At 39.3% G+C, this 57671-nt stretch carries 47 protein-coding genes and 1 pseudogene (1 of these 48 running past the window's edge); 20 read left to right on the top strand and 28 right to left on the bottom strand.

Annotated elements, in window-relative coordinates:
- From ACKI4H_RS09295 to rfbB, 13 genes are all read right to left on the bottom strand, one after another.
- Positions 1-2: a 2-nt sliver of a hypothetical protein gene (locus ACKI4H_RS09295; RefSeq protein WP_407305273.1), read on the bottom strand. The gene continues 193 nt to the left of window position 1, outside the view; a 2-nt sliver of its 195-nt coding sequence is all that appears in the window; its start codon straddles the left edge of the window (only 2 of its three bases are visible, at positions 1-2); its stop codon lies off the left edge, out of view.
- Between the two features lie 478 nt (positions 3-480).
- Positions 481-1116 (bottom strand): sugar transferase, encoded by a 636-nt coding sequence (locus ACKI4H_RS09290; RefSeq protein WP_407305272.1) that lies wholly within the window; start codon positions 1114-1116, stop codon positions 481-483.
- A 1612-nt stretch (positions 1117-2728) separates the two neighbouring features.
- Positions 2729-3883, bottom strand: a complete 1155-nt coding sequence (locus tag ACKI4H_RS09285; protein ID WP_407305263.1) for a glycosyltransferase family 4 protein — start codon at positions 3881-3883, stop codon at positions 2729-2731.
- A gap of 263 nt (positions 3884-4146) precedes the next feature.
- Positions 4147-5232, bottom strand: coding sequence for a glycosyltransferase (locus tag ACKI4H_RS09280; protein WP_407305262.1), 1086 nt, complete (start codon positions 5230-5232; stop codon positions 4147-4149).
- Positions 5232-6302 (bottom strand): EpsG family protein, encoded by a 1071-nt coding sequence (locus ACKI4H_RS09275; RefSeq protein ID WP_407305261.1) that lies wholly within the window; start codon positions 6300-6302, stop codon positions 5232-5234. Before ACKI4H_RS09275 ends, ACKI4H_RS09280 begins: the two co-directional genes overlap by 1 nt.
- 49 nt (positions 6303-6351) lie before the next feature.
- Positions 6352-7446: a glycosyltransferase gene (locus ACKI4H_RS09270; protein WP_407305259.1), complete on the bottom strand. Its 1095-nt coding sequence runs from the start codon at positions 7444-7446 to the stop codon at positions 6352-6354.
- Between the two features lie 90 nt (positions 7447-7536).
- A complete protein-coding gene (locus tag ACKI4H_RS09265) occupies positions 7537-8424 on the bottom strand; it encodes a glycosyltransferase family 2 protein (protein WP_407305258.1) in 888 nt (295 codons plus the stop codon).
- A 12-nt stretch (positions 8425-8436) separates the two neighbouring features.
- Positions 8437-9390, bottom strand: a complete 954-nt coding sequence (locus ACKI4H_RS09260; RefSeq protein ID WP_407305257.1) for a glycosyltransferase family 2 protein — start codon at positions 9388-9390, stop codon at positions 8437-8439.
- Positions 9391-10641, bottom strand: coding sequence for an O-antigen translocase (locus ACKI4H_RS09255; RefSeq protein ID WP_407305256.1), 1251 nt, complete (start codon positions 10639-10641; stop codon positions 9391-9393).
- A complete protein-coding gene (locus tag ACKI4H_RS09250; RefSeq protein ID WP_407305255.1) occupies positions 10642-11757 on the bottom strand; it encodes a DegT/DnrJ/EryC1/StrS family aminotransferase in 1116 nt (371 codons plus the stop codon). It abuts the gene before it with no gap.
- A 713-nt stretch (positions 11758-12470) separates the two neighbouring features.
- Entirely contained in the window at positions 12471-12896 is a 426-nt protein-coding gene (locus ACKI4H_RS09245) for a sugar 3,4-ketoisomerase (protein ID WP_407305254.1), read from the bottom strand.
- A 2-nt stretch (positions 12897-12898) separates the two neighbouring features.
- Positions 12899-13777: a glucose-1-phosphate thymidylyltransferase RfbA gene (gene rfbA, locus ACKI4H_RS09240; RefSeq protein ID WP_407305253.1), complete on the bottom strand. Its 879-nt coding sequence runs from the start codon at positions 13775-13777 to the stop codon at positions 12899-12901.
- Positions 13777-14841: a dTDP-glucose 4,6-dehydratase gene (gene rfbB / locus ACKI4H_RS09235; RefSeq protein ID WP_407305251.1), complete on the bottom strand. Its 1065-nt coding sequence runs from the start codon at positions 14839-14841 to the stop codon at positions 13777-13779. The genes rfbA and rfbB overlap by 1 nt, the downstream gene beginning before the upstream one ends.
- A 759-nt stretch (positions 14842-15600) precedes the next feature.
- On the opposite strand from rfbB, the gene ACKI4H_RS09230 reads away from it, so the two are divergent.
- The 12 genes from ACKI4H_RS09230 to dkgB all read left to right on the top strand — a co-directional run bounded on the left by ACKI4H_RS09230 (position 15601) and on the right by dkgB (position 27772).
- Positions 15601-16671 carry a polysaccharide biosynthesis/export family protein gene (locus ACKI4H_RS09230; RefSeq protein WP_407305250.1) on the top strand — a complete coding sequence of 357 codons (1071 nt, stop codon included), beginning with the start codon at positions 15601-15603 and terminating at the stop codon, positions 16669-16671.
- 437 nt (positions 16672-17108) lie between these two features.
- A complete protein-coding gene (locus ACKI4H_RS09225) occupies positions 17109-19307 on the top strand; it encodes a polysaccharide biosynthesis tyrosine autokinase (RefSeq protein WP_407305249.1) in 2199 nt (732 codons plus the stop codon).
- Positions 19308-19841: 534 nt separating this feature from the next.
- Positions 19842-20546 (top strand): FKBP-type peptidyl-prolyl cis-trans isomerase, encoded by a 705-nt coding sequence (locus tag ACKI4H_RS09220; RefSeq protein WP_407305248.1) that lies wholly within the window; start codon positions 19842-19844, stop codon positions 20544-20546.
- A 50-nt stretch (positions 20547-20596) separates the two neighbouring features.
- Complete coding sequence (locus tag ACKI4H_RS09215; RefSeq protein WP_407305246.1) at positions 20597-21298, top strand: FKBP-type peptidyl-prolyl cis-trans isomerase; 702 nt, start codon at positions 20597-20599, stop codon at positions 21296-21298.
- A 358-nt stretch (positions 21299-21656) separates the two neighbouring features.
- Positions 21657-22397, top strand: a complete 741-nt coding sequence (locus tag ACKI4H_RS09210; protein WP_407305245.1) for a dienelactone hydrolase family protein — start codon at positions 21657-21659, stop codon at positions 22395-22397.
- Positions 22398-22483: 86 nt separating this feature from the next.
- Positions 22484-22846 (top strand): HIT family protein, encoded by a 363-nt coding sequence (locus ACKI4H_RS09205; protein ID WP_407305244.1) that lies wholly within the window; start codon positions 22484-22486, stop codon positions 22844-22846.
- A gap of 118 nt (positions 22847-22964) precedes the next feature.
- Positions 22965-23999, top strand: a complete 1035-nt coding sequence (mutY, locus tag ACKI4H_RS09200; protein ID WP_407305242.1) for an A/G-specific adenine glycosylase — start codon at positions 22965-22967, stop codon at positions 23997-23999.
- A 61-nt stretch (positions 24000-24060) separates the two neighbouring features.
- Positions 24061-24603 (top strand): M23 family metallopeptidase, encoded by a 543-nt coding sequence (locus ACKI4H_RS09195; RefSeq protein WP_407305241.1) that lies wholly within the window; start codon positions 24061-24063, stop codon positions 24601-24603.
- A 17-nt stretch (positions 24604-24620) separates the two neighbouring features.
- Positions 24621-24866, top strand: a complete 246-nt coding sequence (locus ACKI4H_RS09190; protein ID WP_407305240.1) for a hypothetical protein — start codon at positions 24621-24623, stop codon at positions 24864-24866.
- Positions 24867-24887: 21 nt separating this feature from the next.
- A complete protein-coding gene (locus tag ACKI4H_RS09185; RefSeq protein ID WP_407305239.1) occupies positions 24888-25469 on the top strand; it encodes a DNA-3-methyladenine glycosylase I in 582 nt (193 codons plus the stop codon).
- Positions 25470-25473: 4 nt separating this feature from the next.
- Positions 25474-26496 carry an NAD(P)-dependent alcohol dehydrogenase gene (locus ACKI4H_RS09180; protein ID WP_407305238.1) on the top strand — a complete coding sequence of 341 codons (1023 nt, stop codon included), beginning with the start codon at positions 25474-25476 and terminating at the stop codon, positions 26494-26496.
- Positions 26497-26965: 469 nt separating this feature from the next.
- Positions 26966-27772, top strand: coding sequence for a 2,5-didehydrogluconate reductase DkgB (gene dkgB / locus ACKI4H_RS09175; RefSeq protein ID WP_407305237.1), 807 nt, complete (start codon positions 26966-26968; stop codon positions 27770-27772).
- A 33-nt stretch (positions 27773-27805) separates the two neighbouring features.
- Here dkgB and ACKI4H_RS09170 read toward each other — a convergent pair whose 3' ends face one another.
- Positions 27806-28450, bottom strand: a complete 645-nt coding sequence (locus ACKI4H_RS09170) for an START domain-containing protein (protein ID WP_407305236.1) — start codon at positions 28448-28450, stop codon at positions 27806-27808.
- Between the two features lie 58 nt (positions 28451-28508).
- Entirely contained in the window at positions 28509-29330 is an 822-nt protein-coding gene (dapB, locus tag ACKI4H_RS09165) for a 4-hydroxy-tetrahydrodipicolinate reductase (protein WP_407305234.1), read from the bottom strand.
- A 552-nt stretch (positions 29331-29882) separates the two neighbouring features.
- Between dapB and ACKI4H_RS09160 the strand changes: the two genes are divergently transcribed.
- On the top strand, positions 29883-31106 hold the full coding sequence (locus tag ACKI4H_RS09160) for a capsular polysaccharide synthesis protein (RefSeq protein ID WP_407305233.1): 1224 nt from the start codon (positions 29883-29885) through the stop codon (positions 31104-31106).
- A gap of 140 nt (positions 31107-31246) precedes the next feature.
- On the opposite strand, the gene dnaJ is transcribed toward ACKI4H_RS09160, so the two are convergent.
- The 4 genes from dnaJ to ACKI4H_RS09140 all read right to left on the bottom strand — a co-directional run bounded on the left by dnaJ (position 31247) and on the right by ACKI4H_RS09140 (position 37236).
- Positions 31247-32356, bottom strand: coding sequence for a molecular chaperone DnaJ (gene dnaJ, locus ACKI4H_RS09155; protein WP_407305232.1), 1110 nt, complete (start codon positions 32354-32356; stop codon positions 31247-31249).
- Between the two features lie 107 nt (positions 32357-32463).
- Entirely contained in the window at positions 32464-32841 is a 378-nt protein-coding gene (locus tag ACKI4H_RS09150) for a hypothetical protein (RefSeq protein WP_407305231.1), read from the bottom strand.
- Positions 32842-32974: 133 nt separating this feature from the next.
- Positions 32975-36121 (bottom strand): efflux RND transporter permease subunit, encoded by a 3147-nt coding sequence (locus tag ACKI4H_RS09145; protein WP_407305270.1) that lies wholly within the window; start codon positions 36119-36121, stop codon positions 32975-32977.
- Positions 36122-36129: 8 nt separating this feature from the next.
- Positions 36130-37236, bottom strand: coding sequence for an efflux RND transporter periplasmic adaptor subunit (locus ACKI4H_RS09140; RefSeq protein ID WP_407305230.1), 1107 nt, complete (start codon positions 37234-37236; stop codon positions 36130-36132).
- Positions 37237-37382: 146 nt separating this feature from the next.
- Here ACKI4H_RS09140 and ACKI4H_RS09135 point away from each other — a divergent pair, with 146 nt between their 5' ends.
- The 4 genes and pseudogenes from ACKI4H_RS09135 to ACKI4H_RS09120 all read left to right on the top strand — a co-directional run bounded on the left by ACKI4H_RS09135 (position 37383) and on the right by ACKI4H_RS09120 (position 43473).
- Positions 37383-38006, top strand: coding sequence for a TetR/AcrR family transcriptional regulator (locus tag ACKI4H_RS09135; protein ID WP_407305229.1), 624 nt, complete (start codon positions 37383-37385; stop codon positions 38004-38006).
- Positions 38007-38179: 173 nt separating this feature from the next.
- Positions 38180-40864: a phosphoenolpyruvate carboxylase gene (ppc, locus tag ACKI4H_RS09130; RefSeq protein ID WP_407305228.1), complete on the top strand. Its 2685-nt coding sequence runs from the start codon at positions 38180-38182 to the stop codon at positions 40862-40864.
- Between the two features lie 301 nt (positions 40865-41165).
- A complete protein-coding gene (locus tag ACKI4H_RS09125; RefSeq protein ID WP_407305227.1) occupies positions 41166-42467 on the top strand; it encodes a solute carrier family 23 protein in 1302 nt (433 codons plus the stop codon).
- 104 nt (positions 42468-42571) lie between these two features.
- Positions 42572-43473: pseudogene (locus tag ACKI4H_RS09120) on the top strand (LysR family transcriptional regulator).
- Between the two features lie 34 nt (positions 43474-43507).
- Here the strand turns inward: ACKI4H_RS09120 and ACKI4H_RS09115 are convergent.
- On the bottom strand, positions 43508-44245 hold the full coding sequence (locus ACKI4H_RS09115) for a sulfite exporter TauE/SafE family protein (RefSeq protein WP_407305226.1): 738 nt from the start codon (positions 44243-44245) through the stop codon (positions 43508-43510).
- 488 nt (positions 44246-44733) lie between these two features.
- On the opposite strand from ACKI4H_RS09115, the gene ACKI4H_RS09110 reads away from it, so the two are divergent.
- On the top strand, positions 44734-45225 hold the full coding sequence (locus ACKI4H_RS09110) for a hypothetical protein (RefSeq protein WP_407305225.1): 492 nt from the start codon (positions 44734-44736) through the stop codon (positions 45223-45225).
- Between the two features lie 78 nt (positions 45226-45303).
- Here ACKI4H_RS09110 and ACKI4H_RS09105 read toward each other — a convergent pair whose 3' ends face one another.
- From ACKI4H_RS09105 to ilvD (ACKI4H_RS09090), 4 genes are all read right to left on the bottom strand, one after another.
- The gene (locus ACKI4H_RS09105; RefSeq protein WP_407305224.1) at positions 45304-45591 is read right to left on the bottom strand and encodes a chorismate mutase; all 288 of its coding nucleotides are present in this window, start codon (positions 45589-45591) and stop codon (positions 45304-45306) included.
- The gene (locus ACKI4H_RS09100; protein WP_407305223.1) at positions 45572-46882 is read right to left on the bottom strand and encodes a hypothetical protein; all 1311 of its coding nucleotides are present in this window, start codon (positions 46880-46882) and stop codon (positions 45572-45574) included. The genes ACKI4H_RS09105 and ACKI4H_RS09100 overlap by 20 nt, the downstream gene beginning before the upstream one ends.
- A 68-nt stretch (positions 46883-46950) precedes the next feature.
- On the bottom strand, positions 46951-48636 hold the full coding sequence (ilvD, locus tag ACKI4H_RS09095) for a dihydroxy-acid dehydratase (protein ID WP_407305222.1): 1686 nt from the start codon (positions 48634-48636) through the stop codon (positions 46951-46953).
- Between the two features lie 307 nt (positions 48637-48943).
- Entirely contained in the window at positions 48944-50773 is a 1830-nt protein-coding gene (gene ilvD, locus ACKI4H_RS09090) for a dihydroxy-acid dehydratase (protein WP_407305221.1), read from the bottom strand.
- Positions 50774-51202: 429 nt separating this feature from the next.
- Here ilvD (ACKI4H_RS09090) and fmt point away from each other — a divergent pair, with 429 nt between their 5' ends.
- Together fmt and rsmB are read left to right on the top strand one after the other, a co-directional pair.
- Positions 51203-52162, top strand: coding sequence for a methionyl-tRNA formyltransferase (gene fmt, locus ACKI4H_RS09085; protein ID WP_171536868.1), 960 nt, complete (start codon positions 51203-51205; stop codon positions 52160-52162).
- The gene (gene rsmB / locus ACKI4H_RS09080) at positions 52162-53469 is read left to right on the top strand and encodes a 16S rRNA (cytosine(967)-C(5))-methyltransferase RsmB (protein ID WP_407305220.1); all 1308 of its coding nucleotides are present in this window, start codon (positions 52162-52164) and stop codon (positions 53467-53469) included. The genes fmt and rsmB overlap by 1 nt, the downstream gene beginning before the upstream one ends.
- Before the next feature lie 82 nt (positions 53470-53551).
- Here rsmB and zupT read toward each other — a convergent pair whose 3' ends face one another.
- The 4 genes from zupT to ACKI4H_RS09060 form a co-directional block, all read right to left on the bottom strand.
- Positions 53552-54361: a zinc transporter ZupT gene (gene zupT / locus ACKI4H_RS09075; protein ID WP_407305219.1), complete on the bottom strand. Its 810-nt coding sequence runs from the start codon at positions 54359-54361 to the stop codon at positions 53552-53554.
- Positions 54362-54456: 95 nt separating this feature from the next.
- Positions 54457-54600: a methionine/alanine import family NSS transporter small subunit gene (locus ACKI4H_RS09070; RefSeq protein ID WP_407305218.1), complete on the bottom strand. Its 144-nt coding sequence runs from the start codon at positions 54598-54600 to the stop codon at positions 54457-54459.
- Positions 54601-54610: 10 nt separating this feature from the next.
- Positions 54611-56089, bottom strand: coding sequence for a sodium-dependent transporter (locus ACKI4H_RS09065; RefSeq protein ID WP_407305217.1), 1479 nt, complete (start codon positions 56087-56089; stop codon positions 54611-54613).
- Between the two features lie 391 nt (positions 56090-56480).
- On the bottom strand, positions 56481-57671 hold a 1191-nt coding region (locus tag ACKI4H_RS09060), incomplete at its 5' end, for an aldehyde dehydrogenase family protein (RefSeq protein ID WP_407305216.1).

Below are 57671 nucleotides of genomic sequence, written 5' to 3'. Positions count from 1 at the left end.
AGCGGAATCTGACTAGCTTTTCCCTACAAGTTTAAGGCCAGAAAGATAGATCACCACATCAATCAAGTAATATGTAAAAATTTGATCCATCAGAGCAGTACAAATCTCATTTTTGATAAAATCAAGCATTGGACCAGCCAGTTGCTGTACAAAATTTAGTACTTCAATTTGCTATTCTTAAATTATCAAGTGCCATCAAACTATAGCTGTATTCAGCAATTAAACACTGGTATATGAGCCAATATAACTCCCCTCCTTTTACCCCATACTTTAATCATTAATTTCACCTAATAAGATTACTCAATACACCTTATGTTAAAGTATTCTAAGGATTACCTTCTTAGATCATACCGGGTAAATACGGCCAGCTAATTTTATCCAGATTTTTATAATTTAAATGAAAGAATAATTTTCAAACCTAAATACCTAAATAAAATATATTTTTAATCATAACAATTAATTATTTTAATTAAATTCTACTTAATCTATTTCTTTTATATTCCCTTTAAATAATGAAGGTCCAACATGACCAGGCGCATTAATACCTTCACATTTCGCCATGACGATAACTGTCTTAAACATAATCTTAAAGTCGACCAATATATTATGATTATTGACATACCAGACATCATATTTAAAACGTTCTTCATAGTCTAATTCGTTACGTCCACTGATTTGCGCTAAACCTGTCATACCCGGACGTACTTCTAAGCGACGCGCCTGTTCAGGAGAATACAATTCTACAAATTCTTTAAGCATCGGACGTGGTCCCACAATACTCATATCATCTTTTAACACATTAATTAGTTGTGGCATTTCATCCAGACTGGTCAAACGCAATTTTTGTCCAAAAGGAGTAATACGCTGCTCATCTGGTAAGGGTTGACCATCTTGATCACATATGTCCTTCATTGAACGGAATTTAATCATCTTAAAAAGCTTGCCATTTTTCCCTGGACGCTCTTGATAAAAAAAGATCGGAGAACCAAGATTTTTCCGTACCTTATAAGCCACAATAATAAAAATCGGAGATAATACCAATAAAGCTATTAATGCAATAACTATATCAACTAGCCGTTTAGATACTTGTGCTCTATTTGAAAAAAGATTAGCAATAAAATAAAAATATTCATGACGTATAAAATATTTTTTTAAAATCACCTCCTTTTTAGCAAGATGATACCAAGATTTTATTTTCTCTGATTCAATTACTTGATTTTTATTTGGAGAAAATTTTATTGTTGGGGTTTTATATTCATACATATTGGTAGAATATTTTTTTAAGGGAATATCATTATTCTCAATAAATAAAGGCTTATACATAACAACAGCACTTTCTTCTGAGCTTTTGATCTTATCTTTTTCTTTTTGTAGATCCATTAATAAACACCTCAATATGTCTATTTTTTTTTAATCATATCAATTGTTTTTTATTTTAAATAGAGAGGTATTTTTTGTAAAAAGTGTTAATTTATTATTTATAAGACATTAATAGTTTTCTTTATCAATAATTTTATTTGATAAACATTAACAACAATTCATTTAATATAGGAATAAAAAATTTATAAATTTCTCAATAAAATAAGAAGATTCATAAATTTTAGCCATTCAATAATCCCTATTAGATGTCAGGTAGTAATAGTGAAAAGCATTATTGTTTTTTTTAATTTTTTTTTACCAAATATGACAAATATCATACTAAATAAAATGTGACAAGATGTAACTTTATGTTAAATAGTATGAATGTATGCACTGAATTTATCTGTGATGAGATCTGATTGACATATCCAACGACTTTAATTATCCAACCCTATAACTAAAGGCTGATTCATCCCTATAGTTTTAAAACGAATAAAGTTGTACCTAAGCTCTGCCGTACTTTTAACTATCCTGAATTAATCGCGCTTTGGTTAACCGAGGAAATTTAAGTATTGGATTTGATCCACATACTTCGTGCTATGCATACTCAAAAAGCAAGCAAGGCCGAAGCATACTGACCCAGATACAGCCATTCAATGCTGCCTGAGGCTCAAATCACTATTTAGGCTGTTTTAGCTAAATTAAACTGTGCGGAACAGATTGGATGATATGGGATTAAACGACGATTTTCAGACGAAAAAAACATTTTCATATTATGAATATTATAATTAGTTATCAAAAAAGCAGTGATGCATTATGGAAAGTACAGGCCTGAAATTTCCAGCTGAAGGCAGAATGGAAGATAAGAAATATCAACCCGAGGCATCAATGCCAAGGGCGTAAATTACTATAGGTATAAATGCCAAAATCCTTCACATACGGGCTGTTAAGCTCAGCCCCATAGTGTCCAGGGATTCTCAAGTGCTGGCTGATTTGCTGGATCAAATACAATTAGATAAAGCCATTCATTCCATCTATACAGACGATACCCATATACACTCAATAATGCCATGAAGCCATTGCGCAAAGACAGGCACACACTGTTATGTACCTAAGGTGTAATACAAAACCGTGGACGGGATTCAAGAATAAATTTAATTGAAAAAATGAGCTGCTCAAAACAGTTAAGCATTCATCATTAAATTATAAGGGAAGATAAATTCACCGCATGAGGAAACCTCATCCCTTACGAAACGATGTTTCTCATATCTGGAATTTGGATAGTTGTACCAAGATTCAACTTCTAAAGGTTAGGGTAATAAAGCCCTTCTTGTTTTACTAAGATAAAAAATTATTATTAAATAAATCTTTATGACTGATTTATCCCTATAATTTGTAATAGTCTATGATTTATAAGATCAGCATTAAAATGTTTTTTAGCATATAAAAATCCTTGATATCCCATTACATTAACTTGCTCAGGATGCTCTATAAAGTGAATCATTTTATTCACTAGCGCAGCCACATCCCATTTTGGAATAAGAAAACCAGTCACTCCCTCTACCACAGTTTCCTGACAACCAGGAACATCAGTGGTAATTACTGGACGCCCAATGGCCATCGCTTCTTGCGTACTGCGTGGGACACCTTCACGATAATAAGATGGTAATACAAATACTGCACTGTTACGTATTCTCTGATCGACATCTGTGACAAATCCATCGTATACGATAATACCGGTTTCTATTAACCGATCTAATTCTACTTGTTTTAACCCGGTTGAATTTTCCGTATCCAAGCCACCAACAATCTTAAATAATACTCCAGGATATTGTTTTTTAACTATTTTTGCAGCCTCTAAATATTCAAAAATTCCCTTTTCAGCGATTAATCTAGCTACAAAAATAAAGGATAGATTTTTTTGATCATCCCATTTCGTATAAACATAATCTTGCAAATTAAGACCTATCGGTCCTAAAACTTCAATCGCATTTGTTTTATGAGAAATATTATACCTGCCTACTAAATCTTTAGGATCATCATGATTTAAGAAAATAATTTTATCTAAATATGGGAATGCAAGACGATATAAAGACACTTGTATGAAGCGTATAACTTTAGTTTTAAAACTTTGACCGTATTTATGAATCGTAAAAGGTGAACCTAAACCCTCAATCATGCCAAAAATATAAGGAACTCTTGCCTGATAAGCAGCCAAAGTGGCATAAATTACAGGTTTAGCTGAATATGAAAATACGATATCAGGTTGCATCTCTTTTATTTTTTGCATAAGCTGATAAGTGGATTGCAGATCAGCCAATGGGTTGAGTCCACCACGACTAAGTTGATAAGTAATTGGGGTGGCACCTAAGCTTTTTATTTTAGCTAACCATTCATTGGTATACTCTGATACAAAAGCATAAACATGATAATTCTGTTCTAAACATGACAGTATTAAATCTTTACGAAAAAAATAAAGATTAAATGCAGTTGTTCCAATAATAATAATTTTTTTATTTTTCATATAGATTCAACCATTTTTCTATTATTAATTGTAGGTTAAAGTTGTTTTAACGTATTCTAAGCCTTTCTTATTATTTATTTTAATATCTACATTTAAGTTGATAATTAATCGGTGTAGCACCTAAGCTTTGTATTTTAGCTAATCATTCATTAGTATATGCTGCGACAAAAGCATAAACATGATAGTTTTGTTCTAAACATGACAAAATGAAATCTTTGCGAAAACCATAAAGATTAGAGGCAGTGTTACCAATAATAATTTTTTTATTTTCCATATAGATTCAACCATTTTTCTATTATTACTTGTAGGTCAAAATTATTTTTAACATACTGTAAACCTTTCTGATTATTTATTTTAATATCCGCATTGGACATTTCCATTGCTTTGATTAAGGCTTGTGCCAAAGCCATGCTATCTTTAGGTGGTACAAGTATCCCCGTATTTCCCATAACTTCTTTTACTCCACCACAATCTGTCGCCACAACAAAAGTCTTACAAGCCATTGCTTCTGCAACCACAAGACCAAAGCCTTCAAAAGCCGATGACAACACAAAGATATCTGCCACAGACATTAATGCGGGAATATCATCACGACGGCCTAATAGCTCAACATTATCTTCAAGGGAAAATTGATGGATTAAACCGAGTATATTTTTTCGTTCTTCACCCTCCCCAACAATACAAAGTTTAAATTCAGATTTTTTCAATTCTTTTATAAAAAACAATGCTTGTAGCAAATTGGGATAGTCTTTTTGAATATTTAAGCGGCCAACTGCCAATATTTTTTTTATCAATTTCTTTTCAGTAGAAGGCTTTAATTTCGATTGGGACAGTCCAATAGATTTAAATCTATCTAAATTTATACCATTATAAACTGCGATTGCATTATCTTTGAATGCTTTTTTTTGAATGAATGCTTCAACTGCTTCAATACTAACGTTGGTATTAATATCAGATAAACTATCTGTAATTCGGTATGCGACCATACGGAGCTTACCACCTTCATTTGAATTATGTGCTGTACAGATAATTTTAGGTACATTACAAACCATACGGTTTAAACGTACAAAAATATTCGCATGTACCATATGTGCATGTACTATATCCGGTTTAAAAGACAAAATTAATGTGCGATAGTTTTTTGATGCAAAAATAAAATTACTTAAACTTTCAAAACCCAAGTAAATCAATTCAACAGATTTACACTCAGGTTTTACAACTATATCTCTTCCTTTCAGATAAGCTATTTTAACTTGATGACCCCGTAATTGCATTTGATCAGCTAAAGCTGCAACTACTTTTTCAGCCCCCCCTCCTCCAAGGCCTGTTATCACATATAAAATTTTCATTAAAAAACACTATTAATTAAGTAGTTATAAATATAGTTTTGATAAGGGACCCATGATTTTATTGCCCAAATACCATGAAAAAACCACAAATACATTTGTGCTGAATAAAATAAAATTAATATGATAAGCAAAATACTTTTATTTATCTTTGGCAAATAACTAAATAGAGTACAGATTACAAACAGATCAAAAAATATCAAATAGAGGTTGAAACGATCTGCCAAAGTTGAAAAAGCAATGCCTAATGGCAGCATGAATAAAACCAATATACAAAAATAGCGGATCACGGGATAATAATTTTGTTTTTTAAAAAAATAATTATATTTATAAAATAAAAATAACGGTATTAAATGATACGTCCAGCGAATAAAAAAACCCGTAGAACTCATGTCTTTATTACTTTTAAGATATATATTAGTGTCTTGCAAACTAGAATAATAAATTATAATTGTAAGTAAAACTAATGATATTCCAATATAAAAAATATTTATAATTTTATACTGGTGAAAATTAGCAGATAGAAATATAGGCAAAAACAACAACAAAGTAATAGCAGTTTTATGAAACAATGTTGCTAATATAATTAAAAAAGAAAATTGAATGAATCGGCTTTCTAATAATTTACAAAATGCCCATAAACTAATACTAATAGCCACAGCTTGGCGACTGTAGTTCATAGATACGACTAGAAGATGATAAGGAAAATATATTAATAAAACCAACCAATAATTTTCTAATTTCAAAGCAGTTTTTATTAAAAAAAATAGCACTAAAAAACTGCAGATAGCATTTACAAAAAAGGTATCCTGATAACCAAAAATATGACCTATATAATTTAAAATATTATAAGCTGGATCGCTACCAAGAAAAACTGATTTTAAATCTGTATATTTTGTTAGTTCATAAAAAAATAAATAATTATACCAATCAACCCCTACATTATAACGAAATCCAATAAATAAAAATAAAAATAAAAATGTAATAATTAAAACAATTCTCCCCCAAACATTATAAGAATAAAATATATTACATAAGCACAAATAAAACCAAATCACCCAATAAATAATCATATTATTTTAAAAACCTTTTATTTTGAATAAAAAAACAATAAAATAAATCTCATCTAATAGATAAAAAGAAATTATTCCATTTTTTATTTATATTAATCACATCATAATTCAAACTTTTATTATATGCATTTTCAGATTTCGCAAGAAAATCATCTTCACCCAAAATTATTTCTGATATTTTTTCTGATAATAATTCAATATTATTATTTTCAACTAAGAAACCCACCTGATCATCGATAATATTTCTTGGGCCAGTCGGACAATCAAATGCCACAACTAACATACCGGCCGACATAGCCTCTAATAACACCATACCAAAACTTTCATAATATGATGTCATAGTGTATATCTTAGATTCCAGCATTCGATCAATAATATTGGGAGTCGCAGGTTTAATGAAAACTGTATCCAACAAATTCAATTGGCTGCTAAGAGATTTAAGGTTATCCAGTACATCTCCATCTCCATCTCCATCTCCATATATTTCTACACTCCAATGGGGATGTTTTTTATGTATTAAGGACCAGGCTAATAGAAGTCTATCAAATCCTTTAATTTCAACTATTCTTCCCACAGCAAGAATTTTATTTTTTCTTAAACAAAAAGGAATTAACTCTTGATGACCAATTATTATTGGATTTGGAATAACGATCTTATTTTTAAGAAAATCTGCTAATTCAGCTTCTTCATTCGTTAAAAATACATGATACATAAATTTCTTCATTATCCCCATTCTAATTTTACTAGGAGGATATTGATAAATACTAGCATGATGTTCTAAAACCGTTTTACCCTTCCCAAATAAGAATGGAACAAAATATAAAGTATGTACTCCTATTACATTTATCGTTACATCAGGATTTATCTTGAAAATCTCAATCTGAAGCTTAACAAATAAAATTATACTAGAAAATATATTATAAAAATTTACCTCAAATCCATCATATTTTTTTCTTTTAAATTTTATATTTATATCTATATATTTAATTTTATCATCTTTTCCAAAATAAAATGGAAGACGACCATTCTCTGTTGTTAACACATAGACATCATGCTCTTTACTTAACTCACTAAGCCTATTACTTATAACCCTTTCAATACCACCAGATTTATAAAGATGATTTAAAATAAAGCATAACTTCATAATAATAACTCACAAGTTACCCATTTATATTAATAATATACAAATAAAATCCAAAAAAAATATTAAATAAATATATTTTTTATCTACTAATTAACTAATTTTAGCTAAGAAAATTTTTTTCAAAACATGTGCTTTCTTAAAAAAATCTATTATAAGTCTTTTTGGATCAATTAAAAAAAGCTTTAATATGTATTTAATCTCGTAATTTGATTTAGCTGCAAGTTCCAAACAATTAAGCCAATATATGTTTCTTAACGCTTTTTCATAATACGGTGAGTCTTTAAAAAAAGACAAAACATCTAATCGGCCATTATGCATTTTATCTAATTGTTTGATTGTATTTTTATCATGTTGTCTGTATTTTGCAAAAAAATCTGGAACCACTAGCAAATCTCCAATTTTTGCCAATTTTAACCACATGTACCAATCCTCAATAATCAGCCCATCTTTATATCCTCCAACCCTATTTAAATGTACAGCTCTAATCATTTGAGTAGGACAAAATATCCTATGCTCATTTAAAATAATACTTTTGAAATCATATAAATTAGATTCAGCTATGCTCTCCTCTCCTATATTTTGATTTTCTTCATCAATCAGATATATTGCTCCAAATACAGCAACAATATTTTTATTATCAGATAATATTTTGACTTGTTTTTCTATTTTATTTGACAACATAATATCATCTGAATCTTGTGGAGATAAATATTCACCTTCACACCACTCTAAAGCTTCATTTAATGTTGTACTTAAACCCTTATTAGATCGACTTATAAATTCAAACCGAGTAAACCTCTGCTTACACAACACAATCATTTCTTTTATTTTTTCTATAGAGGAATCTTTAGATCCATCATCAATGATGATTAATTCAATATTTTCATACGACTGATTAATTACACTTCGAATGCTATCCTGTACAAATTTTTCATGATTATAGCAAGGTATAATAACTGAAACTAAAGGCATAGTCATATATAAGGCTCCTCAAAATATGGGTATTAATTTTAATATTGTTAATTTTATTTTTTCCTTTAATTCTAAAATTCTCATAAACTTTATATAATTAATTTTTGATATTGAATCTTTAATTTCTTTCTTCCATTCTACTAAATTTTTTATTTGTGATTTATTTCTATTCATATAGATTAAAATCCACCAAATCACGCTAATCAGCTCAGATTTAGCTCTTAATTGTAATTCTAATTTATTTGAGAATATCTCATCTATAATAAAAGCATTTCTAATCATTAAGTATTTAATACTATTTACACTTTTTGTGGCGGAGATTGGATTGTAACAGTAAAAATATTCTGCATTACTACGAATTATTTTTTTAGAATTCATAAAATTCAGTCGACCGATCACCTCATCATTATTATGATAATTAATATTATCAAAATTAAAAATTTCATAATATATATAGCTTTTTATAAAAATATCTTTTTTACATATAAACCAGGTATGGACATCCCATCCATTTAAAGAATTTAATAAACAATCCTCACTAGAAAGATAAATATCGTCGGAGTAAAATTTAAAATCTATGAATTCCATTTTTTCATTTTGCATCTTTACATTTGGTATTACAATATCAACTTCTTCATTATTTTTTATTATTCTAAAAAATTCACTGATATAATCCTTCGATATAACATCATCACAATCGTATAACATAATATATTGTGACAATGAATTCTCTATCCCCTTCTTTCTTGCTCTAGCTGCACCTTCATTTTTCTGCCGAAAAATTTTATAACTGAATTTAATATCTGATTTCAAACAATATTCCAACTTTTCAATTACATTATCAGGAGATCCATCATCTATAAAAATAACTTCAAAATTTTGGTCTGTTTGATTTTTCAATGCCTCAACACAAGTAGAAATATGTTTTTCATTGTTATATAAAGGTATTATTACAGTTATTAAATTAATCATTTAACTCTCTTTTAATTTTCCAAATGCCAGATAAGAGCACACTATCCAATATAATAAATAATTTATAGTGAATGCTATTGCAACTCCTTTAAATCCCCAAATTTTTATAAATATAATAGTTAATGGGATAACACTTAATGCAAAAAAAACTTCAGTTCCTATAAAAATTTTTGTCATTGCTTTACTTAGCATCATAAATGATACAATCCAACTCCCTATTTTTATAACATCTCCTAATAATTGCCATGAGAGCAATTGCAACATAGGTAAAAATTTCTCTGTAAATAATAAGTTAACTATCCACTCCCTTAATATAAAAATAATTAAACAAGTGATTGCTGTCATTGGTAATATCCACTTGTATCCATAATATACTTCTTTTTTTATTTCTGCATATTTCTGTAATTGCGATAATTTTGGTACATAATAAACACTTAGAATTGAACCTACTAACATTAAGTAGCCATCACTTAATTTATTCACCGCATCCCAATAGCCAGCATAACTCATGCCAAATTCATAAATAATAATTTTCCTTAACCAAATTTGTACTATATTTCCAAAAAAAACACTCACTAATGCCATTAATGCAAATACACTTAGTTTTTTTGCGATATTTTTATTAATTTTTCCAATGACATATTTAAACTCAAACCAATCCGTTCGGTAACATAATATAACCGTCACCACCAAATTTAGGGATTGATAAATAGATGATGCAATAAGTGCACCTTTTAAACCAAATTTTATGGCCAATAATGAGATAATAGCAAGTGCAAATAAGCTACCAACAATATTTGCAATTACCAGATTATTGATATCTCCCTTACCATTCAATATAGCAATTAATAATGCATTAAAACTAAAAAAGATTAAAAAAACAGAAAACCAAATCAGTATTATTTGATATTCAGTAGAATTAAATAAGTAAATTATAATGGTTTTTTGAAATAAAATTATCAGCACCATTAATATAAGGCTACATATTAAAACCATACTTCCAGCGGTTTGCCAAAGTTCTCTTTGTTTTTCTCTATCTTTATCATATTCTGCGGTGTATTTAACTACACCAGTATTAATAGCAGTACCTGCAAAGGTAATTACCATTTGGATAAAATTCTGGAACTGACTTATTGCTGCATATCCTGCAGGACCGACGTAAACAGCCAGAATTTTATTCACTACAAACATAGCAGCAATCTTAATTACGACTGCTATACCATTGAGTAGACTAGTTTTTAGTAAATTCATTTATGCTTTAAATCCATTACATAATTGAACAACTTTCCTTGCATCCTCTATAGATAAGGTCGGTCCAATAGGCAAACTCAAGACTTCAGCATGTATTTGTTCTGATATTGGTAAAATAAGATTATTCCATTCCTTATAGGCATGTTGTTTATGGGGGGGAATTGGATAATGGATTAATGTCTGCACCTGATGCTTTGTTAAATATTTTTGTAATGCTTCACGATGCTTAGTACGTACAACAAACAAATGCCAAACGTGTTGTGAATAAGTTTGCGCATTCATATTTTTTAATGGAAGCTCAATTTCTGGATTTTGAATTTCTTTCAAATATAAATCTGCAATTTGTCGACGGTACTGGTTCTCCTCATCTAAAAAATTTAATTTCACATTTAACATAGCCGCCTGAATTTCATCAAGGCGACTATTTACACCACGCACTAAATGTTTATATTTTTCGTGTGAACCATAATTACGCAATTCTTTAAGCATATTTGCCAGCTCAGCATCGTTGGTCGTAACAGCACCGGCATCACCAAGTGCGCCTAAGTTTTTACCTGGATAAAAACTAAAGCCTGAAGCGTCCCCCCAGCTACCCGCCTTTCTTCCTGCTATTTCAGCACCATGAGCTTGTGCCGAATCCTCTAGTACCAATAATTTATGCTTTGCGGCTATATCCATAATTTCTGAAATTGCAGCGAGCTGCCCATATAAATGAACAGGTAAAATTACTCGGGTTTTAGCTGTAATAGCAGATTCTATTTTTTTATAATCAATATTAAAGGTCATAGCATCCGGTTCAACCAATACCGGTTTTAGATCATTCTCTGTAATGGCAAGAATACTTGCAATATATGTATTTGATGGAACAATTACTTCATCTCCATCTTGCAATTTGCCCAATTCTTTCCATGCACGCAGGGTTAAAATAAGTGCATCTAATCCATTAGCAACCCCTATTGCGTACTGTGTTCCACAATAATTTGCAAAATGTTGTTCAAACTGCTCTAGTTCTTTACCCCCTACATACCAACCTGTACCGATTACACGCATACAAGCAGCTACAAGTTTTTCAGAATATTGAGCATTAATAGTTTTAAGGTCGAGAAATGGAATCATTATTATCAATCTCATAAAAAATTAGGGATTACGGCTCTGAAACTAAAGCCATCTACCTCTGTCTGCTTAACATAGCTAAATCAGTTCAATTGACTACACTTCAAATTATTAATCACTTTTTTAAAATTTAATTTAATAATTTTTTTGAATATTGATGTAAGACTCAAACCAATTTTTTCTTTTTTTAATATTAAATTTGTCACTACAAATGAATACTAGACCAATCTCTATTGGAATTATTTAGAAAACTTCAATATTAAAAATCCTCTAGAATATTCAGTAGAATTATTCATTGAATCTAAAATAAATAAATTAGCAATATTTTCAATGATCGAGTCTAGTGATACATAATTTTTTATTTCCTAACTACAAAAATCAGATTCCTGATTTGTTAACATAGCCTTTGTATTATTTTAATTTCTTAACTATTTACAATATTTCTTAATCTGATCTGTAATATAGCTACTCATCTAAAACTTATCTGTTGTAATGAATATTGTTATACTAACATCAGTTTTTAGGTCTCATGTAAATAAAGAAGTACCTAATATACTCCTTCCATTGTTTTTCAAAAAATTATTTCTACCTTTGTATTTATATAATAGATCTTATTCACTACCTATATTAATTTTTCGCTTAAATTTTTATTTTTAAAAATATTAAGTTTATAAAAACAACTCATTCAATACCAAGATAAAAAATGTTTTAGCGCATTAGGAACCAAGCCATTCTCTAGTTTCATTTCTCACACCCTCCAAAAATTCATCATAATTACGAATATAATCATTCTCGTCATAATGAGTATTGGCCAACACTAATAATACACAATCTTCAGAAAAATCATGCATTTCCCGCCAAGTTAAACTTTCAATCATTAACCCTTGTGTTGGAGAATTCAAAATGACTTCTTCCCTATGGAAACCATCATCCAAAATAAAACGACAACTTCCCTTTACGCACACAGCAATTTGTTTTAAATCAATATGTGCGTGAAAACCGCGTGGTTTATTACCCGATGGATTAAAAATATAATACAAACGCTTTATTTCAAAAGGGATTGATTGACTGGACTCAATGGCAACAAATCCGCTACGATCATCACCAAAACTGGGTAAATCGACCAATTTAACTAGACTCATGTTTATTCCTTCACCAAAGAAATTAAATATTGACCATAACTATTTTTACTCATCGTTTGACCAATGGCTAAAACCTGCTCTTTGCTTAACCAGCCATTATTCAGTGCAATTTCTTCTAGGCAGGCAACTTTATAACCTTGACGCTTTTCAAGTGTTTCCACAAACTGAGCTGCTTCAAGTAAACTCCCCTGTGTACCCGTATCCAACCAGGCAAAACCACGCTCAAGCAATTCCACGTTTAAATCACCACGTTCCAAATAAACTTGGTTTACTGTGGTAATTTCTAACTCACCACGCTCGGATGGCTTCACCTGTTTGGCAATCTCAATCACATCATTATCATAAAAATAAAGCCCAGTCACAGCAAAATGGGATTTTGGATGTTTCGGTTTTTCTTCTATTGAGACAACACGTTTTTGCTCATCAAATTCCACCACACCAAAACGTTCAGGATCTTTGACCTGATAGCCAAATACTGTGGCACCTTTTTGCCGTGCTGTAGCTTGACGTAACATTGATGTAAAACCTGGCCCATAAAAAATATTATCGCCAAGAACTAAACACACATTGCTTTGGCCAATAAATTCTTCACCCACAATAAATGCTTGTGCTAAACCATCAGGACAAGGTTGTATCGCGTAACTCAGCTCCAGACCGAATTGAGAACCATCACCCAATAAACGCTTAAACCCCTCAATATCATCAGGCGTACTAATCACAAGAACTTCACGAATACCCGCCAGCATCAATACCGATAACGGATAATACACCATCGGTTTGTCGTAAATAGGAAGCAACTGTTTCGAAATACCTTTCGTAATAGGATATAAACGTGTGCCCGAACCACCCGCTAAAATAATGCCCTTTGTTGTTTTTGACATTATACTGCCTCCCCTAAACGTTCACGCTGATAAGAACCATCCTGAATGCGACGACACCATTCCAAATTATCCAGATACCATTGCACTGTTTTACGAATGCCGGTTTCAAATGATTCTTGTGGTTTCCAACCTAATTCACACTCAATTTTTGAGGCATCAATGGCATAACGTAAATCATGTCCAGGTCGGTCTTTAACAAAAGTCATTAAGCTTGCATAACTTTGTAAATTCGGTCGGGGTTCTAATTCATCTAAAATCTGACAAATGGTTTTAATAACCTCTATATTTTGTTTTTCATTATGCCCGCCAATATTGTAGGTTTCACCCACAATGCCCTCAGTGACTACTCGATATAAAGCACGAGCATGATCCTCTACAAACAACCAGTCACGAATTTGCTGGCCGTTGCCATAAATGGGTAATGGCTTTCCATCCAAGGCATTTAAAATCACCAATGGAATCAATTTTTCAGGAAAATGATAAGGTCCATAATTATTTGAACAGTTAGTCACCACTATCGGGAAACCATACGTTCTATACCAAGCTCGAACTAAATGATCGGAGCTGGCTTTACTTGCTGAATAAGGGGAACTGGGCAAATAAGGAGTGGTTTCAGTAAATAGGTCGGTTGTACCTTCTAAATCTCCATACACTTCATCAGTTGAAATATGATGGAATTTAAATTTAGACTTTTTTATATCATCCAAATTTTGCCAGTATTTTCGTGCAACCTCTAATAGCGTATAAGTTCCCACTATATTAGTTGTAATAAATGCAGCCGGACCATCAATCGAACGATCCACGTGGGATTCTGCTGCCAAATGCATCACAGCATCAGGCTGAAAATCTGAAAATAGTTGTTCTACAGCTGCATGGTCACAAATATCAGTTTGAGAAAATTGATAACGAGGATGGCCAGATACAGCAGTTAAAGACTCTAAATTACCGGCATACGTCAATTTATCAATATTTAAGACATGATGTTCAGTAGCTTTTATTATATGCCGGATTACTGCAGATCCAATAAAACCGGCTCCCCCAGTCAACAATATCTTTATTATCATTTTGAGCATTCCTGTTATTCATTTTTATTTTATTTTTCAAATATTATTATTTAATTAATCACTGCCTTTTAGGCATATATATTTTTCTTCGCTTGTTTATAGCATAAATTAGTTTTATTACACAAACTATCTACAAAAAACTTATTCTCACATATAGTTTCACTTTATGAATAAGTCTTCATCTGAGTAGAATTTATCAAATACTGCATGACTGCTGATTTTTAGATAACTTTTAACTATATAAAACCTAATAATCGTGGTAGATATCGAAAAATTTTTCATTAAATAACAATTATTTATTAACCATCCATTCATCCAGACATTATTGCTCAAACCCGTTAAATATTTATGAAATTTAATTAAAATCTAAAATTTTTAAATTAGAAACAAACTATGAGAGAAATACTTTTTTTCTCACCCAATTTCTTGACTGTAAGGTATGTTGCGACAGCAATCTTGATCACTAGAAATAATGTTAAGAAATAACAAACACGGCATTGATAGCTTAAGCAACTCAGTTATATTTCTAACCTTATTCAGGGGGAGCATTACGCTCAATTCAGTAGAATCGTACGCTCATTTCTGGTCGATCTTATTGTTATGCTTCAACTCAAACTCACCCAGAGAACTAAAAATAAGTATGGACAAGGTATACGATTTGTTATAGTTTTTAGAGGTTAATCACATAAACTTAAACTAAAAAAATTAATAAATCTAATAATTACTAATTTTAAATATATAAAAATAAAGGGGTTTCAAGTGAACTATAGACACCTTTTAAGCGTTTTAACCTTAAGCCTCTCTTTAGTCGGGTGTGCAGGAATCTCGGGCTTTCAAACCTATAATTTACCAAAAGAGGGAATTTATAAGACCCAACTGGGAACTCAGGTTAATATCGTAAAACTGACCCAAGATACCCTACCTGCGGGACAATCAACCCAAATTAATGCTCTAAAAAATTACGCATTTTTATTCAAAAACAACATGCAGAACTACCACTTAAGTCCGGGTGATATTTTATCCCTTCAATTATGGGCCTACCCTGAAATCAGTGCAGCTGCAACGGATACTAGCAACGGCTATCAGATTGACCAAAATGGCTATATTCAATTTCCCATGATTGGTCGTTATAAAGCTGTTGGAAAAACATTAACCCAGGTCAATCAAGAATTACGCAGTCAATTGGCTCATTATTTAAAAAATCCAGATGTTGTGGTGAGAATACTGGCCTATCAAGGGCAACGTTATTCAGTTCTGGGTAACGTGAAAGCAGCTGGGCAATTTTACTTATCTGACCAACCCGTAAGCGTTTATACAGCGTTAGGTCTAGCGGGGGGTATGACTGAGCAAGGCGATTCCACATCCATTCAATTAGTGCGTCAAGGTTTGACCTATGATCTCAATACCCTTGCATTAGAAAAGTCTGGATTTTCATTACATAACCTGTTGATTCAATCCAATGACACCCTGTATGTCAATTCCCGTGAAAACCAGAAAATTTATGTCATTGGTGAAGCCGGCACGAATAAGGCACTGCCAGTGCGTGATCAGGGGATGACTCTAAGTGATGTTCTCGGCGAAAGCCAGGGTATTAATCCACTTTCAGCCAATGCTGGTCGGATTTACGTATTGCGCAATAATCAAAATAACCAAATGATTGAACTATATCACTTAAGTCTAAAAAACCTTGGGGATTTTGGTCTGGCCAACCAGTTTCAAATGCATAGCAATGATATTGTTTATGTCGATGCAACAGGTCTGACCCGCTGGCAACGGGTGATCAGCCAGATTATTCCCTTTTCAAATATCGTTAGTACAGCCATACGGTAGCAGCTAACTCAGGTATAAGCATTCGACATCTTTTTTGGGGCTTGGTCGGGAATATATGTCGGAGTTCAATGACGGAATATTTCTTAAAAATATATAACTACACCTGCAGATTGAATTTAAGTACTGCTGGTCTGAGTGAGTATCGCACGGATGATAAGACAAAATTTTACATGGAATCGCATGGAATTAAACTGCAACTCTATATAGCCTGAAAACTAAATGGGGAACAGATTAAAAAATCCGGTTTATTTTGGTAATAGTAAAAAATATATGGTTCTTTACCAAAGGCAAGATTTTCGTTAAGCGGCAGTGGCAAAACTAGGAGATTTCATATCCTCCCCCCCCGCAGTAGCAGCAAGTCTTTTGAAACCTGGGATTTGATTCAAAGCGACCTCATAGATTGGAAAACCATTTTTAAACTTTTGATAAGAAAAATTATGAACAAAAATAACAATACCGAAGATATGATTGATGCAAAAGGGTTGTTCTTGTCCCTGATTGCACAATGGAAACTAATTGTCCTATGCGCCTTTCTTAGCCTAATTGCCGCTCTGCTTTATTTACGTACTGCGGCCAATACCTATAAGGTAGATGCACTAGTCCAAATAGAAGAGAATAAAGGTGTATCAGCTGCTTTGTTAGGTGATCTTTCAGATGTAGTGGGACAGATGTCTTCAGCTAAGGCTGAAATTGAAATTTTAACATCCCGACTGATTTTGAGTTCAGTCATCGATCCTTTAAATCTTGATATCAAAATTTACAGTACCGAAGATAGCTTTAGCAATCGTCTGTTTCAACCTCAAAATTATCGAACTGAATATCAGCCTCAATATGTGCGTTTTAAAGATGGTAAAAAAAGCTTTGATATCCGTCAGTTTGAAATTCCGGCAGCTTATCTAGATAAAAATCTGTTACTCAAATTTCAGCAACAAAGCTTTAGCCTGACCCATCCTAAAACAGGAGAAATCATATTTCAGGGAGCACTTAACCGACCAGTACAAGCCACATCGGCACAAGGGATTTGGAAAATTGCGATCTTTACTCAGGATCAGCTAAATACCAGCTATCAGATTCAGAAACAGTCATTACCTGCAGCGATTAATTCAATTTTAGCTAATTATTCAGTTGCAGAAAAAGGTCAAATCACCGGTATTTTACAGCTTAGCTATCAGGGACAAGACAAACAATATATCACCCAGGTCCTCAATGCTATTTTAACTGCATACAGCCAACAGAATATTGAACGTCGCTCGGCAGAAACGGCGCAAACATTAAAATTCCTAGACGGACAATTACCGGATTTAAAGAAACAGCTGGATGATGCAGAAGAGGTCTTTAACCAGTTCCGTCAACAGTACAATACGGTCGATATTAGCAAAGAATCTGAATTGTATTTAAATCAAAGTATTTCTTTGGAAACCCAAAAAGCACTACTGGAACAGAAACAGGCAGAAATGGCGGCTAAATATACAGCAGCGCATCCGATCATGCGAGAAATCAATGCTCAACTCAGAGTAATTAGTGGCAAGATTCGTGAACTGAATAATATCCTAAAGAATCTTCCAGAGTTACAACGCCAATATTTGCAACTGTCCCGTGATGTAGAAGTCAAACAACAACTTTATACCAGCTTGGTGAATTCCTACCAACAACTGCGTATTGCCAAAGCGGGTGAAATTGGTAATGTACTTATCATTGATACCGCACTTGAACCCATTGAACCCATTAAGCCAAAAAAACCACTGATTCTGGTTTTAGCCTTATTGTGTGGTGTTTTTCTGGGTATCGTGTTGGCATTATTCCGCAATATGTTACATTCTGGCGTGAAAGATAGCAGCAAAATAGAAAACGAACTAGGGTTTCCCGTCTATGCCACTATAGCCCATTCCCCGATTCAAGAATCTGGACTGAAACTGCTGAAAAAGAAAAAGACCCCATTCTTATTAGCCATAAAACATAGCAATGATATTGCTATTGAAAGCTTGCGAAGCATCCGCACAGCAATTCATTTTGCACTGACACAAGCCAAAAACAACATCATCATGATCTCGGGCCCAACACCAGAAGTCGGAAAATCATTTGTTTCCAGTAATCTCGCGGTCATCATGGCAGAAAAAAATAAACGTGTGTTAGTCATCGATGCAGACTTACGTCGTGGGCACCTACACAAATATTTTAACCTGAATAACCAATATGGGTTAACTGAATACCTGAATGAGCAAATCATATTGAAACAGCTGGTTCAAACCACCAATGTGCCGAACTTAAGTGTAATTACATGTGGTAAAAGTCCAGCTAATCCATCCGAATTACTCAATTCATCCCGATTTTATGAATTACTACAACAACTGATTCCGTACTATGACCATATCATTATTGATACAGCCCCTGTATTGGCTGTCACAGATGCTATTATTGTGTCTCAACATGCAGGGGTCAATTTAGTGGTGGCACGCTATGCAAAAACTCAAATGAAAGAATTAGAGCAAACATTGAACCGTTTTAAACAAGCGGGTACCAAAGTAAATGGCTTTATCCTGAATGATATCCAGCGTTCAGCTGGTAGTAGCTATAGCTATGATTATACTTATAGTTACAAAACCAGATCATCCAGTTTTTATAAAAAAACAGGATAATTACCAATGTTGATCAGTTAAGACAAAACGACTGAAATGCAATAAAAATGAGTGTATCAACATACACTCATTTTTTATGGCTCTTTCCAACAAGCTAAATTTAATATTACAGTAGATTATGCCTTCTTTATCTCATTTCATTGAGATTGAGCTCATCCACTTATTTTTTTCTATCATTTAAAAGATTTTGTTCATTCTGGAAATAATTTTCTAACTGTGATCGAGTCCACCCAAAAAATCATATTCAGCTTTCAATGATGAATCATCATAAGGTAGCATGAGTAAACCTAATTTTTTTCTTTACCTAACTCCCTATTTAAAAAATAGGACCATAAAAACTTTCTTCAATCAAAAAAAGAATTTAATATTTAATTGTATTAAAAATGTTTTATATATTCAGTCTGTTATAGAATAACTAACTTGATAAGAATATATTGGATTTCTGTGCAATACCGCTTTTGTGAAACGTGTTGGATAGAAAAGTCTGCTAAAATTATTGCAACTTTTGAATATAAAATGAATTTGGGAAAACCTATGAGTAAAGCCTTACCCATCGCTGTCGCTGTTCTTCTAGGCGGTGCTGCACTTGTACCTGTTTATTATGCAACTCAAAACCCCGCTACTGTGACATCAAAAGCATCAAAGAATGCATCTGCTGTTGAGAAAATCAGTTATGCATTAGGCTATGAAGTTGCACAGCAAACACCACCTGAATTAAACATTAATAGTTTTGTGACTGGTGTACGTGAAGGTCACGCTCGAAATAAACCGGCTTATACAGAGCAAGAACTTCAACAAGCCTATGAGCAATTCCAAAAAGAAATGCAACAGAAGCAAGTTCAGCAAGCACAACAAGTACAAACAGCCAGCGACTCTTTCCTGACTGAAAATGCTAAAAAACCGGGTGTCAAAACCACCCCTTCTGGCTTGCAGTACAAAATCACCCAGGAAGGTACTGGTAAACAACCTGCCGCTAACTCGATGGTGACCGTACATTACAAAGGTCAATTGGTTGACGGTAAAGTATTTGATAGCTCAATTGAACGTGGTGAACCGATTGAATTCCCATTGAATCAAGTTATTCCAGGTTGGACCGAAGGTCTGCAACTGATGAAAGAAGGCGGTAAAGCGACTCTTTATATCCCTTCTCAACTGGGCTACGGTGAACAAGGTGTTCCAGGAGTGATTCCTGCCAACAGTACCCTGATTTTTGATGTTGAACTAATCAAAGTAAAATAAAAAAATTCAAGGAGAGCTTTTGCTCTCCTTATTTATCTTGGGATGAGAGAATGAAAACACCTATAACATTGCTTTGTTTCTGCCTTTTTAGCACAGCTAGCTTTGCAAAACCCGTGACCAATAGCAGTAGTTTAAATGAACAAGTCGGCTACAGCTTTGGCTATCTAATGGGGCGTAGCAATGCTGAATCTGTAAAAGATTTAGACCTAGATGCTTTCATGCTTGGGTTAAAGACTGCAGCTCAGGGGGGTAAGCCTGCTCTTTCTGATGAAGAAATGGCGCGCGTTCTGACTCAACATAAAAAGCTGAGTGATGCAAAACAGCTCATCGAGCTGAAACAAAAAGCCGATAGCAATGCCAAAACTGGGACAGAATTTTTACAGAGCAATGCTAAAAAAGACGGTGTGCAAACCACCAAATCTGGCTTGCAATATCAAATACTGAAACAAGGCACTGGAAAATCACCTAAAGCCAATTCTGTAGTTATAGTCAATTATGAAGGCCGTTTAATAGACGGTACAGTGTTTGACAGTTCAATTGCCCGAAATCAGCCTGCTGAATTTCAGCTCAGCCAAGTCATTCAAGGCTGGACTGAAGGCTTACAGTTGATGAAAGAAGGTGCTCAGTATCGCTTTTTCATTCCAGCACAACTTGGTTATGGTCAAATTGGCTCTGGTGATGTGATCGAACCAAATAGTACTTTAATTTTTGATATAGAACTTCTTGAAGTCCTGCCTAAGTCATCTCAATAATCCCGCTTTAGTTTGTGTTAAAAAGTAGCGGGTAGATCCAGGTGAGCAAAAATCATGCTCACTCCCTTACTCGTTATTTTTAATGATTTAATCAAGCTCTTTTTGATATTAGCTTTCAATATAAGCATGTTTTTTCTTTTTCAAGCGATGTATATCACCCTGTCTAACAAGCACAAAATAATAAAAATTTATATTTATTAAATATTTATATTTCAAATTAGTTGTAATTAATAGCATGTTTCAATTTATTGATAATAATATGCAGTGAAAATAAACCGATCTTGTACAATCATCAAAGATGTTTTATTTCTATGTTTCCATCACTATATTTTCTTTACCAATAATAAGGATTGCATCTATGGCTCTACCCATCAAAACTCGCGAAATTCAGTATACTGCTGCAGATGGAACTCATTTGATTGGATATTTTGCAGCACCTGAATCAGAAAAACCTGTCGCGGGCGTGATTGTAGCACCTGAATGGTGGGGACGAAATGAATATACCGAACAGCGTGCCCGTGAGCTTGCGGAACACGGCTATGCAGCACTTGCCATTGATATGTATGGCGATAAAAAAGTCACCACTGCAGTGCCACAAGCCAGTGAATGGATGATGCAAACCTTTGAGGATCCTGAAACAATTGTGACTCGTGCGTCTGCAGGTTTAGCCACATTAGCTGCGCAAGAAGAAGTAAATGCAGATAAACTGGCTGCTGTAGGCTTCTGTTATGGTGGCAAAGTGGTGCTTGACTTGGCACGTTCCGGTGCCCCTTTACAAGCGGTAGTGACGTTCCATGGCACCTTGACGCCGAAAGCACCGGCACAGCCCGGAAAAGTAAAAGCTGAAATTTTAGTATTGCATGGACAACTCGACAGCATGGTCAGTTTAGATGATGTTGCACGCTTTAAAGAAGAAATGCGGGCGGCTCAAGTCGAGTATCAAGTGATAATCTTTGAAGGTGCCAAACATGGCTTTAGCAATCCACTTGCAGATGAACGTGCCAAAGCTAATGGTGTTGATCTTGGCTATAATGCAGCCGCAGAACAACAAGGCTTATCTGCCATGTATAAATTATTAAATAAGCGACTTGGTGAATAGCAACGAAGATAAATATGGCTGTGCCATCTTTACCCATCCAGTGAACTGGATATTTTAAAAATTATATTTTTAAAGAGGATAGAACAATGACTGAAAACAACTGCCCATATTGCAACTTTGATGAATATGACATCATTGATAAAAATGACTTTGGTGTGATTTTACCTGAGCCGAATGCATTATCTAAAGGTCATTCTGTCATTATTCCTCTACGCCATGTCAGCTCTTTTTTCGATGTCACCGACAAAGAACGTAAAAGCTTAATGTCCTTACTTGAGCTTGCACGTAATGAGCTGCAGCTGCGCCACCATCCTTCTGGCTTTCATATTGGTTTCAATGATGGGAGCGTGTTTGGTGAAGCCTCAGAACATTTGCACATTCATATTATCCCGCGTTATGAAGGTCAAACCTTAAAACTGGATGAGCGCTGGGGTATGACCAGTAAATAAAAAACATGATCGTCCGCTTTAAAAATGATGCTCTGGCATCATTTTTTATGTCTGGTCACCACCGCAATGCTGCACAATTTTCGTTATACTATTCATCTATTCCCGATCCCCGGTTCGCATGTCAAAGTTTTCTTTTTCCGATGCCCTTCTTGCTTGGTTCGATATCCACGGCCGTCATGATTTACCGTGGCAAATAGCAGATGATCCATATAAAGTTTGGGTGTCTGAAATTATGTTACAGCAAACCCAAGTCAAAACCGTACTGCAATATTTCGATCGTTTTATAACTCGGTTCCCTACAGTTAAAGATTTGGGCCTCGCCAGCTGGGATGATGTTGCACCCTATTGGGCCGGGCTGGGTTACTATGCGCGTGCACGAAACTTACATAAAGCTGCGGGAATGGTGGCACATCAGGGTCATTTTCCCGCCACATTAGAACAATGGATTGAGCTTCCCGGGATTGGTCCTTCCACAGCCGGTGCCCTCATGTCGCTGGGTTTACGTCAATACGGCGTGATTATGGATGGCAATGTAAAGCGGGTATTAGCGCGTTTCTTTGCCATTGAAGATGATCTGTCTAAACCCTTACATGAACGTGCCATGTGGCAACTGGCCGAACACCTTTGCCCTGTTGAGCGTAATCATGACTATACTCAAGCGATTATGGACCTGGGTGCCACTGTCTGCACCCCGAAAAAACCGCTGTGTTTATATTGCCCGATGCAGGCGCACTGCAAAGCGCATCAACAGGGTTTAGAAACTGAACTGCCGTTTAAAAAACCCAAAAAAGCCGTGCCGGTCAAATCAGCACAAGTTCTGGTGATTCAGTCAAATAACCAATGGTTATGGCAACAACGCCCGAATAGTGGCTTATGGGGTGGCTTATGGTGCTTGCCGATTATTGAACATCCAGTTGAATTTGAAAGCCTGTGCCAAACATTGGGACTCAAAAAAGTCATCCAACGCGCTGAAATCACGCATAGCTTTACCCATTTCACCTGGCAACTTGAAGCCATCTGTTTTGAGGTGGATGCGGACCAGCAAGAACATCTTTCTATTGAATTAGGAGGTAGCTGGTTGGCTCCATACCTTGCCAGTGAAATGGGTATTCCAACGGCCATGAAAAAATTGATCTCTGCCATAAATTTATGACATAGTCAGGCACTGTAATTCTAATAATTTTCACATAAATCAGAATGAAAAAGGATGAACAGTGTTTCGTTGTATTTATGCATTATTACTGGGTTTTAGCCTGCTATGGATTGCTGCATGTAGCTCAAGCCCAAAAAAATCTTCAACAACACCGCTGCCACCGGCTCAGGTACAAAAGCTGAAAAGTATGCAATTGAAATCTTCATTGCCTATTCCCGTGCATAATATAAAAGCCAAACAGTTACGTGACACCTGGGCAGCATCACGCAGTTATGGACGCACCCATGAAGGCATTGACATCATGGCTCCACGTGGAACAAAAGTGCTGAGTGCCACAGAAGGTTTAATTGCCGACTTACGCAATAGCAATTTGGGTGGTAAAGTGGTTTGGATTATGGGGCCTGGCGGAACCTGGCATTATTATGCCCATCTTGATAATCATAAACGCGGCCTGAATGTCGGTGATTATGTCAAGAAAGGTCAGCTGATTGGTTATGTCGGCAATACCGGCAATGCCCGTCATACGGCACCGCATTTGCACTATGGAATTTATCTCGAGGGTAAAGGTCGTGGTGTGGTGAATCCCTATCCTTATTTACGTTAATTTTTTAGGAACTCTTCATGTCAGAAGCGCTGATCAATCGTTTGGTCGAATTTGCTGAATCAGGCAATCAACAAAAAATTGTTTTGGCTGGGCAAAGCCATCAAGGCTGGGTGATGGAAATCACGGAAGAAGCGCTTTTGATCAGTACCGGTTTTGCCGAAAAAACGGGACAAGACATGTGGATTCAATTCACAGACTTGCCCCAGGCAAAACTGTATTACTGGGATAACCAACACGATCAATGGGCTGAATTTAAGCTTTAAGCCCTGTCGGGAGCAGCAATAATGTCGATTCAACGCTGTAGTTGGTGCTCCGATGATCCTCTTTATCTGGCTTATCACGATCATGAATGGGGCAAAACCAGTCGTGATGAAGCCCATTTATTTGAAATGCTGTGCCTGGAAGGACAACAAGCGGGCTTGTCCTGGATTACCGTGCTCAGAAAACGTGAAGCCTATCGTGAGCATTTTTTTCAATATTCCATTGAATCTATTGCCTCATTTACAGATGAACAACTCCAACTGAAACTTGAAGATGCTAGCCTAATACGACATCGCGGCAAGCTCAATGCCATTCGGGAAAATGCCCAAGCATGGCTGAAGCTAAAACAGCAAGGAATCAATCCGGTGACATGGCTCTGGTCTTTTGCCCAGCAACCGCGACAAAACAATGATATTCCAGATTATCGTCAGGCAGCAGCACACACAATTGAAAGCCAGAAAATGTCTAAAGCATTAAAACAGGCCGGGTTTAAATTTGTCGGGCCCACCATTTGCTATGCTTTTATGCAGGCCGTCGGTATGGTCGATGACCATGAAAATCATTGTGACTTTAAAACAATATCCTCCCATTTAAATAAGAGCTGAAATCATGTCGAATAATATTATTCAAGCTTATGCCGCCATGTCTGCAGGTGCTGAACTGCAACCCTATCAATTCGATGCCGGAGAACTACAGCCGCATCAGGTCGAAGTTAAAGTGGAATACTGCGGCCTCTGTCATTCCGATATTTCAGTCATCAATAATGACTGGGGTTCATCGGTCTATCCGGTGGTGGCTGGACACGAAATTATCGGCACCATTACCCATCTGGGTGCAGAAGCCAAAGGCCTGAAAGTGGGTCAACGGGTTGGAATCGGCTGGACAGCAGAAAGCTGCCAATATTGCGATCCCTGCATTTCAGGCCAACAGGTGTTATGTACTGGTGGCCAAGTTGCGACTATTGTCGGACATGCTGGTGGTTTTGCCGACAAGGTGCGTGCTGGCTGGCAATGGATCATTCCCCTACCTGAAGATCTGGATCCTGAAAGTGCCGGCCCTCTGCTCTGTGGCGGAATTACCGTATTTGATCCGATCCTGAAGCATCAGATTCAGGCCATTCATCATGTTGGCGTAATTGGTATCGGCGGTTTAGGGCACATGGCAATCAAGCTGCTAAAAGCCTGGGGCTGTGAAATTACTGCCTTCACCTCGAACCTGAATAAAAGCGATGAGCTGAAAGCCATGGGTGCTGACCATGTGGTCAATAGCCGTGATTCGGCTGCCCTGAAAGCACAGCGGGGCAAGTTTGACTTATTGCTCAGTACGGTCAATGTGACGCTGGACTGGCAGGCTTATCTGGCCACTCTGGCACCGAATGGTACTGTACATATGCTGGGCGTACTCTTGGAACCAATGCAGATTCCGGCTGGCATGCTGATTGGTGGGGCCAAGTCAGTTACTGGTTCACCGACGGGATCTCCAGCTGCACTGCGCCAGCTGCTGAAATTTGCTGCGCGTAAAAATATTGCCCCGCAAATAGAAGTTTTCCCGATGTCACAGCTCAATCAGGCCATTGAACATCTGCATTCTGGTAAAGCACGTTACCGGATTGTGCTCAAAGCTGATTTCTAGTTCTTATTCAATTCTATTCAGATCTGTTCTGGCAGTATGTCAGGGCAGATTTTTTTGAACATTTTACCGTTAAATTTTTTATAGAAACTTGGCATGCTTTCGGGCCAGAAACTCAATAAACAGATGCGCATATTTAGGCAGATCCTCCTGCCGGTAATAGACCGTATGAATTTTTTAATAATGCAGATCATCCTGATCTTCAAATAGTACTTTTAGGTAATTGCCTGCAAATTTTCTTCTACCAGAAAATATTGATTTTCTGAGACAGTCTCTCCTAAACGCTTTACAGCCTTCCCCATTGAACCACTATCTCCCCTGGCCATAAAAATCTGTAATTCTTCAATGCTCGATTTTATCTTCCACTTATTTGTTAATTTTTAATCAACAATATTCTGTAAATCAAGCTATGTTTTAAGCTGAATAAAGAGCACAAAATAACCAGTATCAAAAATAATTCAAGGTTGAATCTATGAATATTATTCCTCAATTTGGTTTGGGTACCTTTCGCTTATCCGGACAGACAGTGATTGATTCGGTGAGGACGGCACTTGAAGTCGGTTACCGGGCGGTGGATACGGCGCAAATTTATGCCAATGAAGCCGAAGTCGGTCAGGCAATCGCAGAAAGCCTGGTCAACCGCAACGAGGTGTTTATTACCACCAAAATCTGGATAGATAATTATGCGCCAGACAAGCTGATTCCGAGCTTGAAAGAAAGCCTGCACAAGCTGCGTACCGATGCTGTGAATCTGACGCTGATCCATTGGCCTGCACCGAAACTGGGTATTGCCATTCCTGAGCTGATGCAGAACTTACTTGAAGCCAAACAACAAGGCCTGACCGAACATATTGGAGTTTCCAATTTCAATATTGAGTTGACCCAGCAAGCCATTGAGAGCATTGGCATGGAGCATATTGCAACCAACCAGATTGAACTGAGTCCCTATCTGCAAAATCAACGGCTGGTAGATTTTTTGCAAACCCAGCATATTGATATAACCTCTTATATGACCTTGGCCTATGGCAAAGTGCTGCATGATCCTGTCCTGCAAAAAATTGCTGTGCAACATCAGGCATCAAGTGCACAGATTGCCTTGGCATGGGCCTTACAGAAAGGTTTTGCCGTAATCCCCTCTTCAACCAAACGCGAACACCTGATCGCCAATTTAGAGGCACAGGAAATTCGGCTCAGCACAGATGAAATGGCAGCCATCGCGAAGCTGGAACGTAACGGCCGTGAAGTGAATCCGGAACAGCTGGCACCACTTTGGGACTAAGGAGCTGCATGCAAGTCAAAGTAATATTATGGATTAGCGTAAAGCTTCGGGTAAGGCAGGAATACTAAATGGCTTGCCAAGTTCCATTTTCATTTTTTGCAGCATCTGATAGGGTTGTTGCTGCACGAACATATTCACAAAGGTCAAAGGAATTGAGCCTTCTGGATTGGCATACCCATACGTTGAAACTTTGGTTTTATTATTGGCCAGTTTCTGAAAAGTCCAATCGCCTTCATAATGAGTTAAACGTACATAATCCGGATTTTTGGCATAGCCCTTATCGACGGCTTTATTTTTAATGGTAATGATGCCCTGAGCATCTTTGAGCATTTTACCTTGCACCACCAAATCACGATCTTTGAGCGGAAAAGGAAAATCCAGCACCATATACAATAAAAATTCGCCTTTTTTGTCATCCCGTGACAGGACTTTGATACTGCCCATATACGGTACCCATTGCACCGCATGCTCGGCATCTAAAATCAGACTAACAGCTTTCTCTAAAGGGCTATCGTAAGTGGTTTCAGCTTTGTATAAAAATACCGGGTTTTGACTGTTTTGGATGGTCCAGACTTTAATATTATTTTTATTAATGCTGAGCTTAGCATGATCAGTAGGTTTAGCCTGTACTGTAGCCAACATTACTACAGCACAAGCCATCAATATCACTTTTTTCATTCCATTGAGCATCTTATTTTAATTTTGTTATATTGTTATAAATGATTTTAATGCATTTTTATACTTGAATATCGTTAAACCCAAGCACATCTTTCATATCATATTTACCTGCTTCACGGCCCACTACCCAAGCAGCAGCACGGACTGCACCTGAAGCAAAGTTCATGCGGTTGGTGGCTTTATGGGTAATTTCAACACGTTCGCCATCGGCAATAAACATGGCAGTATGTTCACCCACGATGTCACCACCGCGGATGGTCTGAAAGCCAATGCTCTTACGATCACGAGGACCGGTATGCCCTTCACGGCAATACACTGCATCTTCTTTTAAGTTCCGGCCCAAAGCACCGGCAATCGCTTCACCCATCATCAGCGCTGTACCCGATGGCGCATCCACTTTATGACGGTGATGTGCTTCAATCACTTCAATATCGACCGTGTCACCAAACACTTTGGAGGCAAGTTCCAATAATTTGATGGATACGTTTACACCCACTGAATAATTCGCGGCATACACCACCGGGGTTTCAGTTGCGCTGTCATCCAAAAATGCTTTTTGCTGGTCGTTCATGCCTGTAGTACCAATCACAATGGCAACGCCTGCTTCACGGCATAATTTTAAATGCTGTTCGGTTGCGGCAGGCGCTGTGAAATCAATCACCACCTCACAGTCTTTTAATACCTCTTGCAGATTGCCAACAACCTTAACTCCAATAGCACCAATACCGGCAAGCTCGCCTGCATCTGCACCAATCAAGCTGCTTTCAGGGCGTTCAACTGCCGCCGCAAGCTGGTAACCCGCTTCTTTAACCGCTTGAATGAGAATGCGTCCCATACGACCGCCTGCACCCAGTACACCAATGCGTGGAGCTGCTGACATAACATATTCCTAAATGTTGATTCTAAATTGTTCTTACTATATCAAAACTCCGGAATAACACTAAGATACATTGCATAAATTCAATAAAAATACTTCAATAGTAAAGTCCCTGATATTGATCAGATCTTCAACCCTGTATATAGATGCCTATTACAGATTCAGTCTAAATTGTGGCCTGATCATGAAGGAACAGGTACACCCCCAAAGATGTATTAAAAACACCCATTACAGGGCAAAATAGAATTTTTATAAAATTATATCATATTGATTATATGTATAAATTTAAATATATTATAGATAACTAGCAGTATGCTAATTTTAGAAAAATTCATTGCTCAGGCTTTATGATTGTAATTATTTTTCATATTCATGGTATGAGTTCATGTATTTGCCATAAAGACAATTTATAATATAATATATTGGTTTTTATATTTTTAATAAAAATTTTTATAATAAAATCAATAATTTATTCACAAATACAACAAAATTCATCAATTATATTTGTAGTCTAAATATAGTTTTATATAAATATTTGATATTTAGGGTTTAATTTTGAATAATGTAAATTTAGTAGGTTTCCATGGCGGTTTATTGGGCTATGACCTAGAAACCAATTCATTAAAATGCTATAGGGATGGTCTTCCTCCTGGTATATATGAAGTGCTATTTGATGGAAAAAATATTTTTATTCATCTGAATGATTCTAAAAAATATATATTTTTTTTAGAAGATAGATTTTCTTTAACAAACAATCCAGAAGAAATAAATCTGGTTATTTATAATTATGGATTACATCTTAATATAAAAATAGAAAATAAATATGTATCCTGCAAATCAGATCTGAATATTGTGAATGGCTCAGATAAGCCTTTAGCATGGGAGGAGTTTTATTTAAATTTTAATTATTATCAAGACACGATAGAAAAATTTCATTATTCAGATTTGTTCGAATACAATAAACTGATTAAACCAAAAACTATTGAAAAAAATATATGGTTATATTGGGACTCTTCCCCTCCTAAATTGGTTGAAAAAATAGTTAAAAAACTTGAAAATTTAAATCCGGATTATGTAATCACCTTAATTAATAAAGACACTATAAGAAACTATATAGAATATGATTTATTTAAGAATGATATGAATCCTACTTTCCGTAGTGACTTATTAAGACTTATTCTGCTATACAATTATGGTGGTTTTTGGATTGATGCATCAACTCTTATCAATACATCAATCAATAATATTACAGGATTAAATCAATATAACCACACCCATTATGAACTTATTGGATTCTATAGAAAGCGTCATTTTATCAATGATTTACCTTGTGTTGAGTCATGGCTTTTAGGTTCTCCCAAAGGGAGCTTTATCATAGGCAAATGGCTAGAAATTTTATTAGAGGCATTATATTCTTCACCACAGTCACTTTTAGAAAAGCTAAAACAAGATATTAACTTTGAAAAAATTAAAAATACCTACTCAGATGGGTCATTACTCTACTTTCTACCTTATTTATGCCAACAGAAACTCTTTATAGATTATAAAAAATATATGAGTATTCAGGCCTTTTGTGCAGATTATTCAGCTTTCTATTTTAAAGATAGACATGGCTGGTCTAATCCAGATCGATACACTAATCTAACATTCAATAGAGAGAATGAAATCATTTTCTTACCTAGAATCATTAAGTTTACTAAAGGTGACCGAGATCTTTTTGAAAAAATCAGAGCAGAAAAAAAATTTAAAACCTATTCATATTTAGGAAACTATATATAAAAATATAAAATTGGGTTTTACCGAGCTTTATTCTGCTTAAGGCTGTGCAAGCTATTCTGCTTAAGGAACCTTTATAAACATAAAATTTTCTAGAGATCATAAAAAAGGGCACCAAGGCGCCCTTTTTTAATGTCATTCAATCAATCAAACAGACCGAAGAACGATTTTTTCTTTGGAGATGATTTGCTGTCTTCCCCATCCATCGTTTCTTGCAATTCTTTTAACAATTCACGTTGACGCGCGGTTAAATTCACCGGTGTTTCGACTACAACACGGCAGAGTAAATCGCCTTGCATACTGGTACGTACAGGTTTAACCCCTTTACCGCGTAAACGGAACAGTTTGCCGGTTTGAGTTCCTTCAGGAATTTTTAAACTGACACGGCCATCGAGGGTTGGAATTTGAATTTCTTTGCCCAACGCTGCATCAGCAATACTGACAGGCACATCCATATACAGGTCTGCACCATCACGTTGGAAGATTTCATGTTCACGAACCACAACTTCAACGTATAAATCGCCTGACTGGCCATCACGAATCGCTTCGCCTTTGCCGGTTAAACGTACGCGGTCACCATTGTCCACACCTGCAGGAATGGTCACTTCTAGCGTTTGTTGACGATCAGCTACACCCGAACCATGACATTTATTACATGGGTTCTTGATGATGGTACCTTGACCACGACAGGTGCTACAGGTTTGCTGAACAGAGAAGAAACCCTGTTGCATACGTACTTGACCAGCACCATGACAGGTTTTACAGGTTTCGACATCTTTCGGATTTTTTGAACCTTTACCATCACACGCATCACAAGGCGCAGGTGCGCTAAAGGTAATGGTTTTTTTCACACCCTTGACTGCTTCTTCAAGGGTTAATTCCATCACGTAGCGAAGGTCGGATCCACGACGTGCGCGTTGTTGTTGACGACCACCGCCACCAAAAGCGCCACCAAAGATATCGCCAAACTGGCTAAAGATATCTTCTGCATTGAAACCGCCACCAAAGCCACCGCCGCCCATACCGCCTTCAAAGGCATTGTGCCCCATTCGGTCATACATGCTGCGTTTTTCGCCATCAGATAAAATTTCGTAAGCCTCAGCAGCTTCTTTAAATTTATCTTCCGCTTCAGGGTTGTCTGGGTTGCGGTCTGGATGATATTTCATCGCCAACTTACGGTAGGCTTTTTTAATTTCATCATCACTAGCGGTTTTAGCGACGCCCAAAACCTCATAATAATCACGTTTAGCCATGTCTGGCGATGCTCCTCACGGAATTTGATTTAATGCTTAACTGTGGACTGAAATTGGGGGTCAATCCAAGTTTTACAAGGGTAAGGTTGGAAAAAAAATTGGCTAGCTTAGAAAACGGCTTTATTTTGGAAAAATCGAGTAATGCCTTTGAGCCATGCATTAAGCAAAAATAAAAAGGCAATCATCGTAAATACTACCCCTACAACGGTACAACCGGTTACCCAAAGTGCGCTATCCCAATAAAAGAAAATCAGCGGAATAAACCAGAGTGCAGCAAATACCACCAAAATGGAATAAATCACAATATTTCGCATCACCCAAAGTCCTTGAGCTTCAAGCCATACTTCAGCACCATCCACTTGTGTGACTTTGCGCGCAAACCAGTAAGCAAATATGCCACTAATCACGGTAAATAAAGCAAAAAACATGAAGACATAAGAGATCGCAATGGAACGGCGAAGTCGGCTTAAGTTGTCTTGCTTCATGTGCTTTTTAACCCCATTCACTACACGTTTAGTTTTTTAATATGTAGTAAATTGCTTGATAAAAATGTATACAAATATTAGGTGCTACTATATTGAAATTTTCAATATTTCGCACCTCATTATTATCAAATAATTATGTACTTTGCTTATTTTTTTCCACTTTAAAGCATTGTGCGTACAATGCAGGCAAGAAGAACAAGGTTAACACGGTAGCAACAATCAATCCGCCCATAATAGCGACAGCCATCGGACCAAAGAAAATACTACGTGACAAAGGAATCATTGCCAGTACCGCAGCCAATGCAGTCAGCACAATTGGACGACAGCGACGCGTGGTCGCATCCACAATGGCTGACCATGGATCATGTCCCTCTTGAATATCCTGTTCAATCTGATCAATCAAGATTAAAGAATTTCGCATAATCATGCCCGAAAGTGCAATTGTGCCTAACATCGCCACAAAACCAAAAGGTTTATTGAATAACAACAAGAATAACACCACCCCGATTAAGCCCAAAGGTGCCGTTAACAAGACAATCATCGCACGTGACATGCTCTTGAGCTGAATCATCAGCAAGGTCATGACCACCGCCAGGAAAAATGGCATGCCGGCATTGACCGAGTTTTGTCCTCGCGCGGACTCTTCTACAGTTCCACCCACTTCAACCAGATAACCACTTGGCAGCTCAGCACGCAGTTGATCCATTTTTTCAGACAGTTCGCCCACCACGGTGGCGGGCTGTAATTTACTGCGAATATCAGCCCGTACGGTAATGGTCGGCAAACGGTTACGATGCCAAATCAGACCATCTTCAAAGTCATATTCAATTTTTGCAATTTGCGCCAGCGGCACGGAACTTCCATTTGCTGTGGATACCGCCAGACTGGACAAGGCCTCAACATTAATCCGTTCAGCCTGATCTCCTCGCAGGCGAATTTCAATCAATTCACGTTTTTCACGATATTGATTAATGGTTGCGCCACTTACCGAACTGTTTAAAAAATTGGCTAAATCCAAGCTCGATACGCCCATTTGACGGGCACGGTCCTGATCAATATTCAAATGAATAACTTTGCTGGGCTCACCCCAATCCAGATGAACATTGCTGGTATTCGGATTATCGCCCACGACTGCGGCAACTTTTTGTGCCCACTGACGGACCAGATGCAAATCTTCACCGGAAATACGATATTGCAATGGATAACCGACGGGCGGGCCATTTTCCAATAACGATACGCGGGTACGCACGTCCGGCAATAATTTACGAATTCCCTTGTCTAAAGATTGACGAATCTCATCACGATCATCCAAGGAAGACGCCAAGACCACAAACTGGGCAAAACTGGCTTGTGGCAACTGCTGGTCTAGCGGTAAATAGAAACGGGTTGAACCTGTACCAACATAGGCTACATAATTATCAATTCCTTCTTTAGTCGACAAGAATTTTTCGACTTTTTTCACCGCATTTTCAGTTGAAGTGAGCGATGCTCCTTCTTCCAGTTTTAAATCCACCAAAATTTCGGCACGATTTGAGGGCGGAAAGAACTGTTGCGGCACCAGTTTAAACATCAATAGAGATAAGACAAAAATTCCCACCGTGGCTGCAATTACCGTTTTACGGTAGGTCAGGCAAGTATCTACCCATGCTCTAAACTTTTGATAAAACTTGGTTTGATATGGATCATGATGTTCACCGGCATGATGCTGCACTGGTTGCGGTTCAGGCTGCTTGCGCAAACGTGCCCATAAACGCTGATACCACGGCGCTTTTTGTGGCAAGTTGGTAAAATCTGGCAGCAATTTATCGCCCAGATAGGGGACAAAAAGCACTGCGGCAAACCATGACACAATCAGCGCAATGGTCACTACCTGGAAAATGGAACGGGTGTATTCACCGGTACTGGACGCAGCCGTTGCAATCGGCAAGAAACCGGCTGCAGTAATCAAGGTTCCGGTCAGCATGGGGAAAGCAGTAGTTTTCCAGGTAAAGCCTGCGGCCTCAAGCCGGCTATAGCCCTGCTCCATTTTAATCGCCATCATCTCGACGGCAATAATGGCATCATCAACCAATAAACCCAGTGCTAAAATCAGCGCACCCAATGAAATTTTGTGCAGCCCGACATCGAATAAATTCATACCGGCAAAGGTCATCGCCAAGACCAGTGGAATCGAAAATGCCACCACCAGTCCGGTACGAAAACCCAGTGAAAAGAAGCTGACCAGTAACACAATAATCACCGCTTCAGCCAACACTTTCATGAATTCATTCACGCTGCGTTTTACTGCAACCGGTTGATCGGAAACCTTTTGTAGCTGCAGACCTAAAGGCAAAGATTTTTGTAATTGTGCAAATTCCGTTTCCAGATTTTTACCTAAAGCCAGAATATCGCCGCCTTTACGCATCGAAACCGCTATACCAATCCCGTTTTCGCCCATAAAGCGCATACGCGGCTGAGCCGGCTCACTAAAGCCTCGGTAGATCTCTGCGACATCACCCAATTGAATAGTTTTGCCTGCCACCAACAGTGGCATTTGCTTGAGTTCATCAACGTTTTGCAGCTGACCACTGACCCGCATCTGGATACGATCAGTGCCCGTTTCAAAGAAACCGGCACTGGCCACGGTATTTTGTTGTTGCAGCGCTTGTTGAATCGCCGTGACCGGAATGCCGAGTTGAGCAGCTTTGGTATTGGAGAGTTCAATCCAGATTTTCTGGTCTTGCAGGCCGACCAGATTGACCTTGCCGACATCTTTCACCCGTTGCAATTGCAACTGCAAGCGGTCGGCATATTCTTTCAGTACCCCATAGTCAAAATCTTTGCCAGTCAGGACATAAATATTGCCAAAGGTATCACCAAATTCATCGTTAAAGAATGGACCCTGTACGTCGCTGGGCAATTGCTGTTTGATATCATCGACTTTTTTTCGGACTTGATACCACACATCTGGAATCTGGTTTGAACGTAACGAGTCCTTGGCAACAAAAGTCACCATCGATTCACCCGGACGTGAATAGGCCATAATACGTTCATAATTGCCCGTGCTCATCAGTTCTTTTTCAATACGGTCAGTGACCTGTAATGAAACTTCTTCAGCGGTTGCACCGGGCCAATAGGTTTGAATCACCATCACCTTAAAGGTAAATGGCGGATCTTCACTTTGTGCCAGTTTGGAATAGGAAACAATTCCGACTATGCCCAAGAGCAACATAAAATAAAGGATTAAGCCTTTATTTTTGAGTGCCCATTCCGACAGGTTATAACGTGATTCAGACTTCATGTCTTGATTCATGATGCAGTCCCTAGCTGGATTTTCACGGCCCGGTTATCACGGTCAATCGGCTGGATTTTTTGTTTTTCACGCAACAAATGCACACCGCCAATCACCACATAATCATTGGCATTTAAACCAGACAATACCGGCACACTGTCACGGCCATACGCCCCCAAAGTGACTGAAACCTTGCGAATAGTCTGATCCGGCTTCACTACCCAGACATAAGCCTGTTGGTCGTTGGCAGAGACACTGGACAAAGGCACGCTCAATACATTGTGCTCAGTATTGTTAAAAAATACCCGCGCACTTTGACCCAGTTGAATGGCAGAATTGCCTTCACGTAATGCCACTTTCACGCTAAAGGTCCGCGATTGATCGGCTGCAGGTGAAATTTCACGTACATAGGCTGCAAATTTATCTTCTGGCTTAGACCACAAGGTTACCCATGTGCTTTGACCCACTTTAATCTCGGAAATGGCCTGTTCGGGAACTCCGATCACCACTTCACGATCACCGGCAATCGCCATTTGATAGGCTGCCTGTCCTGCAGCAACCACCTGCCCCACTTCAATATTACGTGCAGTGATCACGCCATTTTTATTGGCAACCAGCTGGTTATAACCAGTTTGGTTACGGCTGACGTCATAATTGGATTTTGCCTGTTTTAAGTTCGAAAGCGCTGCTTTGTACTGGTTATCCACCGCATCATATTGCGAACGACTCACCGCATTCATGGGAAGCAACTGCTTAAAGCGTTTCAGTTCATCATCAGCATTTTTTGCTGCAGATTGCGCACTTTCCAGTTGAGCATTGGCCACATTCAGTTGCAATTGGGCATCTTTGACATCCAGTTTTGCCAGCACTTGACCGACTTTGACCTGATCACCGACATCGACATAACGTTCGATAATTTGTCCTGCCACCCGAAATGCCAAAGCAGTTTGCTGGCGTGCCTGCACATCACCAGCATAACTTTTTTGTTCATTATGGGTGGTATTCGGCTGAGTCACCATGACAAAGGGCACTTGTTCTGTTTCGGTTGCATCCGTGCTGCACCCCAATAAGGTTACACTGCAAACGATGATCATGCTGGCAACTGCAGTCTTGATTGTGCTCATGAAGTTCGCTCTTATTTAAAAATGATTTTTAGGGCAAAATAAGGACTATCTTAAATTGTCTATTTTTTAATTAATATACTTAGTGGTACATTAATTAAAACTCGCCGGTCAAAGCAATGACCTTTTTGATTTTTTTGGAAAAAATTGTGCAAATAAATGTGGGTCGTCCCAAGGACTTGGAAAAACGTCAGCAAATTTTAAATGCTGCAAAAAACTTATTTTTGAAGTGTGGTTATCATGGTTCGAGCATGAATCAAATCGCCCACGAAGCAGGCGTGACCAAACTGACCGTATACAATCACTTTCAGGATAAAGCCAATTTATTTGTCTGCGCGATTGCGGTGACCTGTGAGGAACTGATCAGTGCCCGTCCACTGAATTTGCGACCCGACAGCAATTTTCACAAAGAATTTGTTCATGCCTGTGATTTGGCAATGAATATTATTAATTTGCCCGAAGCCATCAAGTTGGAACTGTTGTTACTGGAACTGGCGGCTGAACAAAGTCCGCTGGCGCAGAAGTTTTATAATGCTTCGCATCTGCGCATGAATGCCGTGTGGGAGAACTTCTTTCAGCAAGCGATTGAACTGGGTTTTATTCAGGCAGAAGGATTAAAAACCTTAACCCTGCTGATTGTGTCCTTATTGCTCGGGATGCGCCATCATGAAGTCTTGCTGGGTATTCGCACCGTCCCGACGCCCGAAGAAAAGCAGCAGATTATTTTAAGCAGCATTGAATTGTTTATGCTGAAATATCAAAAAACGGCTTAAAAAAATCAGGTCAAAAGTCCGTTAACAAGTCAGCCTTCATTTTTCTAACAGCTCAACTGGCAGCTCAATTGTTATTTTTAGCAGCAATAGATTACATACTTTTGTCTGTACCCTACTTGGAATGTCATTGAATCGGGGTATATTCAAAACAGAAGCCTAGGAGAATGAAAAAAATGATTCAACAAATTGATGCTCCACTGCGTGAGGATGTACGCTTACTTGGGAATTTGTTAGGAGAAACCCTTAAGGAACATGCGGGACAAGATTTGTTTAATCAGGTCGAACAAATTCGTGCGCTCGCTAAAGGCGCACGTGATGGTCAGGTGGAAGCAGAAAAACAACTCGAACAACTGTTCTTAAGTCTGGAAGATGAGGAAATTCTTCCTCTGACGCGTGCATTTACCCATTTTCTGAATTTTGCCAATATTGCTGAACAGTACAATGTGGTTCGTAGCCGTCGTAAGAGTGAATTTGATGAACATGCGCCTTCACCGAATCCACTCGATCATCTGTTCCAAAAATTTAAAGACCATGAAATTTCATCAGACACACTATTCAAGCAAATTTGTGAACTGAACATTGAATTGGTACTTACTGCGCACCCGACTGAAGTTAGCCGCCGAACTTTAATTCAAAAATATGACGATATTAATGATTGCCTATTTAAGGCAGATCAGCAAAAACTGACCCCGCGTGAACGCAAAGCGGTACTCGAAGAACTCAAACAGCTGATTTGTTCTGCCTGGCAGACTGATGAAATTCGTCAACACCGCCCGACCCCGGTTGATGAGGCGAAATGGGGCTTTACCACCCTTGAACAGACCCTGTGGAATGCCGTACCAAAATTCGTGCGTGAACTGGATGAACTGGTTGAAGAGCAATGCGGACAGCGTTTGCCTTTAAGCATTGCACCGGTTCGTTTTGCTTCATGGATGGGCGGCGACCGTGACGGCAACCCGAATGTTACACATAACATTACCCAGGAAGTGCTGTGGCTCTCACGCTGGAAAGCGGCAGACTTATACCTGCGTGATATTGAAGACCTGCGTTGGGAACTCTCGATTCAAAACGCAAGCCATGAACTGATGCAGGCGCTGGGTCATACCCATGCAGAACCGTACCGTGAATATCTGCGCGACACCCGAGAACGCCTAAAAGCTACGCGTCACTGGCTGGCTGAAAAATTACAAGGTCAAGATGCCGACGATAGTCTGGTGATCAAAAGTAAAGATGAATTATTACAGCCATTATTGCTCTGTTACCGTTCACTGATTGCCTGCAACCTGCCGGAAATTGCCAATGGCAAACTGCTCGATTTTATCCATCGGGTCAACTGCTTTGGCATTGAACTGTTGAAACTGGATATCCGTCAGGAATCAGGTCGTCACCGCCAAGCCATTTCAGCCATTACCGAATATTTGGGCTTGGGCAATTTTGAAACTTGGACCGAACAGGCACGTCAAAACTTCCTGTTGCAAGAATTACAAAGCAAACGTCCATTGTTGCCAAAATATTTAAATGAACCGAAGCAAAGCCTGATTGAACATCCCGATGTACAGGAAGTCTTTGCTACCATGCGTACCTTGGCGCAGCAACCTGAAGAAAGCTTGGGTGCCTATATTATCTCGATGGCTGAATATCCAAGTGATGTACTTGCGGTGTTATTGCTGCAAAAAGAAGCCGGCATTAAGCATGCACTTCGGGTCGTTCCTTTATTTGAAACACTGAAAGACCTGGACGGCGCAGCCGATACCATGAACACATTGTTTAATATGCACTGGTACAAACAGCATATTCAGGGCAAGCATGAAGTGATGATTGGCTATTCGGATTCTGCCAAAGATGCCGGCTTTATGTCTGCCAACTGGGCGCAATATCGGGCGCAGGAAGAGCTGACTGCGGTTGCGCAAAAACATGCGGTGCAGTTGACACTGTTCCATGGCCGTGGCGGTTCGATCAGCCGGGGTGGTGCACCGACCCAGCAAGCGCTGTTTTCACAGCCACCGGGTTCTATTTCAGGTGCAATTCGGGTCACCGAACAAGGCGAGATGATTCGCTTCAAGTTTGGTCTGGAAGGCATTGCACTACAAAATTTAGAGATTTATACCGCAGCTACTTTGGAAGCAACCTTGTTGCCACCACCCGTACCTAAAGATGAATGGCGCCAGTTGATGCACAGCATGACTGATTTATCGGTACAGGTCTATCGTGAAACAGTGCGCGAAAATCCACATTTTGTGAAATATCTGCGTACCGTTACCCCAGAACTTGAACTGCAAATGTTGCCGCTCGGTTCACGCCCCGCAAAACGTAAGGTCAGCGGCGGGATTGAATCTTTACGTGCCATTCCATGGGTATTTGCCTGGACTCAAATTCGCTTGATGCTGCCTGCATGGTTAGGCACAGGCGCCGCGATTAATCAGGTGATCAATCAAGGTCAAAAAGACTTATTGGATGAAATGCTCCAGCAATGGCCGTATTTCCAGACCCTGATTGATATGCTGGAAATGGTGTTGTCTAAAGCCGACAGTCATGTGGCCTTATATTACGAATCGCATTTAACCGATGATGAAGATTTAAAAATCTTGGGTGAGCAACTGCGTCAACGCTTAAAAGATGCGGTACAAACCTTATTGGCTTTAAAAGGTGAATCGCAACTGCTGAGCAGCAATGAAGTCCTCGATCAGTCCATGCAAGTGCGTAAACCTTATTTACTTCCGCTGCATTTATTACAGGCTGAGCTAATGAAACGCCGTCGCCGCTATTTAGCGGAATGTCAGGCCGAACATACCCCAGTCGATCATGCTCTAATGGTCAGTATTGCCGGAATTGCCGCAGGTTTACGTAATACCGGTTAAGTATTTCATCTGCACCGCAAAGCACATCTTCAGGATGTGCTTTTTTATTGCTCAGCAACTAGCAGAAAATATCATATTGTTTATAAGTAAAATAAGTATTAGTTATGAATAATGGACTGGCTCAATTACTCTATTAATGCGCTGATTTAACGCTAATTTTCCAATAATAAAACTTTTACCATCCGGTAAAAAAACAAGAAAAGTCAGTACATTAATTTGAACAAAAATATTGTTAAAGAGATTAAATCTTCTAAAAAACAAGAGTATGATGTGCACAATTTATCTTTTGAGCGCTCATTTTATGTCCAGCTGGTTTCCCAAATGGCGTCCTTATTCAGGTCAAATCGATGCACGTCCAGTCGGTACCAATGAGTATCTCCCTCCTGCTCAAAGTGTGGTCCTGGGTATACAACATGCTTTTGCCATGTTTGGGGCAACGGTTCTTGCACCTTTTTTGATGGGTTTTGATCCGAATCTGGCGATTTTAATGTCAGGCATTTGTACCATCCTGTTTTTCTTGATTACAGGTGGTCGTGTACCCAGTTATTTAGGTTCAAGTTTTGCCTTTATTGGTGTGGTAATTGCTGCAACCGGTTATGCCGCGTCTGGTACAGGTGCAATCAATGCCAATTTGGCTGTGGCTGCTGGCGGCATCATGGCCTGTGGTGTGCTATATGCCATTTTTGGTTTTATTGTCATGGCGACCGGCACCCACTGGATCGAAAAACTGATGCCACCAGTGGTGACTGGCGCTGTGGTGATGATTATCGGTTTAAACCTTGCACCAGTTACAGTTAAAGGCGTAGCTGGCAATAACTTTAATATGTGGATGTCACTGGTGACCGTGCTGTGCATGGGCTCGATTGCCGTATTTACCAAAGGTTTATTGCAACGTCTCTTGTTATTGGTGGGTTTATTATTGGCTTACCTGACGTATTACATTGTTTCCAATGTCATGGGTTATGGCACACCGATCAACTTTACCCCGATTCAACAGGCAGACTGGTTTGGTGTCCCAACTTTCCATTCCCCAGTATTTGATATTAATGCCATGCTCATCATCGCCCCGATTGCTTTGATTCTGGTGGCAGAAAACCTAGGGCATATTAAAGCTGTGGGTGCAATGACCGGTGAAAACCTTGATCCGCATATTGGTAAAGCCTTTATTGCAGATGGTCTTGCCACCACATTATCTGGTGGTGTTGGCGGTCCTGGCATGACCACGTATGGCGAAAACATTGGCGTGATGGCAGTGACCCGTGTCTATTCCACCATCATCTTTGTATTTGCCGGTGTATTTGCAGTGTTCTTGGGTTTATCACCCAAGTTTGGCGCGATTATTCACACTATTCCGACTGCAATTTTAACCGGTGCCTCAATTGTAGTATTTGGTTTAATTACCATTGCCGGGGCAAAAATCTGGATTGAAAACAAAGTAGATTTCTCTAAAAATAAAAATCTGATGGTGGCTGCGGTGACCATTATTTTAGGGACAGGTGATTTTGCACTGCAATTCGGTAGCTTTAACTTAGGTGGTATTGGTACGGCTACATTTGCGGCATTAATACTTAACTGGTTCTTTAGCTTGGGCGATAAATTATAACGATAAATATACATTTTCAGGCGGCCGCAAGGCTGCTTTTTTTATCGCTGATCGCAAGAAAATTTCAGTATAATGAGGTGAATTACACTTAGATGACACCCTACATGCGACTGGACTTTTTTGATCTACAGCTGTTTTTAAATATTATGGACACAGGCAGTCTAACCAAAGGTGCAGAGCGTTCTTCTATTTCCCTGCAAGCTACCAGTGAACGGATTAAAAACTTGAACAACAGTTTGCTGTGCGGTTATTTACCCGTCATGCATCGGTGGTCAAATTGACCATCGCGGGGCAAACTTTTGCAGAGCAAGTACAATTACTGATCAAACAAGGCAAACACCTGCAACAGGTCATGGCACCTTTTGCCGAAGGCCTAAATTCGCAAATGATCTTATGGTGTAACTCGTCGGCACAAAGTGAATATCTTCCCCTGCTTCTTCCGCAATATCGGGTCGAAAACCCCACTATACACATCGATTTAAAAGAAGCAGAAACCAATGATATTATTCAGGCACTGGAAAAAGACACGGCACAATTGGGCTTAATTTCGAGTTTTTTTAATTCTGGTCATTTACAAACGCTGGAATTTATCGATGATCCTTTAGTCCTGATTTGCCCCCTGAATCATGAACTAAAAGATCAATCGGCACTGCAATTAGTCGATGTGCTGCATTACCCCTTTGTCGATTTAATGCAATATCATTCCCTGCAACAATCCATTGAAACGCAGGCAAAATTATTAGGCTACACAATTCAGTACTGTTTACGTTTACCCAATTTTGCCGCGATTGCCCAAGTAGTTGCCAATGAGGTCGGTATTGCGATCATGCCGAAACGCGCTGCCAATCGTTTAAAGAAGGTTTATGCATTTCATCAGGTTGAGCTGACTGGAGACTGGGCAAACTGAAAGCTGTTATTGGCCGCCAGAAATTTTGGCTAATTGCCCATATCCTATCAACATTTCAATCAGTTTTTACTTTTGAAAAAGTCCAAGCTACTGATCTGATTTAATTAATAATTATTGTAATTAAAACCTGGTTTTAGATCATTCCAAACTGGTGCAACACCATATAGCCACCAAAAATTACCAGGCCACAAAAAAACACTTTACGGAATTTCTGCTCAGGAATGCGATAACGAATTTTTGTGCCCAGCCACATTCCCAGCAAAGCAGGCAAGAGCGCAATCACTGACATTTTATAGTCAATCGGAATACCTTCGACTGGATTTTGCTGTAGAAAAACCGCGAGGCAAATGGTTGAGATGGTAAAAGCCAAACCTAAGGATTGCACCAGCTCATCACGTTTTAAATGCAGCGATTGCAAATAAGGAACCACCGGAATCACCACCACGCCGGTTGCCACCGTCAGCGCGCCACCTAGATAGCCGATTATTGGAGATAGCCATTTTTCATAGGGTGCAAGGTTCGGCATATTTTTAGAAAATAACCCGTACAACCCATACAATCCCAGCATTCCACCGAGTAAAGCCTCACTTTGAAATTCGCCATGTCCAAGTGTGGGGAAGATACTCCAGATCGAACCGATAATAATACCGAGCAACAAGGGCCAAAAACGGCGAACCAGTTTCAGCACCTGACCTTCTGCAAACAGTTGCCAAAAATTGGTGACCATTGAGGGCACAATAAGCAAAGTCGCAGCTTGGAAAGGGCTAATAAAAATCGTCAGCAAGCCCATGGAAACAGCAGGTAAACCCAAGCCAATCGTACCTTTAATCATGCCGGCAATGGCAAATACCGCAATGATAAATCCAACCATGCTCAACACTCTTCAAATCGTAGCATTATGCTAGATGAATCGGGAAAATTGAAACATCATTGTTTTTTGGACTCAGCCTCAAGGAAAAATTGAGGCCAATTTAACCCTCACATGTTAGAAATATGACAAAATGTTAATTTTTGATTAAAAATTGGTCAATTAGTTGTATAATTACATAAAAATTCACTCAATTAATAACATATTTATAAGTTCTTCTTAACTCCCTGATTTCTAAATTATCCCTTCTGCTTTTCACACTTTTCTAGTGCCAATTTTTGGGGGTTCACACCCCCATATTTGCTTTTTTAAGTGACAAAGCAGGTGGATATTTGATCAAAAAGCTTTTAAAGTACCAATTCCTGATGATCAGGCGATATGTAATAACATATCATTTATATAGATTTAAGGAAAAAATATTGGTATTTCAGTTCTGAAAAATGCTGTCTATTTTTTCTAAAAGCAATTGAAGATAAGGTAGAAATTTAAGAATGATTTATGATGTACATCATAGCAATACGATTAATGCTGCAAACCAGAATATTGCAGTGATCTCCCAGAAATATCAAGATAATCAAGCTGGTTTAACAGCCAAGAATCCACCGAAGAATAAAGGTATCCCTTATCTTGATGTGCGTAAATTTACCCAGAAGTTACATAGCATGTCGTCAGCCACCAGTACCAAAAAATGTGCACGAAGCATTCGTATTGCATTACAGTCAGCAGGCGCCAGAATTTTAAACCACCCTGTGGCAGCTGCAGATTGGGGTCATACACTCCAGAGCATTGGCTACAAGAAGATCAAACAGTCATTTGATCAACCGCAGGAAGGCGACATTTATATTATTAACAGAACCCAAAAACATGTATATGGCCATATTGCTGCCTATACCGGTCGCCAATGGGTTTCTGATTTTCGCCAAAACAGCCATGCGGTGTATAGGAATGATCAGGTGAGCTATACCTATTACCGACTGGCGTAATAGCTGAATCGCACACTTCGAATAGACACCTTTTAAGGTGTCTTTTTTATCGCATATTGGGCATTCGCCTCAATCAAATTAGGGTCTAATCTCTTTCAACTCGCGTTGAATAAAACGTTGAATCATTTCTCTATATAAATGTTCGACCAGATCCGGATCGGTGCCCAGCTCAATCGCTTGTGCGCGCACTTTGTTAATCACTTGCTCAACCCGTTCCGGCGACTGCACATCCTGCACAGTGCGTTTAAAGCGTACCGCCTGTTCCACATAAAATTGACGGGTTGCAATCATGTCAATTAGTGCAGTATCAATGGCATCAATTTTTTCACGCGCTTGTTCTAAAGACTCACATTTTTCTTTTTTCATCTTTTCTATCATCATTTTCACTTTTATATTGGTCTTCTAAAACATTGCTAAAAATGCTTTCAATCATCCAGACACGGTATAAGCTGTTAAACACATAACTTTGGCCGTCAATGCGAAGTTCAAGCACAGGAAAATCAGGCTGTGATTTCATTTCACAGAGTATGTCATTTTCTTTGAGTTTGGCAGTGATATCTTCATGGATTAATTCATTGATCTCTAAATCACGCTGCATCTGATCAAAATGTGACTTAAACGACATATCCTTGCCCTGGGTCCATACCGCTTGCAAAATGCGATACATCGCTTCAACACGCTGATCTTCGGGCACACTATAAAACAGTTGCGCCATCTCAAAAGTGGCGGACTGGGTAGGACGACAAAATGGAGTAAATTTCACTTGGGTGCGTTTTGAAAGACGAGTCGCCAGACTCCAGTCAAACAGATCACGCCCATGATAAGAAATAGGATAAACATTCAGCTGAATATTATAATAATTTGCCAGTTCTTCTTTAATATAAGCCAACAGTAACCAGGAGATAGGATCTTCAAGCGCAATATACAAATCCAGTTCTGGGTCTAGCGCCTGAATTTCATTCAGTTCTTCTGCATCACTAATCAAATGTTCACGCCAATCAATATGATTAATCAGAAAGATGGGATTTCCGGTCAGCAGTTTTTGTTGTTTTAAACGGCGCACCAGTCGAAGTAGATCATCGACCGCATAGTATTTGCGCTGACCAAATTCGAAATAGCTGGCCAAAACTTCGTCATCGTTAAAAATACGTTCTGGAAAGTCTTGAGCCGTGTGATGACGACTGGCCATGGCATACAAAGTACGTAATTTCCCATACTGTTTTTGCCACAGCATGTGAAATACATCTTCAAGTAAATAGAGAAAATCTTGACCACGTAATGGAGTGTTGCGAAGGATGGTTTCCGCCTGTCTTATAGCATCAAGCGGGGGTTGTTCTGGGGTTTCATGGAAACTAAAGCGATGCTGTTTAGAGAGAATTTTGGCATCGTTTAAGCAGTAATTTTGCCACTCACTTGCGGACATATGATTGGGCGGTTCTGCCGTTCGGCTGGAAATAATCACTTTTAGAGGTTTGAGTTTATCACTCAAAATTTCCTCAAGTTCAGGCAACTGCTGTACAGCCAAATAGCTATACACATCATCCAAACGTAAATGGATACTTAAACCCTGTTCCGTAGATAACACCACTTTACGAGTCGGCTTTTGGTAAAACCAACGCGATCGAAGTGGATCAAACCAACGGCGCAACAGTGACATGAGATAAGCCTCGAAAAAACCCTTGTAGTGCTGCAAGGGTTTATAACAATTTGTTAGGGAATGATCAATTATACATCTAAATTTAGATCCGTAACTGCCCCTTTTTCAGCTCCGGTGGTCAATTTGGCAAACTTCGCCAAAGCACCGTAGGTATAATTCGGCTTTGGTTTCACCCAAGCGGCATGACGTGCTGCCATTTCTTCATCGGAAATATGCAAAGTCATTTCTCGGGTTTCAGCATTAATGGAAATTTTATCGCCATTTTTAACCAAACCGATCGGACCACCTTCATAGGCTTCCGGGGTCACATGACCAATGACAAAACCATGGCTCCCTCCAGAAAAACGACCATCGGTAAGGAGGGCAACAGATTTACCTAGTCCCTTACCAATAATCGCCGATGTCGGTTTGAGCATTTCTGGCATTCCTGGACCACCCTTTGGTCCTTCACCACGAATGACCACGACTTCGCCTTCTTGCACTTCGCCATCCAGGATTCCGCGCATAGCACCGATTTCACCTTCGAACACGCGTGCCGGACCTTCGAAATACAGACCTTCTTTACCGGTAATTTTTGCCACTGCACCCGTTGGTGACAAGTTACCTTTTAAAACCACCAGATGAGAGTCTTTTTTGATTGGTGCATCAAATGGCAGAATGATTTGCTGATCTTCAGGATAATCTTCAACATTGGCCAGATTTTCAGCCAAGGTTTTACCTGTCACGGTTAAGCAAGAACCATCCAGCATGCCGGCATCCAGCATACGTTTCATCAATGGCTGAATACCACCTATTGCAATCAGTTCAGACATCAAGTATTTACCAGATGGACGCACATCTGCCACCACAGGAATGTCCTTTCCAATACGCACAAAATCATCTAGTGACAGTTCAACACCTGCAGTATGTGCCATGGCCAATAAATGCAGCACACCATTGGTCGAGCCACCCAGTGTGATTAACACTTTAATGGAATTTTCAAATGCTGCTTTGGTCATGATGTCGCGCGGTTTAATGTCCAAGCGCAGCAAGTTCATCACCGCTTCACCGGCACGCAAACAGTCAGTTTTCTTCTCTTCGGAAACCGCTTCCTGTGCAGATGAGCCCGGCAAGCTCATGCCAAGTGCTTCAATGGCAGAGGCCATGGAGTTTGCGGTGTACATGCCGCCACATGAACCCGGTCCTGGCAATGCCACTTCCTCAATTTGCTTAACCTGAATTTCGTTGATCTCACCTTTGGCATACTGACCGACTGCTTCAAATACGGAAATCATATCGGTATGATCCACACCCGGTTTAATGGTTCCGCCATAAATAAACAAACCCGGACGGTTTAAACGTGCCAGACCCATGATGCAACCCGGCATGTTTTTGTCACAACCACCAATCGCAATCACGCCATCATAAGCCTGACAACCGACAACGGCTTCAATCGAATCTGCAATAATTTCACGCGAAACCAGTGAGTATTTCATGCCTTCGGTACCGTTCGAGATGCCGTCAGAAATAGTAATGGTATTGAAGATAATCCCTTTACCATTTGCGGCATTGACGCCTTTTTCCACTTCACGTGCCAGCCCATCAATATGCATATTACATGGCGTGACATTGGCCCAAGTGGAAGCGATCCCAATAAATGGACGGGTAAAATCTTCATCCTGAAAACCTGTGGCACGCATCATGGAACGTGCAGGGGCATTTTCAATTCCTTCATACACCGGTGCGGAATGCTCGCGGATATTCTCTTTACTCATTATTTTATTCCTTGACGATGACCGATTTTAAGCTTCAGTCTAGAGCAATTTATTCTAAAATCATTGTATAGAATGCCTATGATATGTAAAAGTATATGATTGTAGATCCAAGCTCCGTGATTTTTCCATACAGTCACACTTTAGATCTAGGGCGATAGGTTGTTTCCCGATATGACATCCCTGTCATACTGGGAACATGCGACCTCCTGTCATATTCCAGGAAACGAATAACAGTAAATATTCAAATGAGATTGCATAAAAAAAGCACCCCATCTGGAGTGCTTTTTTAATCTGTAAAAACTACAAATTAGATTTCACGTACCGCGCCTTTTGCTGCACTTGTAGTATGCATCGCATAAGCTTTGAGTGCTTTCGAAATTTTACGTGGACGTTCTTCTACTGGATGCCAGCCTTTTTGCTCTTGCACTTCACGGCGCGCAGCCATGGTTGCTTCATCCACTGCTAAGTGAATGGTACGGTTGGGAATATCAATTTCGATACGGTCGCCATCTTCAACCAGACCAATGGCACCGCCTTCAGCCGCTTCAGGTGACACATGACCAATCGATAGACCTGATGAACCACCAGAGAAACGACCATCGGTCAATAAGGCACATTCCTTACCCAAACCTTTCGATTTGAGGTAACTGGTTGGGTACAGCATTTCCTGCATACCCGGACCACCGCGTGGACCTTCGTAGCGAATAACCACTACATCGCCTGCTTTCACTACACCACCGAGTACTGCATCCACGGCTGCATCCTGACTTTCAAAGACACGTGCTGTACCGTTGAATTTCAAAATAGATTCATCTACACCGGCAGTTTTTACGATACAGCCATCCAGAGCAATGTTGCCGTAAAGGACTGCCAAACCACCGTCTTTCGAGAAGGCATGTTCTGCATTACGAATCACACCCGTTTCACGGTTGCCATCTAAAGTTTGATAGTAGCGATCTTGCGAGAAGGCAGTTTGAGTCGGTACACCGCCCGGTGCTGAACGGAAGAATTGATACACTTCCGGATCTTCAGTACGGATGATGTCCCATTTATCCAAAGCATCTTTAAGCGTTTTTTCATGAACCGTCGGAACATCGGTGATTAACAGACCTGCGCGGTCCAGCTCACCGAGGATTGACATAATACCGCCGGCACGATGCACATCTTCCATATGCACGTCTTGTTTTGCAGGCGCAACTTTACACAGTACAGGCACTTTACGCGATAAACGGTCAATGTCATCCATCGTAAAGTCAACGCCTGCTTCGTTTGCAGCGGCTAACAAATGTAGAACCGTATTGGTTGAACCACCCATCGCGATATCCAAAGTCATGGCATTTTCATACGATGCTTTGGTGGCAATTGAGCGTGGCAGAACGCTGTAATCATCTTGTTCATAATGACGTTTAGCAAGCTCAACAATCAGTTGACCAGCACGCTCAAATAATTTTTGACGGTTGGCATGGGTTGCAAGTGTAGAACCATTCCCCGGTAAAGACAGACCTAAAGCTTCAGTCAAACAGTTCATGGAGTTGGCGGTGAACATGCCGGAACATGAACCACAGGTTGGACATGCCGAACGTTCGTATTCAGCCACTTCTTCATCGGTATAGTTGTCATCTGCGGCAACAATCATCGCGTCGATCAAATCGATGGCTTTTTCGTTACCACGGATTTTGACTTTACCCGCTTCCATTGGACCGCCAGACACAAACACCACAGGAATGTTCAGGCGCATCGCTGCCATCAACATCCCCGGGGTGATTTTGTCACAGTTGGAAATACAAACCATGGCATCAGCACAATGTGCATTAACCATATACTCAACCGAGTCAGCAATCAGATCACGTGAAGGCAGTGAATACAGCATGCCATCATGACCCATCGCAATCCCGTCATCTACGGCAATGGTATTGAATTCTTTGGCTACACCGCCTGATGCTTCAATTTGACGTGCCACAAGCTGGCCTAAGTCTTTCAAATGGACGTGACCCGGTACAAACTGAGTGAAAGAGTTGACCACCGCAATAATCGGTTTACCAAAATCCTCATCTTTCATGCCGGTTGCACGCCATAAGCCACGTGCGCCAGCCATATTTCTTCCGTGTGTCGATGTTTTTGAACGATAGTCAGGCATTGTGTATTTCCAACAAAGTGTGTGCTCGAAATGAATTCTAGAATTCAATCTGGCTGAATGATACTGATATATAACGCTAAATCAGTCGAAATATAGACATATCTTACTACAGGTTGCGGTAAGGCAAAGTCCCATCAGCATAATCTTTTATGAGAGAAATCTATGGATGTTTCGACGATTGATATAAAATAAATTGATACTGAAAGCTAATATAACGCCATAACCCTGAATTAAATACAAAACTTTCATGAATAATTTTTTAATTTTGCATTACTTTATTTTATTACTAATCACGCTTTCATCAAGATCTATTTTCAAAAACCTGTGATAAAGATCTGAGTTTCAGTGGATTGTGACTTCCTGCACACGATCTTAGGTCTCACTGTGCTTTTGCCCTATAATAAGCTAAGTTTATTTGGAATTTCATGTGTGAAAATCATCTTTGCGGGTACACCAGAATTTGCAGCAGTCGCCTTAGACGCGTTATTAAAAACAGAACATGAAATTGTTGCGGTATATACCCAACCTGACCGCAAAGCAGGTCGTGGGCAAAAACTGAGTGCATCTGCAGTCAAGCAGCTGGCTTTAGAACACAACCTTCCGGTTTATCAACCTCTCCATTTTAAATCATCGACTGAAGAAGGTCTGGCAGCACAGGCTGAACTGAAAGCTTTAAATGCGGATGTAATGGTGGTTGCAGCCTATGGCCTGATCTTGCCGCAAGTGGTTTTAGACATGCCTAAATATGGCTGCCTCAATATTCATGGCTCTTTATTGCCACGCTGGCGTGGTGCTGCACCGATTCAACGCGCCATTGCAACCGGCGATAGCGAAACAGGCGTGACCATTATGAAAATGGCTGCGGGCCTGGATACCGGTGACATGATGTATAAAACCATCTGCCCGATTGAAGCCACAGATACCTCGGCAACTTTGCATGACAAATTAGCGGTACAAGGAGCAACTGCAATTACCGTTGTTTTAGAGTCAGAAGAAAAACTGCAACACTATTTAGAAACACGTGAAGTTCAGGATGAAGCCTTGACTGTCTATGCACATAAACTGTCAAAAGCGGAAGCTCAGATTGACTGGTCTATCGATGCAGTACAAATCGACCGTAATATTCGCGCCTTTAATCCATGGCCTGTGGCATTTATCGTACTGGATGAGAAAAACAACCTGCGTGTCTGGAACTCCCAGTTATCCAATGCCACTGCAGAAAATGCTCAACTGGGCGAAATCATTGCAATTGATAAACACGGCGTCCATGTTGCTTGTGCAAATAACACTGTAATCACGCTAACTGCTTTACAATGGCCGGGTGGCAAACCGCTGAATGCCGTACAAATTTTACAAACTCAAAAACTGAATATCGGACAAATTTTATAATGAGACAATCTCCCCACGCCTCTGGTAAGACTTTAAACTTACGTGCTCAGGTTGTTAAAACGTTATTGGCTGTCCAAAATGGTCAATCACTGGCATCTGTGTTAAATCAGCACATGAATATCGTGTCAGACAAAGACCGCGCGTTATATCACGAACTGGTACTTGGTTGTCTACGCCAGTGGCACGCACTGAAACAGGTGACTTTACCGCTGCTTACTGTACCACTTGAAAATCCAGTGGTTGAAACCTGTTTATATGTTGGTTTATACCAGTTGCTGTGTACTAGGGTAGCTGCCCATGCTGCGATTTCTGAAACAGTAGAAGCCAGCAAACAACTGGGCATGGAAAGTTTAAGTGGCGTGGTGAATGCCATTTTACGCCGTGCAACACGTGAAACTGAGCAGTTCTATGATGTATTGGAAAATGCATCAAATTTACCAAGCTGGTTGGCTAAGCGTTTAAAGAAAGATTGGGGCGATCAATTTGCAGAACTCAGCTACGAGCTTAAACAGGTTGCACCACTGACTTTACGTGTTAATACCCGCCAGGTCAGCCGTGAAGAATATCTCGACATTCTGGAAGATGAAGGCATCGATGCCCATCGTTGTGAACTCTCCGATGTCGGTATTGTGCTGGATGAAAGTATTCATGTGCCGAGTCTGCCTGGCTTTGAAGCTGGCGGCTTTTCGGTACAGGATGAACACGCCCAGCTTTGCGCAACTTTAGTACCTAATCTGGACGGCAAATTCGTGATCGATGCCTGTGCAGCACCCGGTGGTAAAACCGCGCATCTTTTAGAGAAATATCAGCCAAAAAAACTGATTGCACTCGACCAAGATGAAAAACGCTTGAAACGTGTATCCGAAAACTTGGAGCGTCTGATTCTTGATGGCAAACACGTGGAAATTATCACCGCAGATGCAGCAACATGGACTGCGCCTGAACTTGCGGATTGCATCGTCTTGGATGCGCCATGTTCAGCGATTGGAGTGATTCGTCGCCATCCGGACATTCGTTTATTGCGTCAGTCGGGTGATATTGCCAAAACTGTTGAGCTACAAAAACAGATTCTTGAAAATATGTGGCAACAGCTGAAAGTCGGTGGCACCCTGCTTTACATTACTTGCTCAATTTTGAAAGCTGAAAATGAACAGCAAATGGTCGATTTCTTTGCCAATCATGCCGATGCGCAAGAACAAAAAATTGATGCGGACTGGGGAATTGAACAAATTCACGGTCGCCAGTTACTGCCAAAAGTGGGTCATGGTGATGGTTTCTTCTATTGCCGTATCCAGAAAATTGCATAACGACACGACATAAAGACGATTTAAATCAAAAAGGTGGCTTTTGAGCCACCTTTTTTGTCTATGCTTTTTGACTATATCTTTTTTAACTGACAAATTTAAAAAGCACTAAACTGAGCGCTAAGCATGCCATGCCAATAACCAGCCCATATACTGTTTCATGACCTTGGGCGTATCGTTTTGCTGTGGGTAATAACTCATCCAGTGCCAAAAACACCATCACGCCGCCAATCACACCAAAGACCGCACCATAAATACTAAAACTCATAAACGGTGCCAAAATAAAGTAACCAAGTGCTGCGCCTAATGGCTCCGCTAAAGCAGAAATAAAGCAGGCGCCTAAAGCCCAATCTTTGCGTCCGGTCGCCATATATACCGGCAATGCAATCGCAATACCTTCAGGAATATTATGAATGGCAATGGCCACCGCTAAGGGTGCACCTAAGGTCGGACTTTCTAATGTCGCAAAAAATGTCGCCAAACCTTCAGGGAAGTTGTGTGCCGTAATGGCGAACAAGGTCAGTAAACCGGTACGCCTTAATTGTCGTTGTTCAATCTCGGTGGCATTGTTGGGTTCAATGGTTTCATGCGGATTGGGAATGAAATGATCCAGAAGCAGGACTAGGATCACTCCAAATAAAAAGGCAAAAGTACCCAAGGCAAAACCAAATTTAGGGTCAAAAGCCTGACTAAAAGAGGCAATCGATTTATTTAAAATTTCAGTCAGTGAAACATAGATCATCGCCCCTGCTGCAAAAGCCAAACCGAATGATAACAGGCGATAACTCGGCTGCCTAAAAAATAAAGCCAATACTCCACCAATCACGGTGGCCAATCCGGCAAGGAAGGTCACTGCAAATGCGATCCACACATGGTGCTGCAAAATGGTTTGCATCAATCTGCTCCCTTTCAGAAACAAGAAAGCCACCATCATAAATGATAATGACTTTCATTTGCGTGTATTATCAGTCTTGACTGAATAATCTTAAATTACAGCGTATGTTGATCTTTCACTTCTTCAAGAACCTCATCCAGCTCTTCAGGGTTTTTCATTAAGTGAAGAATCGATAAGGCCAATCCGCCCCACAAGAACACTATCGAGATAATCATCATTACAATTGCTGAAGTATTCATCTTTTCTCTCCTAGCGATCTTTCATTTTGGCTAACACAAACGCCACCACAGCACAGAAAATGATGCAGCCCCAGCCAAACAACCACTGCAGACTTACACTATAGTCACCATAACCTTTTAATAACAAGTTAAAGATGGTCATTCCTAAAGTCACGAGCAAAATCAATGAGGTAATGACAGTTAAGGTAAAATCCCAGCCTTTGCCCAATTGCACTGTTGAAATGGCATTGACGTGATTGCGGATTTCCACCAAGGCTGAACGCTTGAACCAGGCGATACTGATAATTGATATCAACGCACCGCCAATAATGCCGATGTTATTGATGAAATGGTCAATGATATCGACCAGTTTAATCGAATTCACGCTTGAGAATAAAACGATAGAAACCAGTGCACTGCCACCACCGACAATACTGACTGCTTTTTTACGGCTCCATTTCAGCTTGTCCATCATGGCTGAAATTGGAACTTCCAAAATACTCACCATCGATGAAATACCTGCGACAAACAATGAGGTAAAGAACAAGATCCCGAATAAATCCGCCCCTGCACCCAAACTCGAAATAATTTTAGGGAAGGCAATAAAGGCCAGCCCGATACCGCCGCTCACCACATCCTGTACATTGCTATTTGCGGTATAGGCCATAAAGCCAAGCGCTGAGAAAATACCAATACCAGCTAAGATTTCAGTTGAAGCATTGGCAAAGCCCACGATTAAACCAGAACCGGTCAAATTGGTTTTTGGCTTTAAATAAGAAGCATAAGTTACCATGATCCCGAAACCGACTGAAAGCGAGAAGAAGGTATGGCCATACGCCGCCAACCACACTTTATAGTCCATCATCGCAGCCCAGTTCGGGGTGAAGAAGGCATTTAAACCATCCACCGCACCGGGTAAACGAAGCGCTTGAATCACCAAAAGAGTAAATAAGACAAACAACAAGGGCATGAAAATCTTGTTGGAAAGCTCCACGCCTTTTTTCACGCCACCATATAAAATGATTAAGGTCAGTACCCAAATCCCGGCCAATGGCCAGAAAATGTGGCTGACAAAATGCGGGTCAAAACCTGTGGCATCGGAAGTCTGCAAATAGGTTTTAAAGAAGAAACCTTCCGGGTCGCTGCCCCACATTTGACCAATCGAGAAGTAGACATAACTGCCTGCCCAGGTCAAAACACTGGCATAGTACAAACCAATGATGATACAGACGCATACTTGCCACCAGCCGAGGTTTTCGCCCCCCCGGAATAGTTTCCGGTAAGCTTTGGGAGGGGAGTTATGACTTTTATGCCCTACCGCATAATCTAAAAATAAAAGTGGTAAACCTGCAGTGATTAAAGCAATTAAATAAGGAATTAAGAACGCACCACCGCCATTTTCATAAGCGATGTAGGGAAAGCGCCAAATATTACCTAAACCGACAGCCGATCCAACCGCTGCAATAATAAAGCCCGATCGTGATGTCCAGTTTTCACGAGTATCTGTCATAAAACACCTAAACCTTTAGATATCTTTAAATGCTGCTTGTTGTTGAGTTATCTGGCGAGCAAGAAAAGTACCATTCAAAAATTAATTTTTTATGTCTGAAGTTAGTTTTACGCCTTTTGAGCATTCTGGTCTAAATTGCAAACAGGCCGTTATCACAAAATCTTGCTTAAAGTATTTTGCTTCTTTTTGCCTTTCAATGTTTGAACAATACCCATTTTCCAGACCTTTTTCTGTAGTTTTTGCGGTAATTATTTAATTTTATAATCTATAAATTATGAATTGGTTGAAAGGTGGCTTATTTTAACGTCGGTTGGAGTCAGTATGCTTTCTTATTTATTTAGAGGAATGGCAATCAGCATATTTTCAACACACTGATTGCCTAAAATTTTTGTTATTTTTTAATGGCTAAAATACGCTCTTCCTGCATATCACGAATCGCATATTGCACGCCTTCACGTCCCAGACCAGAGTCTTTTACACCACCATAGGGCATGTTGTCGACCCGGAAAGAGGGAATATCATTAATAATCACCCCACCCACATGCAAATGATCCCAGGCATACAGCATTTTATTCAGGTTCTGGGTATATACCCCAGCCTGCAAGCCAAAACGGCTGCTATTGATTTGCTCTATACCTTGTTCAAAGCTTTCATACTTCTCAATAATTGCCACAGGTCCGAACACTTCATCTTTATATACTTCTAAAGAATCGTCGACATTTTCAAGCAAAGTCGGTTCAAACATCACTCCATTCAGCTCACCACCGACCAGCAGGTTAGCACCTTTTTTTACTGCCTTATCGACCCATTTTTTCAGACGCAAGGCTTCTGATTCTTTAATCATCGGGCCAACCAACGTACTGTCTAGCCTAGGATCAGCAGCTTTAATTTTTTTCAGCTGAGTCACCAGTTTTGTCTTCAGTTCGGCATAAACATCTGCATGCACCAAAATACGCTGCACACTAATGCACACCTGCCCGGCGTGGTTATAAGCCCCGCCAATCAGACGATTCACCAAAGCATCACTAATTTCAGTGTCCGCATCAATCATCACTGCTGCATTACCGCCCAGCTCCAGGATCACTTTCTTACGCCCGGCACGGGCCTTCATGTCCCAGCCGACCACATCTGAACCGGTAAAACTGAGCAGCTTGAAACGGTCATCGGTGACTAGCACATCGGCAAGTCCACGCGGACAGGGTAAAATTGAAAATGCACCTTTGGGTAAATCGGTCTCTGCCAGAACTTCGGCAATTTTCAAGGCAGAAATAGGAGTTAAGCTGGCCGGTTTAAGCACAAATGGGCAACCGGCTGCAATTGCAGGAGCAATTTTATGCGCAGTTAGATTCAGTGGAAAATTAAACGGACTGATTAATGAGACTGCGCCAACCGGTGCATATTTCATCATGCCTTGATAACCCGATGCCGCGGCTGTTACCGCCAGAGGAATCATGCGCCCATCATCCAGTTGGGTTACCGCATCGGCTGCAATCTGAAAGGTATTGATTAAACGTTCTACTTCAGCCGCAGCTGCCTTGCTCGGCTTTCCACCTTCTGCAATCAGAATTTCGGTCAACTCTGC

This window comes from Acinetobacter sp. (assembly GCF_045628685.1).
In the GTDB taxonomy this organism is placed as follows: domain Bacteria; phylum Pseudomonadota; class Gammaproteobacteria; order Pseudomonadales; family Moraxellaceae; genus Acinetobacter.
The sequence above is the reverse complement of the archived record's forward strand: the minus strand, read 5'-3'. Positions and strand labels throughout refer to the sequence as shown.

Coding starts and splice junctions, on each gene's coding strand:
- ACKI4H_RS09285 (WP_407305263.1), bottom strand. CDS start 3,883: ATGAAAAATAAAAAAATTATTATTATTGGAACAACTGCATTTAATCTT.
- ACKI4H_RS09280 (WP_407305262.1), bottom strand. CDS start 5,232: ATGAAAATTTTATATGTGATAACAGGCCTTGGAGGAGGGGGGGCTGAA.
- ACKI4H_RS09275 (WP_407305261.1), bottom strand. CDS start 6,302: ATGATTATTTATTGGGTGATTTGGTTTTATTTGTGCTTATGTAATATA.
- ACKI4H_RS09270 (WP_407305259.1), bottom strand. CDS start 7,446: ATGAAGTTATGCTTTATTTTAAATCATCTTTATAAATCTGGTGGTATT.
- ACKI4H_RS09265 (WP_407305258.1), bottom strand. CDS start 8,424: ATGACTATGCCTTTAGTTTCAGTTATTATACCTTGCTATAATCATGAA.
- ACKI4H_RS09260 (WP_407305257.1), bottom strand. CDS start 9,390: ATGATTAATTTAATAACTGTAATAATACCTTTATATAACAATGAAAAA.
- ACKI4H_RS09255 (WP_407305256.1), bottom strand. CDS start 10,641: ATGAATTTACTAAAAACTAGTCTACTCAATGGTATAGCAGTCGTAATT.
- ACKI4H_RS09250 (WP_407305255.1), bottom strand. CDS start 11,757: ATGATTCCATTTCTCGACCTTAAAACTATTAATGCTCAATATTCTGAA.
- ACKI4H_RS09245 (WP_407305254.1), bottom strand. CDS start 12,896: ATGAGTCTAGTTAAATTGGTCGATTTACCCAGTTTTGGTGATGATCGT.
- rfbA (WP_407305253.1), bottom strand. CDS start 13,777: ATGTCAAAAACAACAAAGGGCATTATTTTAGCGGGTGGTTCGGGCACA.
- rfbB (WP_407305251.1), bottom strand. CDS start 14,841: ATGATAATAAAGATATTGTTGACTGGGGGAGCCGGTTTTATTGGATCT.
- ACKI4H_RS09225 (WP_407305249.1), top strand. CDS start 17,109: ATGAACAAAAATAACAATACCGAAGATATGATTGATGCAAAAGGGTTG.
- ACKI4H_RS09220 (WP_407305248.1), top strand. CDS start 19,842: ATGAGTAAAGCCTTACCCATCGCTGTCGCTGTTCTTCTAGGCGGTGCT.
- ACKI4H_RS09215 (WP_407305246.1), top strand. CDS start 20,597: ATGAAAACACCTATAACATTGCTTTGTTTCTGCCTTTTTAGCACAGCT.
- ACKI4H_RS09210 (WP_407305245.1), top strand. CDS start 21,657: ATGGCTCTACCCATCAAAACTCGCGAAATTCAGTATACTGCTGCAGAT.
- ACKI4H_RS09205 (WP_407305244.1), top strand. CDS start 22,484: ATGACTGAAAACAACTGCCCATATTGCAACTTTGATGAATATGACATC.
- mutY (WP_407305242.1), top strand. CDS start 22,965: ATGTCAAAGTTTTCTTTTTCCGATGCCCTTCTTGCTTGGTTCGATATC.
- ACKI4H_RS09190 (WP_407305240.1), top strand. CDS start 24,621: ATGTCAGAAGCGCTGATCAATCGTTTGGTCGAATTTGCTGAATCAGGC.
- ACKI4H_RS09185 (WP_407305239.1), top strand. CDS start 24,888: ATGTCGATTCAACGCTGTAGTTGGTGCTCCGATGATCCTCTTTATCTG.
- ACKI4H_RS09180 (WP_407305238.1), top strand. CDS start 25,474: ATGTCGAATAATATTATTCAAGCTTATGCCGCCATGTCTGCAGGTGCT.
- dkgB (WP_407305237.1), top strand. CDS start 26,966: ATGAATATTATTCCTCAATTTGGTTTGGGTACCTTTCGCTTATCCGGA.
- ACKI4H_RS09170 (WP_407305236.1), bottom strand. CDS start 28,450: ATGAAAAAAGTGATATTGATGGCTTGTGCTGTAGTAATGTTGGCTACA.
- dapB (WP_407305234.1), bottom strand. CDS start 29,330: ATGTCAGCAGCTCCACGCATTGGTGTACTGGGTGCAGGCGGTCGTATG.
- dnaJ (WP_407305232.1), bottom strand. CDS start 32,356: ATGGCTAAACGTGATTATTATGAGGTTTTGGGCGTCGCTAAAACCGCT.
- ACKI4H_RS09150 (WP_407305231.1), bottom strand. CDS start 32,841: ATGAAGCAAGACAACTTAAGCCGACTTCGCCGTTCCATTGCGATCTCT.
- ACKI4H_RS09145 (WP_407305270.1), bottom strand. CDS start 36,121: ATGAAGTCTGAATCACGTTATAACCTGTCGGAATGGGCACTCAAAAAT.
- ACKI4H_RS09140 (WP_407305230.1), bottom strand. CDS start 37,236: ATGAGCACAATCAAGACTGCAGTTGCCAGCATGATCATCGTTTGCAGT.
- ppc (WP_407305228.1), top strand. CDS start 38,180: ATGATTCAACAAATTGATGCTCCACTGCGTGAGGATGTACGCTTACTT.
- ACKI4H_RS09125 (WP_407305227.1), top strand. CDS start 41,166: ATGTCCAGCTGGTTTCCCAAATGGCGTCCTTATTCAGGTCAAATCGAT.
- ACKI4H_RS09115 (WP_407305226.1), bottom strand. CDS start 44,245: ATGGTTGGATTTATCATTGCGGTATTTGCCATTGCCGGCATGATTAAA.
- ACKI4H_RS09110 (WP_407305225.1), top strand. CDS start 44,734: ATGATTTATGATGTACATCATAGCAATACGATTAATGCTGCAAACCAG.
- ACKI4H_RS09105 (WP_407305224.1), bottom strand. CDS start 45,591: ATGAAAAAAGAAAAATGTGAGTCTTTAGAACAAGCGCGTGAAAAAATT.
- ACKI4H_RS09100 (WP_407305223.1), bottom strand. CDS start 46,882: ATGTCACTGTTGCGCCGTTGGTTTGATCCACTTCGATCGCGTTGGTTT.
- ilvD (WP_407305222.1), bottom strand. CDS start 48,636: ATGAGTAAAGAGAATATCCGCGAGCATTCCGCACCGGTGTATGAAGGA.
- ilvD (WP_407305221.1), bottom strand. CDS start 50,773: ATGCCTGACTATCGTTCAAAAACATCGACACACGGAAGAAATATGGCT.
- rsmB (WP_407305220.1), top strand. CDS start 52,162: ATGAGACAATCTCCCCACGCCTCTGGTAAGACTTTAAACTTACGTGCT.
- zupT (WP_407305219.1), bottom strand. CDS start 54,361: ATGCAAACCATTTTGCAGCACCATGTGTGGATCGCATTTGCAGTGACC.
- ACKI4H_RS09070 (WP_407305218.1), bottom strand. CDS start 54,600: ATGAATACTTCAGCAATTGTAATGATGATTATCTCGATAGTGTTCTTG.
- ACKI4H_RS09065 (WP_407305217.1), bottom strand. CDS start 56,089: ATGACAGATACTCGTGAAAACTGGACATCACGATCGGGCTTTATTATT.